Origin of the sequence: Cupriavidus gilardii (assembly GCF_008801915.1) — a bacterium.
GTDB classification, from domain to species: Bacteria; Pseudomonadota; Gammaproteobacteria; order Burkholderiales; family Burkholderiaceae; genus Cupriavidus; species Cupriavidus gilardii.
Genome location: NZ_VZOV01000004.1, coordinates 1 through 56,910, shown reverse-complemented (window position 1 = coordinate 56,910; position 56,910 = coordinate 1). Strand labels below are relative to the sequence as shown.

Annotated in this window: 49 protein-coding genes, 1 tRNA gene and 3 pseudogenes (1 of these 53 only partly in view); 25 read left to right on the top strand and 28 right to left on the bottom strand. The window is 67.8% G+C overall.

Annotated features, from left to right (window positions below; all coding sequences use genetic code 11):
* The 4 genes from F7Q96_RS07435 to F7Q96_RS07420 form a co-directional block, all read left to right on the top strand.
* Window positions 1–259: the 3' portion of a hypothetical protein gene (locus F7Q96_RS07435; protein ID WP_053821960.1), read on the top strand. The gene continues 17 nt to the left of window position 1, outside the view; 259 of the gene's 276 nt are visible here — the last part of the coding sequence; its start codon lies off the left edge, out of view; its stop codon occupies window positions 257–259.
* Entirely contained in the window at window positions 256–540 is a 285-nt protein-coding gene (locus tag F7Q96_RS07430) for a hypothetical protein (RefSeq protein ID WP_053821961.1), read from the top strand. The genes F7Q96_RS07435 and F7Q96_RS07430 overlap by 4 nt, the downstream gene beginning before the upstream one ends.
* A 10-nt stretch (window positions 541–550) precedes the next feature.
* Window positions 551–2,182, top strand: a complete 1,632-nt coding sequence (locus tag F7Q96_RS07425; protein WP_053821962.1) for a PepSY-associated TM helix domain-containing protein — start codon at window positions 551–553, stop codon at window positions 2,180–2,182.
* A 209-nt stretch (window positions 2,183–2,391) separates the two neighbouring features.
* A complete protein-coding gene (locus F7Q96_RS07420) occupies window positions 2,392–4,605 on the top strand; it encodes a TonB-dependent siderophore receptor (protein ID WP_053821963.1) in 2,214 nt (737 codons plus the stop codon).
* A gap of 96 nt (window positions 4,606–4,701) precedes the next feature.
* Here F7Q96_RS07420 and F7Q96_RS07415 read toward each other — a convergent pair whose 3' ends face one another.
* The 9 genes from F7Q96_RS07415 to phaC form a co-directional block, all read right to left on the bottom strand.
* Window positions 4,702–5,637: an Rpn family recombination-promoting nuclease/putative transposase gene (locus F7Q96_RS07415; protein ID WP_053821964.1), complete on the bottom strand. Its 936-nt coding sequence runs from the start codon at window positions 5,635–5,637 to the stop codon at window positions 4,702–4,704.
* Between the two features lie 162 nt (window positions 5,638–5,799).
* Window positions 5,800–7,041: a cystathionine beta-lyase gene (locus F7Q96_RS07410; protein ID WP_212762986.1), complete on the bottom strand. Its 1,242-nt coding sequence runs from the start codon at window positions 7,039–7,041 to the stop codon at window positions 5,800–5,802.
* Window positions 7,042–7,272: 231 nt separating this feature from the next.
* The gene (locus F7Q96_RS07405; RefSeq protein WP_151022317.1) at window positions 7,273–7,662 is read right to left on the bottom strand and encodes a hypothetical protein; all 390 of its coding nucleotides are present in this window, start codon (window positions 7,660–7,662) and stop codon (window positions 7,273–7,275) included.
* A 2-nt stretch (window positions 7,663–7,664) separates the two neighbouring features.
* A complete protein-coding gene (bktB, locus tag F7Q96_RS07400; protein WP_053821966.1) occupies window positions 7,665–8,849 on the bottom strand; it encodes a beta-ketothiolase BktB in 1,185 nt (394 codons plus the stop codon).
* Between the two features lie 132 nt (window positions 8,850–8,981).
* Window positions 8,982–10,394 (bottom strand): 30S ribosomal protein S12 methylthiotransferase RimO, encoded by a 1,413-nt coding sequence (rimO, locus tag F7Q96_RS07395; RefSeq protein ID WP_082371487.1) that lies wholly within the window; start codon window positions 10,392–10,394, stop codon window positions 8,982–8,984.
* Between the two features lie 174 nt (window positions 10,395–10,568).
* Window positions 10,569–11,138 (bottom strand): polyhydroxyalkanoate synthesis repressor PhaR, encoded by a 570-nt coding sequence (gene phaR / locus F7Q96_RS07390; RefSeq protein WP_023264416.1) that lies wholly within the window; start codon window positions 11,136–11,138, stop codon window positions 10,569–10,571.
* 433 nt (window positions 11,139–11,571) lie between these two features.
* Window positions 11,572–12,312 carry a 3-ketoacyl-ACP reductase gene (locus F7Q96_RS07385; protein ID WP_006577377.1) on the bottom strand — a complete coding sequence of 247 codons (741 nt, stop codon included), beginning with the start codon at window positions 12,310–12,312 and terminating at the stop codon, window positions 11,572–11,574.
* Window positions 12,313–12,410: 98 nt separating this feature from the next.
* Window positions 12,411–13,589, bottom strand: a complete 1,179-nt coding sequence (locus tag F7Q96_RS07380) for an acetyl-CoA C-acetyltransferase (protein WP_053821968.1) — start codon at window positions 13,587–13,589, stop codon at window positions 12,411–12,413.
* Between the two features lie 177 nt (window positions 13,590–13,766).
* On the bottom strand, window positions 13,767–15,584 hold the full coding sequence (gene phaC / locus F7Q96_RS07375) for a class I poly(R)-hydroxyalkanoic acid synthase (RefSeq protein ID WP_053821969.1): 1,818 nt from the start codon (window positions 15,582–15,584) through the stop codon (window positions 13,767–13,769).
* Between the two features lie 312 nt (window positions 15,585–15,896).
* Between phaC and F7Q96_RS07370 the strand changes: the two genes are divergently transcribed.
* Window positions 15,897–16,133, top strand: coding sequence for a hypothetical protein (locus tag F7Q96_RS07370; protein ID WP_053821970.1), 237 nt, complete (start codon window positions 15,897–15,899; stop codon window positions 16,131–16,133).
* A gap of 70 nt (window positions 16,134–16,203) precedes the next feature.
* Here the strand turns inward: F7Q96_RS07370 and pgeF are convergent, their stop codons facing one another.
* Entirely contained in the window at window positions 16,204–17,055 is an 852-nt protein-coding gene (pgeF, locus tag F7Q96_RS07365; RefSeq protein WP_170292920.1) for a peptidoglycan editing factor PgeF, read from the bottom strand.
* The gene (locus F7Q96_RS07360; protein ID WP_053823114.1) at window positions 17,042–18,265 is read right to left on the bottom strand and encodes an RluA family pseudouridine synthase; all 1,224 of its coding nucleotides are present in this window, start codon (window positions 18,263–18,265) and stop codon (window positions 17,042–17,044) included. Before F7Q96_RS07360 ends, pgeF begins: the two co-directional genes overlap by 14 nt.
* A gap of 16 nt (window positions 18,266–18,281) precedes the next feature.
* Between F7Q96_RS07360 and F7Q96_RS07355 the strand changes: the two genes are divergently transcribed.
* Window positions 18,282–19,115 (top strand): outer membrane protein assembly factor BamD, encoded by an 834-nt coding sequence (locus F7Q96_RS07355; protein WP_023263940.1) that lies wholly within the window; start codon window positions 18,282–18,284, stop codon window positions 19,113–19,115.
* 154 nt (window positions 19,116–19,269) lie between these two features.
* On the opposite strand, the gene F7Q96_RS07350 is transcribed toward F7Q96_RS07355, so the two are convergent.
* The 3 genes from F7Q96_RS07350 to F7Q96_RS07340 all read right to left on the bottom strand — a co-directional run bounded on the left by F7Q96_RS07350 (window position 19,270) and on the right by F7Q96_RS07340 (window position 22,556).
* Complete coding sequence (locus tag F7Q96_RS07350; protein WP_082371488.1) at window positions 19,270–21,444, bottom strand: ATP-dependent DNA helicase; 2,175 nt, start codon at window positions 21,442–21,444, stop codon at window positions 19,270–19,272.
* 70 nt (window positions 21,445–21,514) lie between these two features.
* On the bottom strand, window positions 21,515–21,718 hold the full coding sequence (locus F7Q96_RS07345) for a DUF465 domain-containing protein (protein ID WP_053821972.1): 204 nt from the start codon (window positions 21,716–21,718) through the stop codon (window positions 21,515–21,517).
* A gap of 31 nt (window positions 21,719–21,749) precedes the next feature.
* Entirely contained in the window at window positions 21,750–22,556 is an 807-nt protein-coding gene (locus tag F7Q96_RS07340; protein WP_053821973.1) for a hypothetical protein, read from the bottom strand.
* A gap of 162 nt (window positions 22,557–22,718) precedes the next feature.
* Here F7Q96_RS07340 and F7Q96_RS07335 point away from each other — a divergent pair, with 162 nt between their 5' ends.
* A complete protein-coding gene (locus F7Q96_RS07335; protein WP_053821974.1) occupies window positions 22,719–25,073 on the top strand; it encodes a Tex family protein in 2,355 nt (784 codons plus the stop codon).
* Window positions 25,074–25,145: 72 nt separating this feature from the next.
* Here F7Q96_RS07335 and F7Q96_RS07330 read toward each other — a convergent pair whose 3' ends face one another.
* The 7 genes from F7Q96_RS07330 to F7Q96_RS07300 all read right to left on the bottom strand — a co-directional run bounded on the left by F7Q96_RS07330 (window position 25,146) and on the right by F7Q96_RS07300 (window position 34,134).
* Complete coding sequence (locus F7Q96_RS07330; protein ID WP_053821975.1) at window positions 25,146–27,044, bottom strand: potassium transporter Kup; 1,899 nt, start codon at window positions 27,042–27,044, stop codon at window positions 25,146–25,148.
* A gap of 393 nt (window positions 27,045–27,437) precedes the next feature.
* Window positions 27,438–28,139 carry an ABC transporter ATP-binding protein gene (locus F7Q96_RS07325; RefSeq protein ID WP_053823115.1) on the bottom strand — a complete coding sequence of 234 codons (702 nt, stop codon included), beginning with the start codon at window positions 28,137–28,139 and terminating at the stop codon, window positions 27,438–27,440.
* Between the two features lie 5 nt (window positions 28,140–28,144).
* Complete coding sequence (locus tag F7Q96_RS07320; protein WP_053821976.1) at window positions 28,145–29,002, bottom strand: ABC transporter ATP-binding protein; 858 nt, start codon at window positions 29,000–29,002, stop codon at window positions 28,145–28,147.
* Window positions 28,999–30,084, bottom strand: coding sequence for a branched-chain amino acid ABC transporter permease (locus F7Q96_RS07315; RefSeq protein ID WP_053821977.1), 1,086 nt, complete (start codon window positions 30,082–30,084; stop codon window positions 28,999–29,001). Before F7Q96_RS07315 ends, F7Q96_RS07320 begins: the two co-directional genes overlap by 4 nt.
* 4 nt (window positions 30,085–30,088) lie before the next feature.
* Window positions 30,089–30,955, bottom strand: a complete 867-nt coding sequence (locus tag F7Q96_RS07310) for a branched-chain amino acid ABC transporter permease (protein WP_053823116.1) — start codon at window positions 30,953–30,955, stop codon at window positions 30,089–30,091.
* A 102-nt stretch (window positions 30,956–31,057) separates the two neighbouring features.
* Window positions 31,058–32,251 (bottom strand): ABC transporter substrate-binding protein, encoded by a 1,194-nt coding sequence (locus F7Q96_RS07305; RefSeq protein ID WP_053821978.1) that lies wholly within the window; start codon window positions 32,249–32,251, stop codon window positions 31,058–31,060.
* A 239-nt stretch (window positions 32,252–32,490) separates the two neighbouring features.
* Window positions 32,491–34,134 carry a benzoate-CoA ligase family protein gene (locus F7Q96_RS07300; protein ID WP_053821979.1) on the bottom strand — a complete coding sequence of 548 codons (1,644 nt, stop codon included), beginning with the start codon at window positions 34,132–34,134 and terminating at the stop codon, window positions 32,491–32,493.
* Window positions 34,135–34,412: 278 nt separating this feature from the next.
* Between F7Q96_RS07300 and F7Q96_RS07295 the strand changes: the two genes are divergently transcribed.
* The 12 genes and pseudogenes from F7Q96_RS07295 (at window position 34,413) to F7Q96_RS07240 (ending at window position 44,720) form a co-directional block, all read left to right on the top strand.
* A complete protein-coding gene (locus F7Q96_RS07295; protein WP_053823117.1) occupies window positions 34,413–35,342 on the top strand; it encodes a helix-turn-helix transcriptional regulator in 930 nt (309 codons plus the stop codon).
* 214 nt (window positions 35,343–35,556) lie between these two features.
* Window positions 35,557–35,952, top strand: coding sequence for an MbcA/ParS/Xre antitoxin family protein (locus F7Q96_RS07290; RefSeq protein WP_390885689.1), 396 nt, complete (start codon window positions 35,557–35,559; stop codon window positions 35,950–35,952).
* Complete coding sequence (locus tag F7Q96_RS07285) at window positions 35,912–36,670, top strand: RES family NAD+ phosphorylase (protein WP_082371489.1); 759 nt, start codon at window positions 35,912–35,914, stop codon at window positions 36,668–36,670. The genes F7Q96_RS07290 and F7Q96_RS07285 overlap by 41 nt, the downstream gene beginning before the upstream one ends.
* Window positions 36,671–36,749: 79 nt before the next feature.
* Window positions 36,750–36,826 (top strand) — tRNA-Met (locus tag F7Q96_RS07280).
* 203 nt (window positions 36,827–37,029) lie between these two features.
* Window positions 37,030–37,614, top strand: a complete 585-nt coding sequence (locus F7Q96_RS07275) for an NUDIX hydrolase (protein ID WP_053821981.1) — start codon at window positions 37,030–37,032, stop codon at window positions 37,612–37,614.
* Window positions 37,615–37,703: 89 nt separating this feature from the next.
* Window positions 37,704–38,494: pseudogene (gene aat / locus F7Q96_RS07270) on the top strand (leucyl/phenylalanyl-tRNA--protein transferase).
* 46 nt (window positions 38,495–38,540) lie between these two features.
* Window positions 38,541–39,293 (top strand): arginyltransferase, encoded by a 753-nt coding sequence (locus F7Q96_RS07265; RefSeq protein WP_053821982.1) that lies wholly within the window; start codon window positions 38,541–38,543, stop codon window positions 39,291–39,293.
* A gap of 163 nt (window positions 39,294–39,456) precedes the next feature.
* Window positions 39,457–40,491 carry a quinone-dependent dihydroorotate dehydrogenase gene (locus F7Q96_RS07260; protein ID WP_151022315.1) on the top strand — a complete coding sequence of 345 codons (1,035 nt, stop codon included), beginning with the start codon at window positions 39,457–39,459 and terminating at the stop codon, window positions 40,489–40,491.
* A gap of 59 nt (window positions 40,492–40,550) precedes the next feature.
* Window positions 40,551–41,609: an aldo/keto reductase gene (locus F7Q96_RS07255; RefSeq protein ID WP_053821983.1), complete on the top strand. Its 1,059-nt coding sequence runs from the start codon at window positions 40,551–40,553 to the stop codon at window positions 41,607–41,609.
* A gap of 247 nt (window positions 41,610–41,856) precedes the next feature.
* Window positions 41,857–42,828: an ABC transporter substrate-binding protein gene (locus F7Q96_RS07250; protein WP_053821984.1), complete on the top strand. Its 972-nt coding sequence runs from the start codon at window positions 41,857–41,859 to the stop codon at window positions 42,826–42,828.
* Window positions 42,829–43,027: 199 nt separating this feature from the next.
* A complete protein-coding gene (locus F7Q96_RS07245; RefSeq protein WP_053821985.1) occupies window positions 43,028–43,924 on the top strand; it encodes an ABC transporter permease in 897 nt (298 codons plus the stop codon).
* Between the two features lies 1 nt (window position 43,925).
* The gene (locus F7Q96_RS07240; protein WP_053821986.1) at window positions 43,926–44,720 is read left to right on the top strand and encodes an ABC transporter ATP-binding protein; all 795 of its coding nucleotides are present in this window, start codon (window positions 43,926–43,928) and stop codon (window positions 44,718–44,720) included.
* A gap of 182 nt (window positions 44,721–44,902) precedes the next feature.
* Here F7Q96_RS07240 and F7Q96_RS07235 read toward each other — a convergent pair whose 3' ends face one another.
* The 3 genes from F7Q96_RS07235 to F7Q96_RS07225 all read right to left on the bottom strand — a co-directional run bounded on the left by F7Q96_RS07235 (window position 44,903) and on the right by F7Q96_RS07225 (window position 47,374).
* Complete coding sequence (locus F7Q96_RS07235; protein WP_053821987.1) at window positions 44,903–45,175, bottom strand: hypothetical protein; 273 nt, start codon at window positions 45,173–45,175, stop codon at window positions 44,903–44,905.
* Entirely contained in the window at window positions 45,172–46,584 is a 1,413-nt protein-coding gene (locus F7Q96_RS07230; protein ID WP_053821988.1) for a LutB/LldF family L-lactate oxidation iron-sulfur protein, read from the bottom strand. Before F7Q96_RS07230 ends, F7Q96_RS07235 begins: the two co-directional genes overlap by 4 nt.
* 64 nt (window positions 46,585–46,648) lie before the next feature.
* The gene (locus F7Q96_RS07225) at window positions 46,649–47,374 is read right to left on the bottom strand and encodes a (Fe-S)-binding protein (RefSeq protein WP_053821989.1); all 726 of its coding nucleotides are present in this window, start codon (window positions 47,372–47,374) and stop codon (window positions 46,649–46,651) included.
* A gap of 251 nt (window positions 47,375–47,625) precedes the next feature.
* Here F7Q96_RS07225 and F7Q96_RS07220 point away from each other — a divergent pair, with 251 nt between their 5' ends.
* Both F7Q96_RS07220 and F7Q96_RS07215 read left to right on the top strand, forming a co-directional pair.
* A complete protein-coding gene (locus F7Q96_RS07220) occupies window positions 47,626–48,411 on the top strand; it encodes an IclR family transcriptional regulator (protein WP_006578410.1) in 786 nt (261 codons plus the stop codon).
* Window positions 48,412–48,566: 155 nt separating this feature from the next.
* A pseudogene (locus F7Q96_RS07215) lies at window positions 48,567–49,978 on the top strand (FAD-binding oxidoreductase).
* 117 nt (window positions 49,979–50,095) lie between these two features.
* Here F7Q96_RS07215 and pbpG read toward each other — a convergent pair.
* Entirely contained in the window at window positions 50,096–51,106 is a 1,011-nt protein-coding gene (pbpG, locus tag F7Q96_RS07210; protein ID WP_226994738.1) for a D-alanyl-D-alanine endopeptidase, read from the bottom strand.
* Here pbpG and F7Q96_RS27155 point away from each other — a divergent pair.
* A complete protein-coding gene (locus tag F7Q96_RS27155; protein WP_226994739.1) occupies window positions 51,081–51,362 on the top strand; it encodes a hypothetical protein in 282 nt (93 codons plus the stop codon). The two genes, pbpG and F7Q96_RS27155, sit on opposite strands and share 26 nt — an antisense overlap.
* Window positions 51,363–51,728: 366 nt before the next feature.
* On the opposite strand, the gene F7Q96_RS07205 is transcribed toward F7Q96_RS27155, so the two are convergent.
* Window positions 51,729–52,175: an acyl-CoA thioesterase gene (locus F7Q96_RS07205; protein ID WP_053821991.1), complete on the bottom strand. Its 447-nt coding sequence runs from the start codon at window positions 52,173–52,175 to the stop codon at window positions 51,729–51,731.
* Window positions 52,176–52,226: 51 nt separating this feature from the next.
* Window positions 52,227–53,174 (bottom strand): DMT family transporter, encoded by a 948-nt coding sequence (locus F7Q96_RS07200; RefSeq protein WP_151022313.1) that lies wholly within the window; start codon window positions 53,172–53,174, stop codon window positions 52,227–52,229.
* Between the two features lie 510 nt (window positions 53,175–53,684).
* On the opposite strand from F7Q96_RS07200, the gene F7Q96_RS07195 reads away from it, so the two are divergent.
* From F7Q96_RS07195 to F7Q96_RS07185, 3 genes and pseudogenes are all read left to right on the top strand, one after another.
* A complete protein-coding gene (locus tag F7Q96_RS07195; RefSeq protein ID WP_053823119.1) occupies window positions 53,685–54,260 on the top strand; it encodes a phasin family protein in 576 nt (191 codons plus the stop codon).
* Window positions 54,261–54,543: 283 nt separating this feature from the next.
* A pseudogene (locus F7Q96_RS07190) lies at window positions 54,544–54,897 on the top strand (type II toxin-antitoxin system RelE/ParE family toxin); the annotation flags it as partial.
* Window positions 54,898–54,904: 7 nt separating this feature from the next.
* A complete protein-coding gene (locus F7Q96_RS07185) occupies window positions 54,905–55,225 on the top strand; it encodes a helix-turn-helix domain-containing protein (RefSeq protein ID WP_053821992.1) in 321 nt (106 codons plus the stop codon).
* Between the two features lie 134 nt (window positions 55,226–55,359).
* Here the strand turns inward: F7Q96_RS07185 and lpdA are convergent.
* A partial coding sequence (gene lpdA / locus F7Q96_RS07180) for a dihydrolipoyl dehydrogenase (protein WP_170292919.1) occupies window positions 55,360–56,910 on the bottom strand: 1,551 nt, incomplete at its 5' end.

Here is a 56,910-nt window from a genome sequence, read left to right as displayed (position 1 = left end):
TCTTCTCGGCCTGGCGGGCGCTGCCTGCCTGTATCTGGCCGGTCCCAACCAGGTGCTGCTGCGCCGGCCGCCTCAACGCCGGATGATGGTGTGGCTCGGCATCGTGCTGACGTCGGCCGGCGCGGTCGGCTGGTCGGTCGAGCACAGCTGGCCCTCTTCGATCGCCGCGACGCTGGCCACGCTCGGCACCGGCCTGTCGCTGTGGCCCTTCCTTGGCTGTTATCTGCACAAGCGCCGCGGCGGCGAGGAGGCGGCATGAACGGCGGCATCGGCACCAAATGGCTGGCCGGCACCCTGCTCGGCTTTCCGCTGTCGCTGGCGGCCTGCACGCTGGCGATCCTGTGGCTGCCGGGCGGCTGGCAGAGCGGCATCATCGGCGCGGTGACCGCCAGCCTGCCGCTGTGGGTCGCGATCATCAGCACCAGCCTGCTGTTTTCCAGCAGCCGCGCCGCCTGGCTCTGGCTTGGCGCGGCCAATCTGATCTGTTTCGGTGCGTTGTGGGGATGGCGGCTGATGGCCGTGCCCGGCGCGGCCGCGTAAGGAGTTGGCCATGAAGGCTGCAACGCTGCGCGTTTATCAGACGCTGCATACCTGGGTCGGCCTGATGGCCGGCTGGGCCCTGTTCATCGCGTTCTTCGCCGGCGCGATCACGGTGTTCCACCACGAGCTGCACGAGTGGCAGTCGCCGGCGCGTATCCGCGGCGAAACCCACACCGCCGCCAAGCCGTCGCCCGAGGACCTGGACCGCTTCGTCGCCACGCTGGTCAAGGCCCATCCCGAGGCCGCGGCCAGCGTCTATATCGGCCTGCCGACCGAAGGCGAGCCGCACACCACTGCCTACTGGATGGACGCCAAGGGCGAGTGGCAGACCACCAACGAGGAGAAGCTCGGCGCGGGCCGGACCTCGCCGCAGGACACCTCGCTCGACGGCGTGCGCGGCGAGCTGTCGAACTTCCTGAATGCCCTGCACTACACGCTGGGCCTGCCGATGCAGGCCGGCATGCATTTCATGGGCGTGGTGTCGGTGCTGTACGGGCTGGCGCTGGTTTCCGGCGTGCTGCTGCATCTGCCGCGGCTGAAGAAGGACCTGTTCGCCGTGCGCCCGGGCCGCAACCTGAAGCGCTTCTGGATGGACGCGCACAACGTGATCGGCCTGTTCAGCCTGCCCTTCCATCTGGTCATCGCGATCACCGGCGCGCTGTTCTGCGTGTCGATGACGCTGGCGATGGCCTTCAACGTGCTGACCTTCGACGGCAAGCTGATGTCGGCGCTGCCTACCGCAATGTCGTCGGTGCCGGAGGTGCAGGCGGCCGGCAAGCCGGCGCCGCTGATGCCGGCGCGCGAACTGATCGAGATCGCGCAGCGCACCGCCGGCGACGGCTTCAAGCCGAATTCCGTCCGTTATCAGCGCGTGGGCGACGCCAATGCGCTGATCGAAGTGCGCGGCGACAGCGAGCGCGCGCTCGGCAATTTCGGCTCGGTCGGCATCCATGCCGCCGCCGGGCAGCCCGACAGCGGGCGCGTGATCGCCAATCAGACCGCCAGCGGGCGGGACGCCAACCATGGCCTGTACAGCGCGCTGTTCGCGCTGCATTTCGGCACCTACGGCGACCTGGCGCTGCGGCTGGTCTATCTGATCGCCGGGCTGGCGGGGGCCTTCCTGTTCTACTCGGGCAATCTGCTGTGGATCGAGTCGCGCCGCAAGGCACGCCAGGCCGAGCAGCCGCGCGTGCACCGGCTGCTGGCGCAGGCCACGGTCGGCGTCTGCATCGGCTGCTGTGTCGGCGTGGCGGTGGCCTTCACCGGCGCGCTGCTGTGGCCCGAGCGTCCGTCGTCGTTTGTCTACTTCCCGGTGTTCTTCGCCGCGCTGGCCTGGGCGCTGCTGCGTCCGCCCGTGCGCGCCGCGATCGAGCTGCTGTACGCGGCGGCGCTGGCCTATCTGGCGGTACCGGTGGCCAACGCGATCCTGACCGGCGACCATCTGCTGCGCAGCGTGCGGCAAGGCGAATGGGCCGTCGCCGGCTTCGACATCGGCGCGCTGGTCTTCGCGGTCGGCTTCGTCGCGCTGGCACGCGCCACGCAGCGCCGTGCCCGCACCGGCCCCGCCGACTCGGTATGGGCGCCGCGCCCGAGCCGCGGCGATCCCGGCCCGTCGGCGCCGCCGGTGGTCGACACGCCGTAACACCGGCCGCACCGGGCCTCCCCGGTGCCCCCACCGCACCCACCGAGGCGCGGCAGGGCCGAGCGGCGCGGTTCCCGGCGCCGCGGCCCACAAGACCACCCCCACCCAATCTGCACAGCTCCCAGGCGCACGCGGTCCCCCGTGGCGTCCGGGGAGCCGTGCGCGTTCGCATAACGCATTCGCATCACGACCGAAGAGGAAATCGAGCCATGTCCAACCCTCGCCGCGGCCGCCCCGCGCTGACACCGCTGGCGCGCCAGCTTGCCCTGATCGTCGCCGTCGGCGGCGCCGCCACGCCGGCGCTCGCGCAGAACGCCACGGGCACCGCCGCCGTTCCACCTACCCCCGCTGCCACACCCACCGCCACCGCGCAGGCCGAACTGCCGACCGTCCACGTCACCGCCGGCAGCGAGCCCGCCTATCGCGCCCGCGACGCCAGCACCGGCGCCCTCGGCGACAAGCCGCTGCAGGACACGCCGTTCTCGGTGTCGGTGGTGCCGCAGGAGCTGATCGAGAACCGCCAGGCCATCACGCTGGGCGACGTGTTCCGCGGCGATCCGTCGGTCGCGCCGATCGGCGACGGCTATATCGGCGAGTCGGCGGGTTTGACGATCCGTGGCCTGCATCTCGATCTGCTCGAGGGCTACAAGATCGACGGCCTCGCCATCCCGAACTGGGGCAGCGACGTGCCGCTCGAACACTTCGAACGCGTCGAGCTGCTCAAGGGCCTGGGCGGCTTCATGTACGGCTTCGGCGCACCGGGCGGCATCGCCAACTTCGTCACCAAGCGCCCCACCTCGAAATTCGCCGGCAGCGCGACGCTCGGCTATGTCTCGGACGGGGTGCTGCGCGAGTCGATCGACGTCGGCGGCCGCTTCGGCGCGAACGACATGTTCGGCGCGCGCGCCGGCTTCGTGCACGAGGAAGGCGACACCTTCGTCGACGGCGGCCATATCAAGCGCGATTCCGCCTCGGTGGCGCTCGACGCAAGGCTGAGCCCCAACCTGCGCTGGTCGCTCGACGGCCTCTACCAGCAGCGCAACGTCAAGGGCGCCTACTACGGCATCATCCCCGGCCAGGACTTCGGCGCGCCGGTGACCGAATTCGTCCACACGCCCCGCACGCTCGACGGCAGCCAGCGCGTAGCGAGCAAGGGCACCTATTACGAGACCGAGATCAAGAGCATCGGCACCGAGCTCAACTGGGGCTTCGCCGACGACTGGAACCTGCGCACCTCGTACCGCTTCACGCAGCAGAACCGCGGCAATGCCGACAGCGCGATCCTGCTGCTGGACAACGCCGGCAACTACGCCGAGAACCAGTACAGCTCGTACTCGCGCTACCACTATCAGCACGCGCAGACGATGGCGACCGGCAAGGTCCGCACCGGCAGCATCGAGCACGATATCGCCGCGGGCCTGTCGTGGCAGAGCCTGGTGCAGAACTGGGGCAGCTTCGCCGGCGGCGGCATCATCGGCTACGGCAATCTGTACGATCCCGGCCAGTTCGTGCCGACCGGCCTGCCGCTGTCGCGCGTGCCGTCGTCGGACGTGCTGTACCGCGCGTCGAAGATCGAGCAGAAGTCGGTCTTCTTCAGCGACACGATCAAGTTCAACGAGCAGTGGTCGTTACTGGCTGGCCTGCGTTACACCCGCTACGACCAGACCGGCTATACGCCGGAGGGCGCGATCTCGAGCACCTACAGGAAGTCGCCGCTGACGCCGACCGTCGCGCTGATGTACAAGCCGGTGCAGCCGCTGACGCTGTACGGCAGCTATGTCGAATCGCTCGAAGCCGGAGGCTCCGCGCCGCTGACCGCGCGCAACGCGGGCGAGGTGTTCGGTCCGCTCAAGAGCCGCCAGTACGAGATCGGCGCCAAGGCCGAACTGGAGGACTGGACCATCAATGCGGCGCTGTTCCAGATCCAGCGCGGCCTGAACTACCTTCGCAACGACAACGTCTACACGCAGGATGGCGAGACCCGCTATCGCGGCATCGAACTGTCGGCCCGCGGCAAGCTCGCGCGCGACTGGACGCTGATGGGCGGCGTCACGCTGCTCGATTCGGAGAACGTCGAAGCTTCGCCAGACGTGCTGGGCAAGCGGGCCTACAGCGCGCCGACCTTCAAGGCCACCGCCTACATCGAGTACGCGGTACCGCCCGTGCCCGGCCTGGTGCTGACCGCCGGCGGCCAGTACGTGTCGAAGATGGCGCTGGAGGCGAACAACAGCAACTGGGTGCCGGCGTACCACACCTTCGATGCGGGTATCCGCTATTCGACCAGGCTGGGCAAGACGCCGGCGGTGTTCCGGCTGGTGGTCGACAACCTGACCAACGAGAAGTACTGGCTGCCCAGCTACGGCTTCATCCTGACCCAGGGCGCGCCGCGTACGGTGCGGGCCAGCGCGACGTTCAGCTTCTGACGTGGTGCCGTCGCGGCAGCAAGACGCAAGCAGAAACGAGAAAGGCGGACCGGTGGGTCCGCCTTGTTGTCGAGCTGGTCCTTGGCGAGGGTCGCGTCAGGCCCGGAAAACGTCCTCGATCACTTCCGCGCGCAGAAGCTGAATGCCCCAGCGCTCGAGTTCTTCAGGGGTTGCGATCTCGATCCGCTGCACAACGGACGTTTGCAGCGGGCCAAAGCGCTCGGCCAACTGCTTTTGCAGCATGCGGGCCTCGCCTTCTTGCCGAGCCTCCTCGCGGAGCTTGTGGGTGAAACGTTGTAGATTGGCACCTACCACTTGCATGTCGACCTCCATCAATTGAAACACCTGATCGGGTGTCAGGACGCTGCCCCGTTGGCCGCACAGCAATGCCGCGAAGGTCTTGGCGAACGCCAGCTTGAGTTTCGGCTCATGCCGCAAGCGCGTCCTGCATTCGATCATCAGCGACACGACAGTATCGTAATCGGCTGCCCGCTCAATGCGAAACAGCAGCGCCGCTAGATTGTCATCGGGCAACTGCGCTTCGCTCAATCGGTTGATGTCCAGCAACGTATGTTGCTGGTGCAATTGACACGCTGCCAAGCCGTTGGGCAGCGACACAACGACATCGCGGATGTTCGTACATGCGCTCCATGGCGTATCGCCGTTATACAGGACGATCGACAGCGCCGCGGGCACCCTTCGATCCGGCAACACCTGGCCCGCGCGGACAAGCTCCTGGTGCAGCAAAGCCGTATAGGCCGCCATGCGCGGCGCCATGTAGCGATCGATGGTGCTCTGGAATTCGAGCAGCACGTACAGGTGGCCCCATGGATCGCCGGCATCGACACGCCACACCATGTCGCTGGCACGCTGCCGCATGTTGTCGGCGACGTAGTTGCCGGAAACCCGTTCCAGCGTCGAGTAGTCCAGCGCGCGAAGCCAGTCGCTGCGAGTGAATTCGCGCAAGAGGTCGCGCATCATTTCCGGCATGGCGAACAACAGCTTGTAGCCGGCGTCGTAGTCCCTGGCCATTGCTTCGTTCAGCGTTGTTGAGATGCCGCAAAGAATGCCTTTGCACGGGACCTCGTGCTGACGAAAAGATGTGCCGTACTTTAGGTTGCGGACGGGATGGGGCGAGCCGGCTTCGCCACGGCGTGATCCGGCTTGCGGCCCCTGCAACGGAACGAGGCCCGCTCAACCGACCAGCTTCGCCTCCATCGCCGCCTTCAGATCGGCAATCAGGTCGCGCGTATCCTCCAGCCCGATATACAGCCGCACCAGTTCGCCAGCGTCCTGCCAGCCGGCGGGCGGCCAGCTGCCCGCCGGACGCATCGTCGGCACGTGGTACGGCACGGCCAGGCTGTGCGCGCCACCCCAGGACCAGCCGATCGAGAACAGTCGCAGCGCCTCGACGAAGGCATCGACCTGGGCGCGCGGATAGCGCGCGCGCAGCACTACCGCGAACAGGCCGCTCGCCCCGGAGAAATCGCGGCGCCAGAAAGCGTGGCCGGGACAGTCCGGCAGCGCCGGATGCAGGACCCGGGCAACCTCGGGCCGCTGCGCCAGCCACTCGGCCACCTCGCGCGCGGCGCGGTCGTGCGCGGCGAGCCGCACCGGCATGCTCGGCAGCGAGCGCAGCACCAGGTAGCAGTCGTCGGCCGACACGCCCCAGCCCATCAGCATGCGTACGCGCTTGATGCGCTGGTAGAGCTTGTCGTCGCGGCACAGCACCGCGCCCATCAGCACGTCGCTGCCGCCGGACTGGTACTTCGTCAGCGCCTGCACGGACAGGTCGATGCCCTTGTCGAAGGGACGGAAATAGATGCCGGCCGACCAGGTGTTGTCGATCGCGGTCAGCACGCCGCGCGCCCTGGCGGCGGCGACGATGGCCTCGCTGTCCGGCACCTCCATCGTCACGGAGCCCGGCGCCTCCATCCAGATCAGCCGCGTATTGGGCCGGATCAGCTCGGCGATGCCGGCGCCGATCATCGGGTCGTAGGGCCGCACCGTGATGCCGAAATCGCGCGCCAGCCATTCGCCGTGCTCGCGATTGGGACCGTAGACGTTGTACGGCACCAGCACGTCGTCGCCGGCCTTCAGCAGCGCGAAATAGACCAGCGAGATCGCGCCGAGGCCGGACGGCAGCAGCAAGGCGTGACTGGCGCCTTCGAGCATCGCCAGATGCTGGCACAGCGCCTCGCTGGTCGGGGTTGCATGGATGCCGTAGCGCCAGTAGGTGGTCGCGCCGTCGCCATGCGCGCGCAGCTCCGCGAGATTGCGGAACACCACGGTGGAGCCGCGCTGCGTCGGCGGCGAGAAGGAGGCGAAACCGGGAGGGACCTGCAGCGGCGGCTGCACCGCCAGCGTCTGCACGTAGCAGTCGGGCGTTGCGGAGGGATCGTTGTCGTTCGGGGAAGCGGCGTTCGTATCGGTCAGCGGACGGTCGGACACGGCGGATTCCTTGTCTGGCGAGTGCGGATAGAGTCTCCGAGCTTACCAGCAATGGCGCCGCCGCCGCCATGGGGCGGACGGCCAATGCGCGGCCCGCCCCGCTTGACCTCGATCCGCTTGACCTGCTTGACCTGCTTGACCTGATTGGCCTGCTCGACCTGATTGGCCTGCTTGACCTGCTTGGCCTGCTTGACGCGCCGCTTGACCGCTTGACGCTTAACGCTTGCGGTCTTCGACGATCCCCGATCGCGGCGGCGACGGTCCGTAGACCACGCCGCTGTTCGGCGTCATGTCGATCGAGGGCACCGCGACCACGCCGTCGGGGCCGACATAGACGGGCATGTGCTGGCCGGAAGGATACGGCTGGGGCGGCGGCAGAGCCGGCACCGCCGGCATGCCGCGGGCGGCGTCGCGCTGGCGTTGCGCCGGCGCCTTGCCGTTTTTGCCTGGGGTGCCGGCGCCATTGCCGGCGCGCGGCGGCGACGCGGTCGACAGCACCGTGTCGCCGGCCGCCGTCGCCGGCGCGGACCACGCCAGCATGGCGGCGGCCGCGACCCCGGCCGCGCCGATCGCTGCAGCCAGGCCTGCCCCGCGCCGCCGGCCCATGGTCAGATCCGCTCGAAAATGGCGGCGATACCCTGGCCGCCGCCGATGCACATCGTCACCAGCGCATAGCGGCCCTGCACCCGCTGCAGTTCGTACAGCGCCTTGACCGTGATCAGCGCGCCGGTCGCGCCGATCGGATGCCCCAGCGAGATGCCCGAACCGTTCGGATTGACCTTCAGCGGGTCCAGGCCGAGGGCCTTGTTGACCGCACAGGCCTGCGCGGCGAAGGCCTCGTTGGCCTCGATCACGTCCAGATCGGCGACCGACAGGCCGGCGCGCTCGAGCGCCTTGCGTGTGGCCGGCACCGGGCCGATGCCCATGGTCTTCGGGTCGACGCCCGCATGGCCGTACGACACCAGCCGCGCCAGCGGCTTCAGGCCGCGCCGCTCGGCGACGCCGCGCTCCATCAGCACGACCGCGGCCGCACCGTCGTTCAGGCCCGACGCATTGCCGGCCGTCACGGTGCCGTTCTCCTTGACGAAGACCGGCTTGAGCTTGGACATGTCCTCGGCCTTGGCGTCGTGGCGCACATGCTCGTCGGTATCGAACACGACGTCGCCCTTGCGCGACTTCAGCGTGACGGGGAGGATCTGATCCTTGAAGCGCCCTTCGCGGATCGCGGCCGACGCACGGCGATGCGATTCCAGCGCGGCCTCGTCCTGCTGCGCGCGGCTGATGTCGTATTCGCGCGCGACGTTCTCGGCGGTCACGCCCATGTGGATCGAATGGAAGGGGTCGTGCAGCGCGCCCAGCATCATGTCGAGCAGCTTGGCGTCGCCCATGCGCGCTCCCCAGCGGGCAGCGGGCGCCAGATACGGCGCGCGGCTCATGCTCTCGGCGCCGCCGCCGATGGCGACGTCGGCATCGCCCAGCATCACGGTCTGCGCCGCGCTGACGATGGCCTGCAGGCCGGAGCCGCACAGCCGGTTGACCGTCAGCGCCGGGGCGTCGATCGACACGCCGCCCTCGACCGCCGCGACGCGCGCCAGATACATGTCGCGCGGCTCGGTCTGAATCACGTTGCCAAACACCACGTGGCCGACCTCGTCGCCCTGCACGCTGGCGCGGGCCAACGCCTCGCGCACCACCATTGCGCCGAGCTCGGTCGGCGACAGGTCCTTGAGGCTGCCGCCGAAGGTTCCGATCGGGGTCCGTACGCCGCTGACCACCACCACTTCACGGGTCATGTCTGTCTCCATTGGGTAATGTTGCACCGCAAAGTATAGCCCTGCGGTCCATTTTCCGAACGATCGTACTTTTACCTAATGTCAGTGTGGCGATCGGTGCGGCGGCCGGCCCCGGCCGGCATGCCGGCAGCGTTACGCCACCGCCTCGCCCCACAGGTCGTGGCCGTCGGCGCCGGTGATCCGCACCGAGACGAATTCGCCGGTCTTGTAGCGTTGATACGGCTTCGCGGGCGGATCGATATAGACCAGACCGTCGATCTCCGGCGCATCGGCGGCCGAGCGGCCGATGCCGCCGTCCTGATTGACCTCGTCGACCAGCACGCGCAGCGTCTGGCCGACCTTGCGCTGCAGACGGCGGGCCGAGACCTCCTCCGCCACTTCCATGAAGCGCGCGCGGCGCTCCTCGCGGACCTCGTCCGGCAGCGCGCCGGGCAGATCGTTGGCCGTCGCGCCGTCGACCGGCGAATAGGCGAAGCAGCCGACGCGGTCCAGTTCGGCCTCGGCGATGAAGTCGAGCAGCGTCTGGAACTCGGCCTCGGTTTCGCCCGGGAAGCCGGCGATAAAGGTGCTGCGGATGGTCAGGTCCGGACAGATCTCGCGCCATGCGCGGATCCGCTCCATCGTCTTCTCGGCGTTGGCCGGGCGCTTCATCCGCTTGAGCACATCGGGGTGCGCGTGCTGCAGCGGCACGTCCAGATACGGCAGCACATGGCCGTCGTTCATCAGCGGGATGATCTCGTCGACGTGCGGATACGGATAAACGTAGTGCAGCCGCACCCAGGCGCCGTACTCGCGCGCCAGCTCGCCCAGCGCGCCGACCAGTTCGGTCATCCGCGTCTTCAGCGGACGGCCGTTCCAGAAGCCGGTGCGGTACTTGACGTCGACGCCGTAGGCGCTGGTGTCCTGCGAGATCACCAGCAGCTCCTTGACGCCGGACTTGAACAGGTTCTCCGCCTCCAGCATCACCTCGGCCACCGGACGGGACACCAGGTCGCCGCGCATCGACGGGATGATGCAGAACGAGCAGCGGTGATTGCAGCCCTCGGAAATCTTCAGATAGGCGTAGTGCTTGGGCGTCAGCTTGATGCCGGCCGGCGGCACCAGATCGATGAAGGGATCGTGCGGCTTGGGCAGGTGCGTGTGCACCGCCTGCATGACCTCGCCGAGCGCATGCGGGCCGGTGACGGCCAGTACCTTGGGATGCACGCTGGTGACGATATCGTTGCCGCCGGCGTCCTTCTTGGCGCCCAGGCAGCCGGTGACGATGACCTTGCCGTTCTCGGTCAGCGCCTCGCCGATCGCGTCCAGGCTCTCCTGCACCGCCTCGTCGATAAAGCCGCAGGTATTGACGACCACCAGATCGGCACCGTCATAGGTGCCGCTGATGGCGTAACCCTCGGCACGCAGCTGGGTGATGATCTGTTCGGAATCGACGAGGGCCTTGGGGCAACCGAGTGATACGAAGCCCACCTTCGGCGTGGTGGCGGCCGCGCCAGTGACGGCGCCGGCGGGAGACGAGGACGGAGAGGACGACTGAGACGACATGGATTTCGCGGTGTGGGGGCCGCGCCTTGTGGTGGCGCGCGCGGTCTTGGGCCGCGACCTGCCATCCCGAAGACGGCCGTGGCGGCGGAACGACCGCGATTCTACCCCGAGACCACCGCGTCGGCAGGCGGGCGCTCTGCCCCGCCGCGACTGCTGTTCAACGACAGGCCGCGTTCAGCCCTGGCCGGTCTTCTTGTTGTTGTCCGGCTGGTTGAACGGGAAATTGCCGAACATGTTCTTGGCCTGGTTCTGCATCTGCTCCTGCATCTGCACGAACAGGTTCTTGCTCTGCTCGATGTAGTTGCTCATCATGCCCTGCATCATCGGCGCCTGCATGTTCATGAATTGCGACCACATGTCGGGGCTGAAGGCTTCGCCCGAATACAGGCCCTTCGAGTTCTCGGCCAGCTTGTTCTGGATGTCGATGAAGGCCTGGATGTTCTTCTCCAGGTAGGTGCCCATCATGCCCTGCATCGCGTGGCCGTAGAAACGGATGATCTGCGACAGCATCGCGCTGGAGAACATCGGCACGCCACCGGTTTCTTCCTCGAGGATGATCTGCAGCAGGATGCTGCGGGTCAGTTCGTCACCGGACTTGGCATCGACGACCTTGAACTCCTCGTTGTCCATCACGAGCTGCTTGACATCGGCCAGGGTGATATAGGTGCTGGTCTGCGTGTCGTAGAGCCGGCGATTGGGATATTTCTTGATCAGTCGCTCTGCGCCTTTCTTGGTGGTGGCCATCGGTGCTCTATCCTTTTGTAGTCCGCTGCCGGTGCGCTGACGCCGCGGCCCGTGCTCGTGCGGCACGGTCGATCGGTTCGCTGTTGCACCGCATGCCGTGCGGTGCGCAATCCGGCAACGCTTGCGGCGCGGGGCCGACCCGCCGGCCAGGGGCGCGATCCGCGTCGTATTTCTCGATGTCCCAAATTGGTGCCGGCGGCGTTGATGCCCTGATTCTATGCTTAACAAGGCACTGTGAAAAGGCACGGGCGCTAAGGAAAACCCGCAAGCAAACGCGAGAAATCGCCGGGCAAAAACGGGAGAAAACGAAGTATCGGCGCGCGCCGCGCGCACGCGCCGGCACGGTGCTGCGGCGCGTCCAACGCAGCGCAGCACCGCCCGCGCCATGTCGGCGTCGGGCGGCGGCGGGCCGGAGCGGTGCCGGCCCGCTCGGTCAGCCCATGTGCAGGCCGCCGTTCAGCGAGAAGTCGGCACCGGTGGCGAAGCCGGATTCCTCCGACGCGAGCCAGGCGCAGATCGAGGCGATTTCCTCCGGCTGGCCCAGGCGCTTGACGGGGATCGTGCCGACGATCTTGTCGAGCACGTCCTGACGGATCGCCTTGACCATGTCGGTGGCGATATAGCCCGGCGACACCGTGTTGACCGTCACGCCCTTGGTCGCGACTTCCTGCGCCAGCGCCATCGTGAAGCCGTGCAGGCCGGCCTTCGCGGTCGAGTAGTTGGTCTGGCCGAACTGCCCCTTCTGCCCGTTGACCGACGAGATATTGATGATCCGGCCCCAGCCGCGATCCGCCATGCCGTCGATCACCTGCTTGGTGACGTTGAACAGCGAGGTCAGGTTGGTGTCGATCACCGCGTCCCAGTCGGCGCGCGTCATCTTGCGGAACACCACGTCGCGCGTGATGCCCGCATTGTTGATCAGCACGTCGACCTCGCCGACCTCCGCCTTGACCTTGTCGAACGCCGCCTTGGTCGAATCCCAGTCGGCCACGTTGCCCTCGGAGGCAATGAAGTCGAAGCCGAGCGCCTTCTGCTGTTCCAGCCAGCGCTCGCGGCGCGGCGAGTTGGGGCCGCAGCCCGCGATCACGCGAAAGCCGTCCTTGGCCAGGCGCTGGCAGATCGCGGTGCCGATGCCGCCCATGCCGCCCGTTACGTATGCAATGCGCTGAGTCATATCCACTCCTGATCAGATTCTTGTTATCGACGCCGGCGCGCCGGTCGGACGGCGCCATGCCGTCCGCATTGAAACCGTGCGTGCCGGCCCGCCCCTCCTCACCGTTCCACGGCGAGCGCCACCCCCATGCCGCCGCCGATGCACAGCGACGCCAGGCCCTTCTTCGCATCGCGCCGCTTCATTTCGTGCAGCAGCGTCACCAGAATGCGGCAGCCCGACGCGCCGATCGGATGGCCGATCGCGATCGCGCCGCCATTGACGTTGACCTTGTCGGTGTCCCAGCCCATCTGCTTGTGCACCGCCAGCGCCTGCGCGGCGAACGCCTCGTTGATCTCCATCAGGTCCAGGTCCTGCACGCTCCAGCCGGCGCGCGACAGGCAGCGCTGCGAGGCCGGCACCGGGCCCATGCCCATGACCTTCGGGTCGACGCCGGCGTTGGCAAAGGCGCGGATCGTGGCAAGCGGGGTCAGGCCCAGCTCGCGCGCCTTGGCGGCCGACATCACCACCACGGCGGCGGCGCCATCGTTGATGCCCGAGGCATTGGCCGCGGTCACGGTGCCCGCCTTGTCGAAGGCCGGCTTCAGGCCGGCGATGCTCTCGAGCGTCGCGCCGTGGCGAACGAACTCGTCGGTGGCGAACGCCACCGGTTCGCCCTTGCGCTGCGGGATCATCACCGGAACGATTTCCTCGTCGAAACGCCCGGCCTTCTGCGCGGCCTCGGCATTGTTCTGCGAGCTGACCGCGAACTCGTCCTGCGCCTCGCGCGAGATGCCGTATTCCTTGGCCACGTTCTCGGCGGTGATGCCCATGTGGTACTGGTTGTAGACGTCCCACAGGCCGTCGACGATCATCGTGTCGATCAGCTTGGCGTCGCCCATGCGGAAGCCGTCGCGCGAGCCCGGCAGCACGTGCGGCGCCGCGCTCATGTTCTCCTGGCCGCCGGCCACGACGATCTCGGCATCGCCGGAGGCGATCGCGTTGGCGGCCAGCATCACGGCCTTCAGGCCCGAACCGCACACCTTGTTGATCGTCATCGCCGGGACCATATGCGGCAGTCCGGCCTTGATCGCCGCCTGGCGCGCCGGGTTCTGTCCCGAGCCGGCGGTCAGCACCTGGCCCATGATCACTTCGCTGACCTGCTCCGGCTTGACGCCGGCGCGCTCGAGCGCGGCCTGGATGACGATGGCGCCCAGCTCGGGGGCCGGCACCTTGGCCAGCGAGCCGCCGAATTTGCCTACCGCGGTGCGCGCGGCCGATACGATCACAACGTCAGTCATGTTCAGTCCTCTCAATGGAATGCGGATACTGCGGATTCAGGATGTCGATGCGGATGTCGATGCGAGGGTGCGGAAGAGGCAGCGGCCGAGTCAGTCTCCCATGAAGGGTTCGCCTTCGGTGACGGTTGAGCTCGTTGGCAGCCCGGCGCTCTCCCCCTCTCGCGTTGCCCCGGTTCTCTAAGCCTTGGCCTTGACGTAGCGGCCAGGCGCCGGCTCGATGGCCGGATAGTCGCGGCTGCCGTACTGCGTCGGTGCCGCCTTTTTCGCGCCGGCGTGCTTGCCGAGCCAGGCAAACCAGTCCGGCCACCAGCTGCCGGGCGCCTCCGTCGCGCCGGCAAGCCAGTCGTTCGGACTGTCGGGCAGGTCTTCGTTGAGCCAGTGGCTGCGCTTGTTCTTCGCCGGCGGATTGATGACGCCGGCGATATGCCCGGACGCGCCCAGCACGAAGCGCAGGTCATTGGACAACAGCCGCGTCGACGCATACGCCGCGGTCCACGGCACGATATGGTCCTCGCGCGAGCCGTACAGATAGGTCGGCACGTCGATCTTGCCGAGGTCGACCGGCACGCCGCAGACGGTCAGCTTGCCGGGCACCTTCAGCTCGTCCTGCAGATAGGTGTGGCGCAGATACCAGCAATACCAGGGTCCCGGCAGATTGGTCGCGTCGCCGTTCCAGAACAGCAGGTCGAACGGCACCGGCGTGTTGCCCTTCAGATAGTTGTCGACCACGTAGTTCCAGACCAGGTCGTTCGGCCGCAGGAACGAGAACGTGTTGGCCAGCTCGATGCCGCGCAGCAACGCGCAGGGCGCACCCGCCGCGCCGCCGAGGGTGGCTTCGCGCAACTGCACGTGGGCTTCGTCGACGAAGACGTCGAGCACGCCGGTGTCGGAGAAATCGAGCAGCGTGGTCAGCAGCGTGAGGCTCTGCGCCGGACGTTCGCCGCGCCCTGCCATCACCGCCAGCGCGGTCGACACGATGGTGCCGCCTACGCAGAAGCCCAGCACATTGATGCGCGGCTGCCCGCTGATGGCACGCGCGACCTCGATCGCGCGGATCGCGCCGTGCTCGATATAGTCGTCCCAGGTACGCGCCGCCATGCTCGCATCCGGATTGCGCCACGACACCAGGAACACGGTATGGCCCTGCTCGACGATGTGGCGGACCAGCGAGCTCTCCGGCTGCAGGTCGAGGATGTAGTACTTGTTGATGCACGGCGGCACCATTAGCAGCGGCCGTGCATGGACCTTGGCGGTCAGCGGCTTGTACTGCAACAACTGGAAGTATTCGTTCTCGTAGACCACCGCGCCCTCGGTGACCGCGACATTGCGGCCGACTTCGAAGGCCGACTCGTCGGTCTGCGAGATCTTGCCGCGCGTCAGGTCCTCGAGCATGTTGCGCAGGCCGGCGCGCAACGATTCGCCGTTCGATTCGATCAGGCGCCGCTGCGCCTCCGGGTTGGTCGCGAGGAAATTGGCCGGCGACATCGCATCGACCCACTGCGTCACCGCGAAGCGGATGCGCTGCCGCGTCTTCGCATCGGCCTCGACGGCATCGGCCATCTCGCTCATCGCGCGCGCGGTCAGCAGATAGAAGGCCGCGGCGTAGCGATACGGCGCGTTGCTGCGCCAGGCATCGCCGGCGAAGCGCCGGTCGGTCAGCTGCACCTGCTGCTGGTCGCCGGCCGCCATCGCGCGCCACAGGTCGGTGAAACCCTGCATGAAGCGCTGCTGGATCTCGGCGAGCTGCGCCGGGGCAATCTTGATGCCGGGAAATGCAGCGCCGGGGAATCCGGCACCAGGAAAGGCGCCGCCGGGGAAGCCGCCCAACGCCGCGAACGCTTCCGCGCCCGGCATGCCGCCGGCCGCGCGGCCATTGGCCTGAGCCTGCCTGGACCACTCCAGCCATGTCGCTGGATCGAATGGCCCCGGCGTCGATGAAAACGGTGTGGTCTTTTCTTCCTGTCCGGAAGCTGCCGCGCCTTTGCCGGTCGCCATGATGTCGTGTCTCTCTGCCGTCTGATGGTAAGCCGGCCCGGAACGCGTTCAGCGATTCGCTCCGGGAGAACCGGCACGCGGCGCGCTCCTCCGGCCACGGAGCGCGTGCGGTATGCTTGCCGAATGACGGCCAGCGCGCTTTCCACGGCATACCGTGGTGCGGGGCGCTGCGGGCCGCACAGTTACTCGCCGTCCGGGGCATTGTTGCCTTGCAACGACGACGCTGTCAATGCGGGAAACGTCTTGACGCAAAGGCGCTCCGCGGTCGCCGATCCTGCCCGCGGCAGTGTCCACGAAGAGGATGAAATTCCGATGTATATCGTCGCGATCGGCTGGCTCTACGTCGCGCTGATGATGGCCATTACCGAACACACGGTGGTGGCCGCGATCGCCACCTTCCTGCTGTATGGCGTCGGGCCGGCCGCGTTGCTGCTCTACATTCTCGGCACGCCCGGACGCCGCAAGCGCAGGCGCGCTGCGGAACAGGCGGAAGAACAAGCGGCACGGCAGGCCAAGGCGGCAACGCCGCCGGACGGCGGCGCTGCATGAAGCCAAATGTCAGGTCGTCCGAACAATAGAGCAGCGGACCGCGCCGCTGCCCGGCAGGCGGCTGGGCCGCTCAACTTTCCTTCGATGCCGGCTCGAGCCAGACCAGGCTCGCCATCCGCCCGGTCACGCCATCGCGGCGATACGAATAGAAGCGCTGCGGATCGCTGACCGTGCAGGCATCGCCGCCGTGGACGTCGACACAGCCGGCACGCGCGAGCCGGGTGCGGGCCAGCGCGTACAGGTCGGCGAGGTACTTGCCCGCCGCGGCCGGCCGGAACGCTCGCACGACGGCATCGTGCTCGTGCGGCAAGGCCTGCTCGAGAAACGCCGCACGGACTTCGGCGCCGACCTCGAACGCATCCGGGCCGATCGCCGGGCCCAGCCATGCGAGCCACTGCGGCCGCGATCCCGCGTCCTTGCGTTGCGCGTCCATGCGGGCCAGCGTGGCCTCGATCACGCCGGCGCACAGGCCGCGCCAGCCCGCATGCGCGGCACCGACCACCGTGCCGGCACGATCGCACAGCAGCACCGGCAGGCAGTCCGCGGTCATTACCGCGCAGACCTGTCCCGGTGTGGAGCTGATGCTCGCATCGGCGCGCGGCGGCGCGCCGTTCTCCGCGCCGTCGACACCATCGGCACCGTCGGCGCCATCGGCAGTCACCACCGCGCAGCCATGCACCTGATCCAGCCATCTGGGCGCTGCCGGCAGCCAAGCCCGCAGGCGCCGCCGGTTCTGCGCGACCGCATCGGCATCGTCGCCAACGTGGGTACCGAGATTGAGGCCGCCGGCGCTGCCGTCGGCGAGTCCATACGGACCGCGGCTGACGCCGCCGATGCGCGTCGTCGACAGCGCCCGTACCCGCGCCGGCGCGGGCCAGTCGGGTACCAGCTGCGAGAGCCTGCCGGCATCAACGTTGGTCATCGTCATCGTCGTCATCGCCCTCGTAAAGGATGGCGCCATCCCATGCCTCACCGTCGCCATCGTCCTCATCGTCGTAGCGATCGCGCTCTTCCAGCGTGGTGAACTCCAGCGCGTCGATCAACGCCTGCAGATCGTCCGGTGCGGGCGCGCGCCACGACATCGCCTTGCCGGTGACCGGATGCACCAGACCGAGCCGATAGGCATGCAGCGCCTGGCGTTCGAACGGCACCGGCAACGGCGCCTTGATGGCCGGACGCTGGCCGCGCTGGGTAGCGCGGTGATAGACCGGGTCGCCCAGCAGCGGATGGCCGATCGATTCGAAATGCACGCGGATCTGATGGGTGCGGCCGGTCTCGAGCTGGCACATCACCATCGACACGCAGCCGCGTCCCAGCGGCGCGACGCCCAGCGTACGGAAATGCGTGCGCGAAGGCTTGCCGCTCGCGGTATGAACGACCGCCATGCGGGTGCGCTCGCGCGGATCGCGCCCGATCGGCGCATCGATGGTGCCCTCGTCGGGCGCCTCGCCCCACACCAGCGCCAGATAGGTCCGCTTGACCGTGCGCGCCTGCAGCTGCCGCACCAGATCGGTCTGCGCGGTCAGCGTGCGCGCCACCACCATCAGGCCCGAGGTCTCCTTGTCGAGCCGGTGGACGATGCCGGCGCGCGGCAGCGCGGCAGCGGCGGGGTCGCGATGCAGCAGCCCGTTGAGCACGGTGCCGCTCCAGTTGCCGGCGGCCGGATGCACGACCAGGCCGGCGGGCTTGTCGATGACCAGCAGCGCCGCGTCTTCGTAGACGACGTCCAGCGGCACCGGCTCGGGCGTGAAGGCCAGCGTTTCGGGCGCGGCCTGCGGCCGCACCTCGATGCGCTGTCCCATCTGCACGCTGTCGCGCGGCCGGCGCACCGCGCCGTCGACGGTCACGGCGCCGCTGTCGATCCACTGCTGGATACGGCTGCGCGAGAATTCGCTGAACTGGCGCGCCAATAATTTATCGAGCCGTTCTCCGTGTGCGGCGCTGTCGACTTCCAGCACCAGCGGAACCATGTCGGCGCCGCTTTCCACCTGGACAAGTGCGGCCGCGGGCAGCTCGTCGAAATCCTCCAGCTCGGTTTCGACCGCCGCATCGCGTGCGGCCTCGCTGTCGAGGGCCGCTTGCGGGCTGGCGACCGAGGGGCTTGGGCTATAATGCTTGACGCTTTTTTTCATCCGGAATAGGTTGCCCATGCAATCGATGAGCATGAGACGCGCCAGTTGGCGCGCAAGATTTGGAGCGATTCTGCTCGCGGGCGGCTGCGTCATGCTGTCGGCATGCGGCCTGCTCTCGGAACAACCCGACGAAACCGCGGGTTGGTCAGCCAACAAATTATATTCGGAAGCCAAGGACGCTCTCGACAGCGGCGACTATCCGCGCGCGGTCAAGCTGTACGAAAAGCTCGAGGGGCGCTACCCCTTCGGCCGCTTCGCGCAGCAGGCACAGATCGATACGGCCTACGCGAACTACAAGGACGGCGAGACCGCCGCCGCGCTGGCCTCGGTCGACCGCTTCATCCAGCTGCACCCGAACCATCCGTCGGTCGATTACGCCTATTACCTGAAGGGGCTGATCAACTTCAACGACAACCTCGGCTGGCTCGGCCGCTTCTCGGGCCAGGACCTGAGCGAGCGCGATCCGAAGGCCGCGCGCGCGGCCTACGACGCGTTCCACACACTGGTCACGCGCTTCCCGGAGAGCCGCTACACGCCGGACGCGGCGGCGCGGATGCAGTACATCGTCAACTCGCTGGCCCAGCACGAGGTCCACGCGGCGCGCTACTACTATCGCCGCGGCGCCTATCTGGCGGCGGTCAACCGCGCGCAGCAGGCACTGAAGGAATACGATGGTGCGCCGGCCAACGAAGAGGCGCTGTACATCATGATCCGTTCGTACGAGGCGCTCGGCATGAAGGATCTGCGCGACGACACGGCGCGCGTGATGGAGATGAACTTCCCCAACAGCGACTTCATGAAGTACGGCGAACGCCGCGAGAAGGACAAGCCGTGGTGGAAGCTGTTCTGATGCCGCTGCGACAGGCATAGGAAGCATAAGAAAAGCCCGGTTCGATCTGCCGAACCGGGCTTTTTGTTTTGGCGGCTTTTTTTGGGCGGCTTTTTGGGGCGGCTTGTTTTTGCGGCAATCGCGGGCCCACCGGACCGCGGTCGCCGCTGTCGCGCTACGCCTTCTTCAACCCTTCCAGAAACGCCACCACCGTGTCCCGCTCGCGCGTGCGCTTGAACGGCGGCAGGCTTTGCCAGATCTGCCGTCCATAGGGCTTCTCGACCAGCCGCGTGTCGCAGATCACCAGCACGCCCCGATCGGTTTCGGAGCGGATCAGCCGGCCGGCGCCCTGCTTCAGCGTGATCACCGCATGCGGCAGCTGGTGCACGGCGAACGGGCTCAGGCCCTTCTTCTGCAATGCCTCCATGCGCGCGGCCAGCACCGGATCGTCGGGCGGCGCGAACGGCAGCTTGTCGATCACCACCAGCGACAACGCTTCGCCACGTACATCGACGCCCTCCCAGAAGCTCTGGCTGCCGACCAGCACCGCATTGCCCAGCTCGCGGAAGCGATCGAGCAGTTCGGTACGGCTGGCCTGGCCCTGCACCAGGATCGGCAGCTGCAGCCCGCGTTCGGCGAAGGCTTCGTACAGCAGGTCGGAGGCGCGCTGCACCGCGCGCAGCGTGGTGCAAAGCAGGAAGGTGCGCCCGCCGGCTGCCTCGATCAGCGGCAAGGCCGCCGCCACCACCGCGTCGGTGAACTGCGGCGACTGCGGCGCCGGGAGGTCGCGCGGCACGTACAACAGGCCCTGCTCGCCGTAATCGAAGGGGCTGGGCAGCGACAGCGAGCGGTCCTTGTCGAGCCCGAGCTGCGCGGCATAGTGGGCAAAATTGCCTTTGACCGACAGCGTCGCCGACGTGAAGATCCACGCGCGCGGATGTCCCGCACGCTGGCGCGAGAAGATCGGCGCGATCGACAGGGGCGTGCGGTGCAGCTGCACGGTATGCGAGAACACTTCGACCCAGCGCACCGTTTCGGGCGGATTGAATGAGGGCGCGGAGTCGGCGGACACGGCGCCCGCCGACTCGGCGCTCGCCTCGCCGGACTCCGACAACGCCGCCAGCGCGGGCTGCGCCGCCTCGGCGCCCGCTTCGCCGGCATCGGCCGCCGGCGGCGGCGCCGCACTGTCGTCGCGCCAGGCCGCCAGCCGCTGCGCCAGTTCCTGCGCGCGCCGATGGCACTGCTCCAGCGATTCGGCGCGCTCGGCCTGCCCCTGCAGCAGCGCGACCACATCGCCCAACGCCTTCTCCAGCGCATCGAGCGTGTCGAAGAACGGCTCGCCGATGCGGACGTCGGCCTCGATCTGCCCCAGCGCCAGCCGGACGTTGTCCTTGCCGAAGGCGAGCCGCAGATCGCGCGTGGCGCGCTCGAACGGCGCGACGATGCCGACCCAGTCGGCCGCATCGCGCGCATGCGACAGGCCCTCGGCCACGGTATCGCGCGCCAGCTCCAGCAGCTGGCTGGTCGACAGGCTGTCGCCGAAGAACAGCGTCGCGGTCTCCGGCAGCTGGTGCGCCTCGTCGAAGATCACCGTATTCGCCGCCGGCAGCAGCTCGGCCATGCCGGTATCGCGCAGCACCACGTCGGCGAAGAACAGATGATGGTTGACCACCACCAGGTCGGCCTGCTGCGCTTCCTTGCGCGCCCGCATCACGAAGCATTCCTTGTGGTGCGGGCATTCGGTGCCCAGGCAGTTGTCGCGGGTCGAGGTCACCAGCTGCCATACCGGCGCGTTCTCGGGCACGCTGGCGAGCTCGGCCTTGTCGCCGGACGAGGTGGTCTTGGCGAAGTTGGCGATCTCGCGCAGCCACGCCGCGTCCTGCTTGGACGCCAGCCGGCCGTTCAACTGCGCCCGCTCCATGTGGTAGTGGCAGACGTAGTTGGCCCGGCCCTTGAGCAGCGCGACCGAGACCGGCACATTGAGCGCGCGGCGCACGGTCGGGATGTCGCGCAGGAACAGCTGGTCCTGCAGGTTCTTGGTCCCGGTCGACAGGATCACCTTGCCGCCCCACAGCATCGCCGGCACCAGATAGGCGAAGGTCTTGCCGGTGCCCGTGCCGGCCTCGACGATCACCGTGTCGTGCGCCTCGATCGCATCGGCCACCGCGGCGGCCATCTTGGCCTGCGCGTCGCGCGGCCGATAGCCGTCGATGGCCTGCGCCAGCGTGCCGGTCGGCGCGAAGATGCGCGCCAGCGCCGCGGCGCGCGCGTCGGCGGCGTCCGGCTGGATGGCGGGACCGGCGGCATCGTCGCCGGGATGGGAGAGATCGGAATCGGACAAGGCTGGCAGGAATTCGGTGCGCCGCCGGCGGTGGCCGGCGGCGCTGGCATGGCAGCCCGCGGGATCGCGAACCGGGAGATCAGGCGGGAACGTCGGGTTCGAGCTGCAGCTGCAGCAGCGTAATGGCGTCCTTCAGCTTCAGCCGGCGCTTCTTGAGCCGGCGCAACTGCAGTTCATCGTGGCTGGCCTCGGCGGACAGCCGGTCGATCAGATAGTCCAGATCGCGGTGTTCGATCTGCAGCTCGATGATCTGGCGTTCGACGGTGTTCAGATCGCTGTCCATCGTCCATCGGCCTCCCCGGCGACGTCCATCATCAGAATCCGAACGGCCGCGGCGACTCGCCGCTGCCCTGCTTTTCCTTGGCCTTGGCGCGGCGCTCCTCGACCTCGCGCTGGCGCTGGATCGCCTGCTGCTGCTTGGCCTCGTACGCCTTGACGTTCTCGGCGCGCTGGCGGGCCTGCTCGGCGCCGCGTTCGCGCGCCTCGCGCATCCGCGCGTCGTAGTCGGCCTGCTTCTGCTGGTATTCGGCGGCATTGGCGGCACGTTGGGGCGCCTCGGCCTGGCGCTGCGCGTCGCGCAGCTTCTGCTCCTGCTGCTTGCGCTCGAACTCGGCGCGATTGGCCTGTTCCTCGGCCGCGCGCTGCGGCTGGCTGGCCTCGTACTCGGCCTGACGCAGCGCCTGTTCGCGATCGCGCTTCGCGGCCTTGAAGGCGCGCTCGGCCTCGCCGATCTCCAGTTCGCGCTCCCGCAGCACGGCCAGCTCGGTGCGCTGCGTTTCCTTGGCGCGCTCGATGCAGTTGGTGACGAAGAACTTGTCGTAGCAGGCGCGCTCGGCGGTGGCAAAGCGGTAGTTGGTCCAGGCTCGGGAATCGGCCACGGCCTTGCGCTCCGCATCGAAGTCGCGCGGCGGCTGCAGGTCGGCGGAGCCCGAGGCAGATGGTGCCGGGGCGGAAGCCGCGCCCTGCGCCAGCGCGGCGGGCAGCGGCACGGTCAGGCACGCCAGCGCCAGCGTCAGCGCCAGCATCGGGCCCCTGGCCGGCACGGCGGCGGCCGTCGTTGCCGCACGATCGGCGGCCGGAAAACTTGCCGGCAAAGCGGCCCGTTGTGGCTTGAGGTTCATGGGCGGATTCTACCATCGGGGCATGCCGCCGCGCCCGCGCGCGGCCTCGTGTGCGGCCTGTCCGCCAGGCCGGTTCAGAATCGATCCCGGGCGTACCGCATGCCGGATGAAGCGCCGTTCGCTTGTGGCAAAATGCCCCGCTTTCGACTGAGTGTTTTTTCGATGTCCAACCTGCCAGCTTCCGTCACGCAAAAGATCGTGTCGCTCATCGCGGCCGAGCTGTCCGTCCAACCCCGCCAGGTGGCGGCGGCCGTCGAACTGCTCGACGAAGGCGCCACCGTGCCGTTCATCGCACGCTACCGCAAGGAGGCCACCGGCAACCTCGACGACACGCAGCTGCGCGCGCTGGAGGAACGGCTGCTGTACCTGCGCGACATGGAGGAACGCCGCGCCGCGATCCTGGCCTCGATCGAGGAACAGGGCAAGCTGACCCCCGAACTGCGCACCGCGATCGGAGCGGCGGTCACCAAGCAGGCGCTGGAAGACCTGTACCTGCCCTACAAGCCCAAGCGCCGCACCCGTGCCCAGATCGCGCGCGAATGCGGGCTGGAACCGCTGGCGCAGGCGCTGCTGGCGGACCCGACGCTGGATCCGCAGGCCGAGGCGGCCAGGTACGTCAACGGCAAGCCGACCGCCGATGGCGGCGTGCCCGACGTCAAGGCGGCGCTGGATGGCGCGCGCGACATCCTGTCGGAGCAGTTCGGCGAGACCGCCGAGCTGCTGGGCAAGCTGCGCGAGCATCTGTGGGCCAACGGCGTGGTCACCTCGTCGGTGGTCGAAGGCAAGGAAACCGCCGAGGAAGAGAAGTTCCGCGACTACTACAACTACAGCGAGACCATCCGCACGATCCCGTCGCACCGCGCGCTGGCGTTGTTCCGCGGCCGCAATGCCGGCGTGCTGATGATCAAGCTGGGCCTGGGCGAGGAACAGGACGCGCTGGTGCCGCACCCGTGCGAGGCGATGATCGCGCGCCATGTCGGCATCCAGAACCTGAACCGCCCCGCCGACAAGTGGCTGGGCGACGTCTGCCGCTGGTGCTGGCGCGTCAAGGTGCAGCCGCACCTCGAAACCGAACTGCTGACGCAGCTGCGCGAGAGCGCGGAAGGCGAGGCGATCAAGATCTTCGGCCGCAATCTGCACGAACTGCTGCTGGCCGCCCCGGCCGGCCCGAAGGCGGTGATGGGCATCGACCCGGGCATCCGCACCGGCTGCAAGATCGCGGTGGTCGACGCCACCGGCAAGCTGCTGGAGACCGCGACGATCTACCCGCACGAGCCGCGCCGCGACTGGAGCGGCTCGCTGGCCACGCTGGCACGGCTCGCCAGGCAGCATGGCGTCTCGCTGGTGTCGATCGGCAACGGCACCGCCAGCCGCGAGACCGACAAGCTGGTGCAGGACCTGATGCGCCAGGCGCCCGAACTGAAGCTGACCAAGATCGTCGTCAGCGAAGCCGGCGCCTCCGTCTATTCCGCCTCGGAACTGGCGGCCAAGGAATTCCCCGATCTGGACGTATCGCTGCGCGGCGCGGTGTCGATCGCGCGCCGGCTGCAGGACCCGCTGGCCGAACTGGTCAAGATCGATCCGAAATCGATCGGCGTCGGCCAGTACCAGCATGACGTCAACCAGCGCGAGCTGGCGCGCACGCTCGATGCGGTGGTCGAGGACTGCGTGAATGCCGTGGGCGTCGACGTCAATACCGCCTCGGTGCCGCTGCTGGCGCGCGTGTCGGGCCTGAACAGCGTGCTGGCGCGCAATATCGTCGAGTTCCGCGATGCCAATGGCGCGTTCCCCAATCGCGATGCGCTGAAGAAGGTGCCGCGGCTCGGCGACAAGACCTTCGAGCAGGCGGCGGGCTTCCTGCGCATCAATGACGGAGACAATCCGCTGGACCGCTCCTCGGTTCACCCGGAGGCGTATCCGGTCGTCAAGCGCATCCTCGACCATATCAAGAAGGACCTGCGCGAGGTGATGGGCAATCGCGACGCGCTGCGCGGCCTGTCGCCGGCGCAGTTCACCGACGACACCTTCGGCCTGCCGACCGTGCGGGACATCCTCAGCGAACTGGAAAAACCGGGCCGGGACCCGCGTCCGGAATTCAAGACGGCGACCTTCCAGGATGGCGTCGAGGACATCAAGGACCTGCAGCCCGGCATGGTGCTCGAGGGCGTGGTGACCAACGTCGCCGCCTTCGGCGCCTTCGTCGATATCGGCGTGCACCAGGACGGCCTGGTCCATATCTCGGCGCTGTCGAACAAGTTCGTCAAGGACGCGCACGAGGTCGTCAAGGCGGGCCAGATCGTCAAGGTCAAGGTGATGGAGGTCGACGTCAAGCGCAACCGCATCGGCCTGTCGATGCGCCTGGACGACGAGCCCGGCCAGAGCGGCAATCGTGCGGCCGGCGGCGAGCGCCCGGAGCGCGGCGGCAATCGCCCGAGCCGCGGCTTCCAGGGCGGCGGCCGGCGCGAAGCCGAACCGGCCGGCGCGATGGCGGCGGCGTTTGCCAAGCTGAAGCGGTAAGCAAAAAAGCGGGCGGCCCCAAGGCCGCCCGCCGGTCCGGGCGCGCCGCCCGGCTCTTCCCTGCCGCCGCGCTCAGATCTCGACCTTGGTTCCCAGCTCCACCACCCGGTTGGCCGGAATGCGGAAGAAGTCCGACGGCTTGGCGCCGTTCTGATGCATCCACGCGAACAGCGTCTCGCGCCACATCGGCATGCCGGGCAGGCGCGACGGGATCACCGATTCGCGGGCGATGAAGAACGAGGTCTCCATCAGCTCGAATTCCATGTTCAGCTTGCGTTTGGAAAGATCGAGCACCTTGAGCACGTCAGGGGTTTCCTTGAAGCCGTATTCGGACTTCAGGATGAAGACGCCGCCGCCGAGGTCCTTGCAGCTGAGCCGGCGATCGTCGTCGACATACGGAATGTCGCGCGTGACGAAGCTCAGGAACACCACGCGCTCATGCAGCACGCGGTTGTGCTTCAGGTTGTGCAACAGCGACACCGGCACGAACTCCGTATTGCCGGTCAGGAAAACCGCGGTGCCCTCGACGCGGTGCGGCGGATGCGCCAGCAAGCCGGCCATGAAGGGCTCCAGCGGAATACCCTCCTCCAGGCTGCGCGCGCGCAGCAGCTTGCGGCCGCCGTACCAGGTCATCAGCAGGAAGAAGGCCGCGCTGCCCAGCAGCAGCGGGAACCAGCCGCCTTCGGCGACCTTCAGCAGGTTGGCCGAGAAGAACGACAGATCGATCACCAGGAAGGCCGCGCCAGCGGCGGCCACCACCGCCGGCGGCCATTTCCACACATGCCGCATCACGACGATCGACAGCAGCGTGGTGATCACCATCGTGGTGGTCACCGCGATGCCGTAGGCGGCCGCCAGGTTTTCCGATTTCTTGAAGGCCAGCACCACCATCACGACCGCCACCAGCAACGACCAGTTGATCACCGGCAGGTAGATCTGGCCGATCTCCGCTTCGGACGTGTAGCGGATCCGCATGCGCGGAATGAAGCCGAGCTGGATCGCCTGGCTGGTCAGCGAGAACGCGCCCGAAATCACCGCCTGCGACGCGATCACCGCGGCGCAGGTAGCGAGCAGCACCATCGGGATCAGCAGCAGCTCGGGCACCATCAGGTAGAACGGATTGCGCACCGCGCTCGGGTTGCCCAGCAGCATCGCACCCTGGCCGAAGTAGTTCAGCATCAGGCAGGGCATCACGATCGCGAACCATGAGCGGCGGATCGGCGCGGGACCGAAATGGCCCATGTCGATGTACAGCGCCTCGGCGCCGGTCAGCACCAGGAACACGGCACCGAGCACGATGAAGGCCTGCAGCGAATGCTCGAGCAGGAAGCGCACGCCGTACAGCGGATTGATCGCGGCGAGAATCGATGGCGACTCGATCAGGTGGTAGATGCCCAGCGCGCCGAGCGACAGGAACCACGCCACCATGATGGGACCGAACAGCTTGCCCACCGAAGAGGTGCCGCGCCGCTGCAGCAGGAACAGCACCAGCAGGATCGCCAGCGTGATCGGGATCACGTAATGCGACAGTGCCGGCGTCGCGATCTCGATGCCCTCGACCGCGGACAGCACCGAGATGGCCGGCGTGATCACCGCATCGCCGTAGAACATGCAGGCGCCGAAGATGCCCAGCATCATCAGCACCTTGGCGCGACGCGAGCGCGGCGCGGCGCTGCGCAGCGCCAGCGCCATCAGCGCCAGCACGCCGCCCTCGCCGTCGTTGTCCGCGCGCATCACGAACACCACGTACTTGACCGATACCACCAGGATCATCGCCCAGAACAGCAGCGAGATCACGCCCATCACCGCTTCCGGACTGAACGGAATGCCATGCTCGGCGCTGAAGCACTCCTTCAGGGCATACAGGGGACTGGTGCCGATATCGCCGAAGACGACACCGATCGCCGCGAGTACCAGCATGCGCATGCTGGGGGTCTCGACGAAATAATGGCTCGTGGTGGGTTGTGTCATGGATTCGGAGCGGGCGGCCCGTTATGCCGCGGGCCGCCGCATCGTTCGAGAATTTTTTTGCAATGCACAATCGGGCGCCATTCTAGTGGAAACGGGCCGGCAGCGTCATCAGGAATCTTCTTGGGACCGTGTTCGGCCCGTGTCCGGGGCCATATCCGGGGCGCGCTGCGGAGCGGGCGCGAAGACCTTGCTTGCCGGCGATCGCCCTACCCAGGAACGCAAGGATGCGAGCGAAGCGGCGCTCGGTCAACCCCTGAGGTGTGGTGCGCCCGCCATAGAAAAACGGCGCGACAAGCGGTATTCGCGCCGTTCCATGTCTGCTATGTCTTCTACGAGTTCGCCGATATCACCGCGCTGGATCAAGGCACCGAATGCGACCGAACTTCGAGGCGGTCAGACGCCAAGATACCGCTCGAGCAGGCCCGGCGTGGCCGCCAGCTCGGCGGCGGCGCCGCTGGCCGCGACCAGTCCCTTCTCGAGCACCACCACGCGGTCGGCCTGCGCCAGCACCGCGCGATAGTTGCGGTCCACCACCACGGTCGAAATGCCGGTGGCCCGCACCGCGGCGATCACGTCCCAGATTTCGCGGACGATCTTCGGGGCCAGCCCTTCGGTCGCCTCGTCGAGGATCAGGCAGTCCGGGTTGGTCATCAGCGCGCGGCCGATCGACAGCATCTGCTGCTCGCCGCCCGAAAGCTGCTGGCCGCCATGGTCGAGCCGCTCCTTCAGGCGCGGGAACAGCTCGAGCACCCTCGCCTCGTCCCAGTCGTTACGGCCGTTGCAACCCTTGCGCGCAGCCATCAGCAGGTTTTCACGCACCGACAGGTTCGGGAAGATGCCGCGGCCTTCGGGCACGTAGGCGACCCCGAGGCGCGCGACATCATATGGCCGCGCGCGCGACACGTCGCGGCCCGCAACGACGATGGTGCCGGCGCGCTGCGTCACGTGGCCGAGCAAGGTCCGCAGCAGCGTGCTCTTGCCCATGCCGTTGCGTCCCAGCAGGCCGACCGTTTCGCCGGCATCGACGCGGAAGTCGACGCCGCGCAGCACATGGCTGGTGCCATACCAGGCCTGCACGCCGGTGGCTTCGATCATCGGCTTCACGCTGCACACTCCTTGCGCGTGCCCGTGGCCGCGCCGGCGCCCGTGCCGCGGGGATGCGCGCCGGCCGCGACATCGGCAAGCTCGCCCGCGCCTTCGTCGTCGCCCAGGTAGGCCTGCTGCACCTCGCGGTTGGTGCGAATCGCGGCCGGCTCGCCCGAGGCGATCACCACGCCGTTGACCATCACGGTGATGCGGTCGGCCACCGCAAACACGGCGTCCATGTCGTGCTCGACCAGCAGGATCGCGTGGCCCTCGCGCAGATCGCGCAGCAGCGACAGCATCCGGGCCGATTCCTCGGCGCCCATGCCGGCCAGCGGCTCGTCCAGCAGCAGCGCCACCGGCTGCGTGGCCAGGCACATCGCGACCTCGAGCTGGCGCTTCTGGCCGTGCGACAGCGCCATCGCCGGCAGCGCCGCGCAGTCCGCCAGGCCGGCCCGCTCCATCGCCTCGTCGCCCAGCGCGCGCGCGGTGCGGCACGATTGCGCGCTTTCCCACAGGCGCCAGGCGCGCTGCGCGCGCGACTGCGCCGCCAGCCGGCAGTTCTCGCGTACGCTCAGCGGCGCAAACACATTGTTGCGCTGATAGCTGCGTCCGACGCCGGCGCAGGCCAGCCGCGGCTGCGGCCAGCCGGTGACGTCGCTGCCGTGCAGGAACAGCTGGCCCGCGGTCGGCGCGAGTTCACCCGACAGCAGGTTGATCAGCGTCGATTTGCCGGCGCCATTGGTGCCGATCACCGCGTGGATCTGATGCAGGTCCAGCGCCAGGTCGACGCCGGACACCGCGGTCAGCCCGCCGAAGCGGCGCGTCAGTGCGGCCGCCCGCAGCACCGGTTCATTGCCATGGCGCGCGTTCATCGCCGCTCTCCCTGTATGCCGGCTGCCTTGCCGCTCACGCGGCGGCCTGCGCCGCCACCGAGCCGGCGCCGCAACACTGTCGCCAGTCCGACCAGCCCGCCCGGCAGCAGCGCCACCGCGGCGATGATGAAGCCGCCCATCAACAGTTGCCAATGCTTGGTCAGCGTGCTGAACCACTCGGCCAGCAGCACGAACGAGAACGCGCCGATCACCGCGCCGGCCAGACTGCCGACGCCGCCCAGGATCACCATCAGCATCGCGTTGCCCGACTGATGCCACGACGCGATCTCCGGATTGACGAAGCCGAACTGGATCGCATACAGATAGCCGGCCAGTCCGGCGAACGCGCCGCCCGCGACGAAGGCGCCGAGCTGGTAGCGGTAGGTGGCGAAGCCCGCGGCCCGCATGCGCTGCTCGTTGTGGCGGATGCCGATCAGCGCGTGCCCGAAGCGCGAGCGCAGCACCATCGCCAGCGCCGCCACCGTGAAGATCAGCGCGCCCAGCACCAGCCAGTAGAAATGCACGGGATCGTCGATGCCCAGCGGCCGCGCGCCGAACACGCCGAACTCGGGCCGGAAATAGATATAGGTGCCGTCGCTGCCGCCGGCGATCTTGGTGTCGTGGAAGATGAAGTACACCATCTGCGCGAACGCCAGCGTGACCATGATGAAGTAGATGCCGCGCGTGCGCAGCACCAGCATGCCGACCAGCAGCGCCAGCACCGCTGCCGCGGCGACCGCCGCCACCAGCAGCCACCAGCCGTTGCCGGGCTCGGACTGGGGCGCCAGCATCGCGGTCGCATAGGCGGCGGTGGCGAAGTACGCGGCATGGCCCAGGCTGACCAGCCCCGTATAGCCGATCAGCAGCTGCAGCGACAGCGCGAAGATCGCCATGATCATCACCTTGCTGAGCAGGTCGATGTAGAACTTGTTGCCCTCGCCGCCGAGCGCAAGCGGCAGCGCCGCCAGCACGGCGAAGGCGATCGCCCATGCCAGCGTGGTCCAGCGCAGGCTGGCGCGCCGCTGCAGGTCGAAGGCCGCGCCGATGTCGGCGCCGAGGTTGGTCGGAGGTGTCGATGCCATCGCGCTAGCCCGCCTTGAACAGACCCTGGGGTTTCCAGAGCAGAATGATCGCCATCAGCAGGTAGACCAGCACCCCCGCCGCCTCCTGCCAGAACACCTTGCCGAAGGTATCGACGAAGCCGAGCAGCAGCGCGGCGACCATCGCGCCCTTGACCGAGCCGATGCCGCCGATCACCACCACGACGAAACAGACGATCAGCACCTGGCTGCCCATGCCGGGATAGACCGACGACACGGGCGCGGCGATCATGCCGGCCAGCACCGCCAGCGCGACGCCGAGCGCGAACACCAGCCGGTACAGCCGGCCGATATTGACGCCCAGCGACTGCACCATCTCGCGATTGCTGGCGCCGGCACGGATCGTCATGCCCAGCCGCGTGCGGCGGATCACGTAGTACATCGCCGCGGCCACCAGCAGGCACACCGCCGAGATGAACAGCCGGTAGACCGGATAGGTCATCTCGTTGCCGATCGGCAGCGCGCCGTCGAGCAGCGCCGGCACCGGCACGCCATGCACGTCGTCGCCGACCAGGATGCTGCGCATCTCCTCGAACACCAGGATCAGCCCATAGGTCATCAGCACCTGCTGCAGGTGGTCGCGTTCGTACAGATAGCTGAAGAACACCCACTCGAGCAGATAGCCGAACGCGACCGCCAGCACGATGCCCAGCGGCAGCGCGATGAACAGGCTGCCGGTCATGCTCGCCAGCGTGAAGGCCAGGTAGGCGCCCAGCATGTAGAAGCTGCCGTGGGCGAGATTGATCACGCCCATGATGCCGAAGATCAGCGTCAGGCCGCTGGCGACCAGGAACAGCAGCAGACCGTACTGCACGCTGTTCAGGCACTGGATCAGGAAGGAGACGAAGTCCATGCGAGGCGATCGGTCGTTGACGAGGCCGCGGCCGGCAAGCGCCGGCATGCCGCGGCCGGTGACGCGCGCAAGGCGCAGGCGATGGGCGTTGGCGGCCTCGCGTTACAGGCGGCAGCCGCGCGCGGGATCGGCCAGCGCCTTGACCGCGATGCCGGCGACCTTGTTCTCGCGGCCCTCGACCTTGCGCAGATAGAAGTCCTGCACCGGGTTATGGGCCCGCGACAGCGTGAAGGTACCGCGCGGGCTGTCGATGCGCGCGGCGGCGATCGCCTTGTAGACGTCCGCCTTGCGGCTCATGTCGCCCTTGACGGCGGCGGCGCCGGCGGCCAGCATCTGCGCCGCGTCGTAGCCCTGCACCGCGTAGACATCCGGCTGCAGCTTGTAAGCCTTCGCGTAATTGAGCCGGAACTGCTTGTCGCGCGGATTCTGCAAGCCGTCGGCGTAGTGCAGCGTGGTCTCCAGGCCCTGCGCCGCGGTACCCTGCGCCTCCAGCGTGCCGTCGGTCAGGAAGCCCGATGCATAGAGCGGAATCTTGTCCTTCAGGCCCGCCGCGGCCCAGTCCTTGACGAACTTGACGGCGCCGCCGCCGGCGAAGAAGACGAATACCGCATCGGGCTTGAGCGACGCGATCTCGGTGATCTGCGCCTGGAATTCGACGTTCGGGAACGGCAGGCTCAGTTCCTTGACGATCTTGCCGCCCTTGGCCTCGAAGGCCTCCTTGAAGCCGCGCACCGACTGCTCGCCCGCCGCGTACTTCCACGTCAGCGTGACGACCCGCTTCATGCCGCGTTCGGCCACCACCTGCCCCATCGCATAGCCTGGCTGCCAGTTCGAGAACGACGAGCGGAAGATATTGGGCCCGCACAGCGGACCGGTAGCCTCGTCGGCGCCCGCGTTCGGAATGATCAGCAGCGTGTTGCTCTCCTTGGCCACCTTGACGATGCCCATCTGCACGCCCGAGTGCACGGTGCCGATCACCACGTCGACCTGATCGCGCTTGACCAGCTTGTTGGCGTTCTCGGGCGCCTTGGCCGGATCCGATTCGTCGTCGACCTTGAAGAATTCGACCTCGCGCCCGCCCAGCCGGCCGCCCTGCTCCTGCACGTACATGCGGAAGCCGTTCTCGATCGCCGTGCCGAGCGCCGCATAGGTGCCGGTGTAGGGCAGCATGAAGCCGACCTTGATCTTGCCGGCGGCCGCCGATGGCGCGGGCTGCGCCGCGGCGGTGCCCGCCAGCGTCAGCGCGGCGGCGGCAACACAGGTCGGCGCCAGGCGGCGCGAGATGAAGCGATGCATGGATGTCTCCTCCTGGTGGTTCAAGCGGTTCGCTCGCTCGACGGTGCGGCGGCGCCGGTGCCGAGGCGGTGCGGCGCCAAATTATTTTAGGTTTGAAGTTTTCGCCGTTATAAACCCCGCCATGGATGGCGTCAATGCAGTGGAACCCGGCGCCGGGACAGCTTCGTCCACCAGCGCAACCGGCTCGCGCCCGAGTGTAATGACGCGTGGGCCCCGGGGATATCGCGGCTTACCCTGTCTCATGGCGCGGATGGCGAGGGGATGGCGCCGGCCGCGCCCGACGCGGCCTCGCGCGCCTGCTGTTCGCGCTGCCGCAGGCGGAAACGCTGGATCTTGCCGGTCGCGGTCTTGGGCAGCTCGGCCACGCACTCGATCCGGCGCGGATACTTGTACGGCGCCAGGTTGCGCTTGACGAAGTCCTGCAACTGCGCCTCCATGCCGTCGTGCCACGCATGGCCCGGCCGCAGCACCACGTACGCCTTGGGCTTGACCAGGCGATCGGCATCCTCGACGCCGATCACGGCGGCCTCCAGTACCGCCGGATGCCGCGCCAGCGCCGCCTCGACCTCGAACGGCGACACGTAGATGCCGCCGACCTTCAGCATGTCGTCGCTGCGCCCGGCATAGACGTAATAGCCGTCGGCATCGCACAGGTACTTGTCGCCGCTGCGGGTCCATTCGCCGACGAAGGTATCGCGGGTCTTGTCGCGATTGCCCCAGTACATCAGCGCGGCCGATGGCCCCTTGATGTACAGATCGCCGATCTCGCCCGCGGCGCAGGGCTGGCCGGCGTCGTCCAGCAGTTTCAGCTCGTAGCCGGGCACCGGCTTGCCGGTGGTGCCGTAGCGTACGTCGCCGGGACGGTTCGACAGGAAGATGTGCAGCATCTCCGTCGAGCCGATGCCGTCGAGGATGTCGCAGCCGAAATGGGCGCGGAACCGTTCGCCGATGTCGCGCGGCAAGGCCTCGCCGGCGGAGGTACAGATACGCAGCGCGACGTTGTCGCGCGCCGGCAGGTCGGGCGCGGCCAGCATGCCGGCGAACAGCGTCGGCACGCCGCAGAACACGGTGGGCCGCTGTTCGGTCAGACGGCGGAACACCGCTTGCGGCGTCGGGCGCTCCGCCATCAATACCGTGGTGGCGCCGACCGACAGCGGGAAGGTCAAGGCGTTGCCGAGCCCGTAGGCGAAGAACAGCTTGGCGGCGGAGAACACCACGTCGTCCTCGCGCAGGCCGAGCACCTGGCGGGCATACAGGTCGGCGGTATGGAACAGGTTGCCGTGCGTATGGACCGTGCCCTTGGGCCGCCCTGTGGAGCCGGACGAATAGAGCCAGAACGCCATGTGGTCGGGCCCCGTCGCGGCAGCGTGCGCGAGCGGCGTACCGCTGCCGGCCAGGCCCGCCACGGTCGCCGCCGCCGGCTCCTCGCCCTGCGGCAGCTGCCCATCGGCGGGCAGCGGCGCCGCGACGATCCACAGCGGTTCGACCCCGGCGCGCTGCGCCGCCTCGCGCAAGGCCGGCAACAGCGGTGCGGACACCACCACGGCGCGCGCGCCGCTGTGTTCAAGCATGTAGGCGTAGTCGTCCACCGTCAGCAGCGTATTGACGGCCACCGGCACCACGCCGGCCAGCAGGGACCCCAGGAACGCCACCGGAAAATCGATGGTATCGAACGCGCACAGCAGCAGCCGTTCCTCGGGCCGCAGGCCCGCCGCCAGCAGCGCGCCGGCGAAGCCGCGGCTGCGCGCCTCGAGCTCGGCGAAGGTCAGCATGGCGGTGTCGTCGCGGTAGGCCAGCTTGTCGCCCCGGCCGGCATCCAGATTGCGCGACAGCAGATCGACGGCGGCGTTGTAGCGCGCCGGCAAAGCGGTCGGGGACGTCATGTCTCACTCCTTGGGCGGCCCGAAGGCGGCCTCTTGTCGGCCGTTGGTGCGCGCCGGGGGCATTGGACGGGATTGGGCGGCGGGGTGCGGATGCACCGCGGCGGCGGCACCTTATCGTTGTTGATGCATTTTATTGCACATCGACTAAGATGCAAGCTCAGGAATGCACTATATGGCAGCGAAACAGGCTCGGGGTCTACCCGGAGTTTGCGATTCGTGTGCCCTATAATGCCGCACCCAGCGCCCGTCGCTGCCCTTCCATCGAACCCATGTCCGAGATGCGCCGCGCCACCGAAGCCACTGCGCCCTTGTCCGACGCCGAGCCCCGCCAGCCCGGCGAGCGCGATCCGTATCTGACCCAGCTGGGCGAGCGAATCCGTTCGCTGCGCGCCGCGCGCGGCATGTCGCGCAAGGATCTGGCGCGCGGCGCCGGCGTCTCCGAGCGCTATCTGGCCAATCTGGAAACCGGGACGGGCAACGCGTCCGTGCTGCTGCTGCGCCAGGTGGCGGCCGCGCTGAACGTGCCGCTGCCGGTGGTGCTGGCCGAGGCCGATGGCGGCAACGGCGCGCGCGCCGCCGAGTTCGGCCAGTTGCTGCAATGGCTGGCGCAATTGCCGCCGGCCGATCTGGCCCGCGTGCGCGAAGCCTGCCGCAATGCGCTGGCGCCGTCGGCGCCCTTCGACGCCCGCCATCAGCGGATCGCGCTGATCGGCCTGCGCGGCGCCGGCAAATCGACGCTGGGCCGGGCACTGGCCGCGGCGCGCGAACTGCCGTTCGTCGAGCTGAACGGCGCCATCGAACAGGAGGCCGGCGCCACGCTGTCGGAAATCCATTCGCTGTACGGCCAGGCCGCCTACCGCCGCTACGAGTTGCGCGCGCTCGAGCGCGTGCTGCGCGAACACGAGCGGCTGGTGCTGGCGACCCCGGGCAGCCTGGTGTCGGAGCCGGCCACCTTCAATCTGCTGCTGGCCAACTGCTACACGGTGTGGGTCAAGACCTCCCCCGAGGAACACATGGCGCGCGTGGTCGCCCAGGGCGATATGCGGCCGATGCAGGGCAACAGCGAGGCGATGGCCGATCTGCGCCGTATCCTGCAGGCCCGCACGCCGCTCTACTCGCGTGCCGACGCGATCGTCGACACCAGCGGGCAGAGCCTGGACGCCTCGCTGCATGCGCTGCAGACGGTGCTGCAGGACGCGGGGGCCTGATCGGCGGGCATGCTGCCCTCTGCGCGCGTCCGCACTATATTTCATCGCCCGCCGGCCGAATCGGTACGGCAGTTCCGCGTGCTCGCCAACAGTCCGGGAACGGGTCCCGAGCGCCGGCGGTCGAACCGGCGTACGCAAGGAACCCGCGCAAAAGTGGTTTTCCTGCTTCCCTTGCGAAACAAGTGGCCTATAATGTTTCCAAGGAAACAGGAGCATGGCGATGCAGACCAAGCAACTTCGGCAGCAGCTTCCCGCCGGCGCCCCGGATGCCGGAGCGACCCTGACCAAGGCCGTGATGCGCGCGGCCGGCTTCCTCGGCATCAGCCAGGCCGTGGTCGCCAGCGTGCTCGGCATCAGCACGGCTTCTGTCTCCCGCATGGCCTCGGGCCATTACGTACTGGACAGCCACCGCAAGGAATGGGAATTCGGCGTGCTGTTCGTCCGCCTGTTCCGTTCGCTCGACGCCATCCTCGGACATGGCGACCAGGCCCGGCTGTGGCTGGCCAATGACAACCTCGCGCTGGGCGGCAAGCCGCTCGAACTGATCCGTACTACCGAAGGCCTGGTTCGTGTCGTTCACTACCTGGACGCCACCCGCGGTCGCATCTGAGCGCAAGCCGTTTGCGCTCACGTTGTGGCGGGCGGTGGAAGCCCAGCATGTGGTTTCCACGATGCCGCTGGTCGACAGCCTCGAAGAGCAGGCCGTGCTGGAAGCCGTGCTCGATGCCGGCAAACCGGCGGTGCCCTCCTACGCCCGCCATCTGCACTATCTGCTGTTCACGCCGTTCCGCTATCCGCCGTCGCCGTGGGGGTCGCGCTTTCGGGCCGCGCACGATCCGGGCGTCTTCTATGGCGCGGACGAGATCCGCACCGCCTGCGCGGAGCTCGGCTATTGGCGCTGGCGCTTCCTGCGCGACAGTCCCGCGCTGCCGCGCATCGATGCGCGCGCGCAGACGCTGTTCCAGGTCGGCGTACGGACCGAAGGCGTAGCGCTGGACGAAGCGCCGTTCGTGCGCGACGCCGCGCAATGGCAAGACCCGGTGCACTACGACGGCTGCCAGGCGTTCGCCCGCGTCGCGCGCGAGGCCGGCCTCGGGCTGATCCGCTACCGCTCGGTGCGCGATCCCGGCCAGGGTCATTGCGCCGCGGTGCTGACGCCGCTGGCCTTCTCCGCGCCCGCGCCGCTGGTCACCACGACCTGGATGCTGACGGTGCGGCCCGACCGCGTGATCTGGCAACGGGACGATCTGCTGCAACGCGAGAATTTCGAGTTCGAGGCGGCGATGTGGGAACGCCCGAACGGCAATGCGGCCCCCGAGACCGCTTGACATGCGGCGCCGCTCACTTTGGTCGCACGCTGCTGTTGCATTGCGAAAGCGATTGCCCTATAATCACTTCTTCGACGGACGCGGGGTGGAGCAGTCTGGCAGCTCGTCGGGCTCATAACCCGAAGGTCGCAGGTTCAAATCCTGCCCCCGCAACCAACCGATCGAAATCCGCAAAGGCAGCCGCCCCGATTCACCGGGCGGCTTTTTTGTTTGCGCGTTGTTCGCGCGGTGTTTGCGTCAATTCTGTCTTCCGTCGATTGCCTGCCGCTCGTTCGAGCGCGCACCGACGTCACGGCGCCACGGTCGTGCCGCCCACGGGCCCGGTGATAAACTGCGCCCATTCCTCCCGGACCGAATCCATGAAATTCTGCTCGAACTGCGGCCATGCGGTCGTGCTGCGCATTCCCGATGGCGACAACCGGCCGCGCCATCTCTGCGATCAATGCGGCACCATCCATTACGTCAATCCGCGCAATGTGGTCGGCACGGTTCCGGTCTGGGAAGACAAGATCCTGCTGTGCAAGCGCGCGATCGAGCCGCGCTACGGCTTCTGGACGCTGCCGGCCGGCTTCATGGAGATCGGCGAGACCACCGCGCAGGCCGCCGCACGGGAGACGCTGGAGGAAGCCGGCGCCCGCGTGCAGATCGGCGAGCTGTTCTCGATGCTGAACGTGCCGCACGTGCATCAGGTCCATCTGTTCTATCTTGCCCGGCTCGAGGATCTCGATATCGCGCCCGGCGAGGAAAGCCTCGAGGTCAAGCTGGTCGACGAGGCCGACGTGCCTTGGGACGAGCTGGCCTTCCCCACGGTGATCCACACGCTGCGCTGCTTTTTTGCCGACCGCGCCGCCGGCCGCATCGCCGACGGCAGCTTCCGGCTGCATACGCTCGATATCGACAAGCCGATGCGCCCGCTGGCGGCGCGCGCAACGGTGGAGCCCTGAACGCAGGGTACGCCGCCACGGCCCGCCATGCCCGCCAAGGCCGCCCCTTCCCCGTTCAACCGCTCGTTCGTCCCCGCCTCCGCCCGCGCATGATCGCCTGGCTCGACCCGCACGATCCGTTTCCCCCGGTCGATGCCGCGCTGGGCCCCGACTCCGAAGCCCCGGGCCTGCTGGCGGCCAGCCGCGACCTGACTCCGAAGCCCCGGGCCTGCTGGCGGCCAGCCGCGACCTGACTCCGCAGCGCCTGCTGCTGGCCTACCGCCACGGCATCTTTCCCTGGTATGCGCAGGGCCAGCCGGTGCTGTGGTGGAGCACCGATCCGCGCATGGTGCTCGACCCCGCCGCGTTGCGCGTTTCGCTGAGCCTGCGCAAGACGCTCAAGCGCGTGCTGCGCGAGGACGACTGGCAGATCCGCGTCGACGACGACTTCGAAGCGGTGATGCGCGCCTGCGCCGAGACCCCGCGCGCGGGCCAGCACGGCACCTGGATCACGCCGGAAATCGTCGAGGCCTACGGCGCGCTGCATGCGCGCGGCATGGCCCATTCGGTCGAGACCTGGTATCGCGGCGAGCGCGTCGGCGGCCTGTACGGCGTGGCGCTTGGCCGCATGTTTTATGGCGAGTCGATGTTCGCGCGCCGCACCGACGCCTCGAAGATCGCGCTGGCGGCGCTGTGCGGCTTCCTCGCCGGCCATGGGGTGACGATGATAGACTGCCAGCAGGAAACCGAGCACCTCGCCTCGCTGGGCGCGCGGCCGATCCCGCGCAGCGAGTTCGTCGCGCATCTGCGCACGGCGACCGCGCAGCCGCCGATCGTGCCGTGGCGGTTCGACAAGACGGTGCTCGAATGGTGGACGCGGGCGCGCGACGCAGAACGCTAGCGCCCCCCGCTCCGACCGCGGCAGCACCCGACGGCAGCATCCGATCATGAGCAAGCTCAAGGAATTGCCCCTTTCCGCGCTGCAGTTCTATGCAACGGCGCCCTACGCTTGCAGCTATCTCGAAGGCCGCATGGCCCGCTCGCAGGTGGCCACCCCCGCGCACCTGATCAATGCCGACGTCTATTCCCGCCTGGTACGCGCGGGCTTCCGGCGCAGCGGCGTCTTTACCTACCGCCCCTATTGCGACGATTGCCATGCCTGCACGCCATGCCGGCTGGCGGTCGACCAGTTCGAGCCGGACCGCAGCCAGCGCCGCGCGTGGCAGCGCCACCGTCATCTGCAGGCGCTGGTGGCGCCGCTGACCTACGTCGAGGAACACTACGCGCTGTATCTGCGCTACCAGTCGATGCGGCATGCAGGCGGGGGCATGGACCAGGACAGCCGCGACCAATACGAGCAGTTCCTGCTGCAGAGCCGCGTCAATTCGCGGCTGGTCGAATTCCGCGATCCCCCCGACGCGGCCGAGCCGGGCAAGCTGCGCATGGTCAGCATGATCGACGTGCTCGACGACGGCCTGTCGTCGGTCTACACGTTCTACGATCCGCTGCAGCCCAAGACCAGCTACGGCACCTACAACATCCTGTGGCAGATCGAGCAGACCCGCGAACTGGGCCTGCCGCACCTGTATCTCGGCTACTGGATCGCCAACAGCCGCAAGATGGCCTACAAGGCGCGCTTCCAGCCGCTGCAGGTGCTGGTCGGCAACCAGTGGCGGCCGTTCGCGTCCGACGCCGCCTGACGGCGCGCCGGGCTGTCCCCGGACTCTCAAGCGCCGCTGCCGTTACAATATCGCCCTGACCGCGCCGCGATCCGCCCGCGGCGCATTCCGGTACCGCCCGCCGCTCGCCGACAGGTCGCCCGGTACCGATTCTCTGCCTCGATTCCCTGCCCCGATTTCCGCCGTGCTCAACGCGCTCTATCCCCTGTTTCGTCCCGCCCTGTTCTCGATGGACGCCGAGGACGCTCACCATCTGACCCTCGACAACCTGCGCCGCGCGCAGCGCCTCGGACTGGCCGGCTGCCTCGGCAACCGCATCGACGACGATCCGCGCACCGTGATGGGCGTGCGCTTTCCGAATCCGGTGGGACTCGCGGCAGGCCTCGACAAGGACGGCGCCTATATCGACGGCCTGGCCGCGTTCGGCTTCGGCTTCATCGAGGTCGGCACGGTGACGCCACGCCCGCAGCCCGGCAATCCGCGCCCGCGCATGTTCCGGCTGCCGAAGGCCGAGGCGCTGATCAACCGGATGGGCTTCAACAACGGCGGCGTCGACGCCTTCGTCGCGAACGTCAACGCGTCGCGCTGGAAGGCCGAAGGCGGCGTGCTCGGACTGAACATCGGCAAGAACGCCGACACGCCGATCGAGCGCGCGGTCGACGACTACCTGTACTGCCTGGAACGCGTCTATCCGCACGCGAGCTACGTCACGGTCAACATCTCGTCGCCGAATACCAAGAACCTGCGCCAGCTGCAGGGCGCCAGCGAACTCGACGGCCTGCTGTCCGCGCTGAAGACCGCGCAGCAGCGGCTGGCCGACCGGCACCGGCGCTACGTGCCGCTGGCGCTGAAGATCGCGCCGGATCTGGACGCCGACCAGATCGGCAATATCGGCGACGCGCTGGTGCGCCATCGCATCGACGGCGTGATCGCCACCAACACGACGATCTCGCGCGAGGCCGTCAAGGGCCTGCCGCACGCCGACGAAGCCGGCGGCCTGTCGGGCCGCCCTGTGTTCGATGCGTCGACCGCGGTGGTGCGCGCGCTGCGCGCGGTGGTCGGCGACGCGCTGCCGATCGTCGGCGTCGGCGGCATCTTCGACGGCGCGCAGGCGCGCGCCAAGATCGACGCGGGCGCGCAGCTGGTGCAGCTCTACACCGGGCTGATCTACCGCGGCCCGGCGCTGGTCAAGGAATGCGCCGCCGCGCTGCGCGCTTGATGCAGGCCGGATACGCCGCGCCCTCCCTTTTCGTCCCGCCCCATTCAGAGGAACACCGCATGGAAACGATCCGACTCGGCCAGAGCGATTTGCAGGTCTCGCGCATCTGCCTCGGCACGATGACCTTCGGCGAACAGAACACCGAGGCCGAAGGCCACCAGCAGCTCGACTATGCGTTCTCGCGCGGCATCAACTTCATCGATACCGCCGAGATGTATCCGGTCAAGCCGCGCGCCGAGACCTATGGCCGCACCGAGCAGATCGTCGGCAGCTGGCTCAAGCGCCAGCCGCGCGACCGCATCGTGCTCGCCACCAAGGTCGCCGGCCCGGCGCGCATGCCATGGATCCGCGACGGCGGCGACCTGACGCCGCAGAGCATCCGCGCCGCGGTCGACGCCTCGCTCGAGCGCCTGCAGACCGACTACATCGACCTGTACCAGATCCACTGGCCGGCCCGCAACGCGCCGATCTTCGGCCAGAAGCAGTTCGACCCGTCGCGCGAACGCGCGTGCACCAGCATCGCCGCGCAACTCGACGCGATGGCGCAGCTGGTGCGCGCCGGCAAGATCCGCTACGTCGGTGTGTCCAACGAAACGCCGTGGGGCATCGCCGAATTCGTCAAGCAGGCGGAGCTGCATGGGCTGCCGCGCATCGCCACCGTGCAGAACCCCTACAACCTGGTCAATCGCAGCTTCGAGCAGGGCCTGGACGAGGCCTGCTACCGCACCGGTGTCAGCCTGCTGATCTACAGCCCGCTCGCCTTCGGCCAGCTGACCGGCAAATACCTGAAGGCCAACACCGCCCAGCCGACCTTCGACGCCTCGGCGCAGGGCCGGCTGACGCGCTTCCCGGCCGACTGGAGCCCGCGCTATCTGCGCCCCGAGACGCTGGCGGCCAGCGCGCGCTACGTCGAGCTGGCGCGCGCGCACGGCCTGTCGCCGGCCACGCTGGCGCTGGCCTGGTGCTACTCGCGCTGGTTCGCGCACAGCACGATCATCGGCGCGACCACGCTGGCGCAGTTGCAGGAGAACATCGACGCCTGGGGCGTGCCGCTGCCGGCAGACGTGCTGGCCGGCATCGAACGGATCCACGCCGAAATCCATAATCCGGCGCAATAAGGCGGGCCACGGGCCGTCCAGTGCCATCCGGAAAAACAGCGCGGAAACCCGACCTCGGTGGGGGTTCCGCACTGCGCCGCAACAGGGCACCGCGGGCCGGGGAAGTGGTATCCTCGCGGGCTTGACGCCGCCCGCCGCGCGGTGCGCGAACCCCGCGCACCGGCCGGCGATCCACTGGAACCACCGAGGCACAGGGCGGCCGACCCGAACGAAACCCACAACCAAATATTCGAGGGGAGATTCGACCATGACCATGCTGAAAACTTCGACCAGGACCCTGCTCGCCGGCGCCGTCGCGCTCGCCCTGCTGCACGGCGGCGCGGTGAACGCGCAGACCGTCAAGGTGCTCTCGATCGTCGATCACCCCGCGCTGGACGCGATCCGCGACGGCGTGCGCGCCGAACTGAAGTCGGCCGGCTACGACGCCGACAAGAACCTGAAGTGGGAATACCAGAGCGCGCAGGGCAATACCGGCACCGCCGCGCAGATCGCCCGCAAGTTCGTCGGCGACCAGCCCAATGCGATCGTCGCGATCGCGACGCCGGCCGCGCAGGCCGTGGTCGCCTCGACCAAGACCGTGCCGGTCGTCTACTCGGGCGTCACCGACCCGGTCGCGGCGCAACTGGTCAAGGGCTGGCAGGCCAGCGGCACCAACGTGACCGGCGTGTCCGACAAGCTGCCGCTGGACAAGCAGGTTGCGCTGATCAAGCGCGTGGTGCCCAAGGCGAAGACCGTCGGCATGGTCTACAACCCGGGCGAGGCCAACTCGGTCGTGGTGGTCAAGGAACTGAAGACGCTGCTGGCCAAGGAAGGCCTGACGCTGAAGGAAGCGGCCGCGCCGCGTACCGTCGATATCGGCCCGGCCGCCAAGAGCCTGGTCGGCAAGGTCGACGTGATCTACACGAATACCGACAACAACGTGGTGTCGGCCTACGAGGCACTGGTCAAGGTTGCCAACGAATCGAAGGTGCCGCTGGTGGCCGCCGATACCGACAGCGTCAAGCGCGGTGCGATCGCGGCGCTGGGCATCAACTACGGCGACCTGGGCGTGCAGACCGGCAAGATCGTCGTGCGCATCCTGAAGGGCGAGAAGCCGGGCGCGATCCCGTCCGAGACCAGCGACAAGCTGGAGCTGTTCGTCAACACGACGGCCGCCGAAAAGCAGGGCGTGTCGCTGTCGCAGGACCTGATCAAGGAAGCCAAGCAGGTCATCAAGTAATGACGCCATGACGACCCGCCGCCCGGCTGCCGGCACGCCGCGCAGCGGGCGGCTGGCCGGCGCCGCGCCCTACCCGGCCACGCGCCGACGCCGCTGGTTGCAGCCTGCGGCCCGCCCAGGCGCTTGATCCGCCGGCGGCAGCCGCGCCAGTCAGCACGCCCGGCCACCGGCGGGCGCGCATACCGCAACAGGATTCACCATGTCTCTCTTCTCCCTTCTGGGCGCGCTGGAGATCGGCCTGATCTTCAGCCTCGTCGCCCTCGGGGTGCTGATCTCCTTCCGCATCCTCAATTTCCCCGATCTGACCGTCGATGGCAGCTTTCCGCTGGGCGGCGCCGTCGCGGCCACGCTGATCGCGATGGGCCAGGACCCGTTCCTCGCCACGGCGCTGGCCATCGTCGCCGGCGCGATCGCGGGCCTGATCACCGGCTGGCTCAATGTCCGGCTCAAGATCATGGACCTGCTGGCGTCGATCCTGATGATGATCGCGCTGTACTCGATCAATCTGCGGATCATGGGCCGGCCCAACGTGCCGTTGATCACCGAGCCGACGATGTTCACGGTGCTGCAGCCGGAATGGCTGCCCGATTTCATGCTGCGCCCGCTGGTGCTGGTCGTCATCGTGATCGTCGCCAAGCTCGGCCTGGACTGGTTCTTCTCGTCGCAGCTCGGGCTGGCGATGCGGGCCACCGGCGCCAATCCGCGCATGGCACGCGCCCAGGGCATCGCCACCGGCCGCGCCACGCTGGCCGGCATGGCGCTGTCGAACGCGCTGGTCGCGCTGGCCGGCGCGCTGTTTGCGCAGACGCAGGGCGGCTCGGACATCTCGATGGGCATCGGCACCATCGTGATCGGCCTGGCCGCGGTGATCATCGGCGAGACGATCCTGCCGGCCCGCCGGCTGGTGCTGACCACGCTGGCCGTGGTGCTTGGCGCGATCCTGTACCGCTTCTTCATCGCGCTGGCACTGAACAGCGATTTCATCGGCCTGAAGGCACAGGACCTGAACCTGGTCACCGCGCTGCTGGTGACGGTCGCGCTGGTGCTGCCGGCCACGCGCAAGAAGCTGTTCGGCCGCAAGGCGAATGGAGGCTGACATGCTGCGCGCACAAGACCTGAAGCTGACCTTCAACCCCGGCACGCCGATCGAGACGCGCGCGCTGCGCGGGCTGAGCCTGGAGATCCCGTCGGGCCAGTTCGTCGCGGTGATCGGCTCGAACGGCGCCGGCAAGTCGACCTTCCTGAACGCGATCAGCGGCGACCAGATGGTCGACGCCGGCACCATCACGATCGACGGCAACGATGTCACGCGCAAGCCCGCCTGGGACCGCGCGCCGCTGGTCGCCCGCGTGTTCCAGGACCCGATGGCGGGCACCTGCGAGGCGCTGACGATCGAGGAGAACATGGCGCTGGCGATGGCGCGCGGTTCGCGCCGGGGCTTCCGCCCGGCGCTGAACCGCTCGTCGCGCGAACTGTTCCGCGACAAGCTGCGGCTGCTGAATCTCGGGCTGGAAAACCGGCTGACCGACCGCATCGGCCTGCTGTCCGGCGGCCAGCGCCAGGCGGTCAGCCTGCTGATGGCGTCGCTGCAGCCCTCGCGCATCCTGCTGCTGGACGAGCACACCGCCGCGCTGGACCCGAAGACCGCGGCCTTCGTGCTCGAGCTGACCGCCCGCATCGTCGAGGAAAACAGGCTGACGACGATGATGGTGACCCACAGCATGCGGCAGGCGCTGGACTACGGCCAGCGCACGGTGATGCTGCACCAGGGCCAGGTGGTGCTCGACGTCTCGGGCGACGAACGCAAGGGCCTGGACGTGCCCGATCTGCTGCGCATGTTCGAGCGCAGCCGGCACGAGCAGCTGGACGACGACGCGCTGCTGCTGGGCTGATTGCGCCCTTCCGGCGCGATCCTGTCATTCCGGCGCATGGGGGAATCCGGCGGCTTTCGGGGTCACCGGGTCTGCGCCAGCGCGGCGGCGACGATGTGGATCGGAAAAAACGAAACCCCGGCCCTGGCCGGGGTTTTTTGTTGCCGCCTGCGTGGTGCCCAGGGGCTCAGGGGCTCGGCAGCTCAGGCCGTCGCCGCCTTCGCCAGCCAGCGCTCCAGCTGCTCCGTCACCGCGGTGCTGGAAAACGAGCAGCTGTCCTGCGCGAACACGGACGACATTTCGAGCCGGCGCAGCAGCTCCTCCATCGCCTGGCCGAATACCGGCGGCAGCGTCAATGCCGGCGCCTGCTCGCGCCAGGCGCGCACCAGCGCGTCGGCGGGCAACGCCCCGGCACGATGGCGGTCCAGCGCGTCGCGCATCGCGTTCAAGGGCGCCTGGTTTGCGGGTTCGCTCATGCCTTCGCCCTCCTTTCCTTGTAGAGATCGCGGAAGGTGCGGCCGCTGGGTGCCGGCATGTCGCGCGTATCGGTCCAGCCGCGGCCGCCCAGCGGCAGCTTGCCGATGCGGCCGTCGTGGCGGCCCATGCGGGCCAGCACGCTGGCGCCCAGGCGCGTGGCCAGCGCGTACAGCCCCGGCCGCCTGGCGACATAGCCCCAGGCGCGCAGCGCCCAGCGCTCCTGCCACGGCCGCATGCCGCGCTCCATCTGTTTCTCGCGCAGCTTGCGCAGCAAGTCCGACAGCGGGATCGAGGCCGGACACACGCGGTTGCACTCGCCGCACAGCGTCGCCGCCTGCGGCAGGTCGATGGCATTGCCCAGGCCGACGTAGCTGGGCGTCAGCACGCTGCCCATCGGTCCCGGATAGACCCAGCCATAGGCGTGGCCGCCGATCTTCTGATAGACCGGGCAGTGGTTCATGCAGGCGCCGCAGCGGATGCAGCGCAGCATCTCCTGAAAATCGCCGCCGATCAGGCCGGTACGGCCGCCATCGACCAGCACGAAGTACATATGCTCCGGACCGTCCTGCTCGCCCGGGGCGCGCGGGCCGGTCAGCAGCGAGAAATAGTTCGAGATCGCCTGGCCCGTGGCCGAGCGCGGCAGCAGCCGCATCACGGTGGCCAGGTCCTCCAGCGTCGGCAGCACCTTCTCGATGCCGGTGACGGCGACATGCACGCGCGGCATCACCGTACACATGCCCTCGTTGCCCTCGTTGGTCACCACCGCGACCGAGCCCGTTTCCGCGATCAGGAAGTTGCCGCCGGTCACGCCCATATCGGCCGACAGGAACTCGGGGCGCAGCACCTCGCGCGCTTCCCGCGTCATGTCGGGAATCTCGGTCAGCCGCGGCTTCTGGTGGACCTTGGCGAACAGGTCGGCGATCTCGTCCTTGTCCTTGTGCACCACCGGCGCAATGATGTGCGACGGCGGCTCCGCGTCGTTGATCTGCAGGATGTATTCGCCGAGATCGGTCTCGATGCTCTGCACGCCGAGCTCGCCGAGCACCTCGTTCAGCCGCATCTCCTCGGTCACCATCGACTTGCTCTTGATGACCTTGCGCACGCCGTGACGCTGCGCGATCTCGCCGACCAGCCTTGCCGCGTCCGCGGTCGTCTCGGCAAACAGCACCGTGGCGCCGCGTCGCGTGGCGTTCTCCTCGAAGGTCGCCAGCCAGACGTCCAGATTGGCCAGCGCACGGTCGCGGCGCTCCTTCAGCGCCTCGCGCGTGGCGGCGAAGTCGATGTCCTCGATCGCGGCCGCGCGCGCGGTGACGAACTTGGTCGACAGCTTCTTCAGGTTCTGCTGCAGGCGCTGGTCGGCCAGCTTCTGGCCGGCGCGCGCCTTGAATTCCATGCTGTGCACTTGCATGCGTGGTGGCCTCTTGCGTGGTGCGCGATCGATGCGGGAATGCCGGGATTCGGGGATGCGGCGATCAGGCGTCGCCGGCCAGGACCTGCGCGATATGCAGCACGCGGGTGCGCGTATCGCCGGTCCGGCGCAGGCGGCCTTCGATATTGAGGATGCAGCCGAGGTCGCCGAGCACCACCGCGTCGGCACCACTGGCCGCGATATTGGCGCACTTCTCGTCGACGATGGCGGTCGAGATATTGCCGTACTTGAGCGCGAACGTCCCGCCGAAACCGCAGCAGGCCTCGCAATCCTTCATCTCGGTCAGCTGCACGCCGGGCAGCTTGCCCAGCAAGGCGCGCGGCTGCTGCTTGACGCCGAGTTCGCGCAGCCCGGAGCACGAGTCGTGGTAGGTCACGTGGCCGGCGAAATTGCTGTCGAGCGTGTCGATGCGCGCGACGTTGACCAGGAAATCGGTCAGCTCGTAGACCCGCGTGCGCAGGCGCTCGTAGCGGCCATTCAGTTCGGGATCGTTGCGCAGCAGGTCGCCGTAGTGGTGCAGGATCATGCCGCCGCAGGAGCCCGACGGCACCACCACGTAGTCGAACATCTCGAACTCGCGCAGGAATTTCTCCGCCAGGTCGCGCGAGGCGGCGCGCTCGCCGGAGTTGTAGGCCGGCTGGCCGCAGCAGGTCTGGGCCTCGGGGACCATGACCTCGTAGCCGGCCTTCTCCAGCAGCTTGAGCACCGAAAAGCCGATCTCCGGCCGCATCAGGTCCACCAGACAGGTGACGAACAGACCGACTCGCATGGGGATTCCTACCTTTTTCCAGACCCAAAACCTCGCAATTATGCGCTTTTGCGTCGCGGTTCCGCCACTGCGGCGCGCCGCCGCCGGCGCTTTTGTTGGCCCCTGCCATCGCAGCGGGGCCATTTTCCGCCCCATTTTGGGGCTCATCAATGTGCGGAATGCCCGACTATGACATTTCACGTATTGAAATTTTCACGATGCGAGATAGAATCAGGCAGTCGCTTAATTTGCCGCACGGCAACAATTTCCCCATGGCTGAAGCAGAGAAGGAACCCGGCAAGACGTCGATCCAGGTGATCGAACGGATGATGACGCTGCTCGATGCACTCGCGCGGCATGCCGATCCGGTCAGTCTGAAGGAACTCTCCCAGGCTACCGGGCTGCATCCCTCGACGGCGCACCGCATCCTCAACGATATGGTCGCGTGCCGCTTCGTCGACCGCTCCGATCCAGGCAGCTACCGGCTCGGCATGCGCCTGCTGGAACTGGGCAATCTGGTCAAGGCCCGGCTCTCGGTGCGCGAGGCGGCGCTGGCGCCGATGCGCGCGTTGCACCGCGTCACCGGCCAGACCGTCAACCTGTCGGTGCGCCAGGGCGACGAGATTGTCTATATCGAACGCGCCTACAGCGAGCGCTCCGGCATGCAGGTGGTGCGCGCCATCGGCGGCCGCGCCCCGTTGCATCTGACCTCGGTCGGCAAGCTGTTCCTGGCCGCGGACGAGGTCGCACGGGTGCGCAACTACGCGACCCGCACCGGCCTGGCCGGCCATACCCGTACCTCGATCACCGACCTGTCGAAACTGGAGCGCGAGCTGAACTGGGTCCGCACCAACGGCTATGCGCGCGACAACGAGGAGCTCGAACTCGGCGTGCGCTGCATCGCGGCGGGCATCTACGACGACTCGCGCCGGCTGGTCGCCGGCCTGTCGCTGTCCGCCCCGGCCGATCGGCTGCAGGACAGCTGGCTGCAGAATCTGAAGGAAACGGCGTTGCAGATTTCGCGCGGCATGGGCTATACCGCCGATAGCGACGTGTAGCGACGTGTAGCGACGTGTAGCGACGTGTAGCGACGTGTAGCGACGTGTAGCGGCGCGTGGCGGTGCACGGTATCCCGCCACGCCTCGCGCCACGCCGCGCAGCGCGATTGCACGCGCTGCGCCCTTCCCGATTTCGACAGACAGCACACGACGAGATGCAAGACTCCGGTTTTCTGCCGCGCCTGCTTGAGGCGCTCGGCTCCGACGTGGTGACCACCGACGCGCAGGCGATCGCGCCCTGGCTCAGCGACTGGCGCGGGATCTACCGGGGCGATGCCCAGGCCGTGGTGCGGCCGCGCAATACCGACGAAGTCGCGCGCTGCCTGGCGCTGTGCCAGCAGTGGCGCGTGCCGGTGGTGCCGCGCGGCGGCAATACCGGGCTGTGCGGCGGCGCGACGCCCGACGATCGCCCCGCCAACGTGGTGCTGAGCCTGGACCGGATGAACACGATCCGCTCGGTCGACACCATCGCCAACACGATGGTGGCCGAGGCCGGCTGCATCCTCGGCAATCTGCGCCGCGCCGCCCATGACGCGGACCGCCAGCTGCCGCTGTCGCTGGCCGCCGAGGACTCGTGCCAGATCGGCGGCAATCTCGCGACCAATGCCGGCGGCGTCAACGTGGTGCGCTACGGCATGGCCCGCGAGCTGGTGCTCGGCCTGGAAGCGGTGCTGCCCGACGGCGAGGTCTTCCATGGGCTGCGCACGCTGCGCAAGGACAACACCGGCTACGACCTGAAGCAGTTGCTGATCGGCTCCGAAGGCACGCTGGGCGTGATCACCGCGGTGGCGCTGCGGCTGCTGCCGCGCACCGATCAGCGCGCCGGGTGCTGGCCGCGGTGGAATCGCCTCGGCAGGCGTTGCAGCTATTCTCGCTGCTGTACTCGCGCTGCGGCGCGCGGCTGCAAGCCTTCGAATTCTTTACCGGACCCTGCCTGGAACTGGTGCTGACGCATGCGGAAGGCGTGCAGGCGCCCTTCGCCGACCGCCATCCGGCCTACGTGCTGGTCGAACTGGCTGACACCACCGACGAGGCCGGCCTGAACTCGCTGCTTGAAGCGACCATCGGCGACGCGCTCGAACAGGGCCTGTGCCTCGACGCGGCCGTGTCCTCGTCGCTGAGCCAGCTGCAGGCGATGTGGAAGTTGCGCGAAGAAATCTCGGAAGCGCAGCGCGCCGATGGCCCGCACCTGAAGCACGACATCTCGCTGCCGATCGAATCGATCCCGGTGTTCATGGAGCGGATGCAGGCACGGCTGCAGCGGCTCGACGGCGCGATCCGCCCCTTCGTGTTCGGCCACTTCGGCGACGGCAATCTGCACTACAACCTGTCCCGCCCAGCGGGCGCGCCGAAAGACTGGGCAACCACGCATGGCGAGGCGGTCACGGCCGAGGTACTGGACGAGGTGATGCGCCATGGCGGCAGCATCAGCGCCGAGCATGGCATCGGCCAGCTCAAGCGCGAGTATTTCCACCGCTACAAGGATCCGCTCGAACTGCGGCTGATGGTCGGCATCAAGCGGCTGCTCGATCCGGCGGGCATCATGAATCCGGGCAAGCTGCTGTGATCGGCTGAACCTCGCCGGTCAATTGCCGGCGTGGCCGGCCCCTGAAACGACGACGCGCCCTCGAGGGGCGCGTCTTTCGTTGCGGGACGGGCTTGCCGTCCCGCCGTTCGGCTCGGTTCAGATGCCGCGCGCCTGCTGCGACGTCAGCACGTAATGCGGCGAGTTGGCGGGCCCCTGCGTCAGATTCGGCGTGCTCGGGAAGCGGTTCGGCGCCGATGGCGGCGAATGCTCGAGCCAGTCGCGCACGCGATTGGCATCGGCAAAGCGGGTCAGGTTGCCGGACGAGTCCAGGAACACCATCACCACATCGCGGCCGCCGACACGCGCCTGCATCACCAGGCAGCGCCCCGCTTCCGAGATGAAACCGGTCTTCTGCAAGCCGATATCCCAGTTGCCGCCGCGCACCAGGCGATTGGTGCTGACGTAGTGCTGGGTGCGGCCAAGCACATTGACCTCATGCTCGGTCTGCGTCGAGAACGCGCGGATGGTCGGATTGCGATAGGCCGCCTTGACCAGCCGGGCCAGATCCATCGCCGACGAGACGTTGCTGCTCGACAGCCCGCTCGAATCGACGAAGTGGGAGTCGTTCATGCCCAGTTCGCGCGCCTTGCGGTTCATCGCCTGCACGAAGGCCGGCAGGCCGCCCGGGTAGTGGCGGCCGAGCGCCGAGGCGGCGCGGTTTTCCGACGACATCAGCGCCAGCAGCAGCAGCTCCTGGCGGGTCAGCTGGGTGCCGAAGCGCAGACGCGAGCTGCTGTGCTTCTCGGTGTCGCGATCTTCCTCGGTAATCGTCAGCACCTCGTCCATCGGCAGGCGCGCGTCCATCACCACCAGCGCGGTCATCAGCTTGGTGATCGAGGCGATCGGCAGCACCGCGGCCGCGTTCTTCTGGAACAGCACTTCGTTGGTGTTCTGGTCCATCACCAGCGCGACGCTGGAGCGCAGCGACAGCGCATCGTCGGTATCGCGCAGTCCAAGCGCCTCGCCCAGCGACGGGCGCGACGGCGGCGTATAGGCCGCGCGCACGGGGGCGGCCTGACGCTGGACCAGAATGACCTTGCGCTTGCCATTCTTGGAAACGATGACCTTGCGGCTGCCGGTCTTGGCCACCGTCGAGCGCTTCGACACGCTGCTGGCCTTGGCGGACTTGGTGGACTTCGACGATTTAGCCGAGGATTTTTGGACTTTGACGACCTTTTCGGTCTTTTTAGCGGATTTTGACGATTTACTCGCCGCCTCCGCCATGGGCGCGGCAATCAGCGCCGCCGACACCAGCATGGTCGCTGCCACCGAAGGCAGAGGCAGGGTGCCGAGAAATCTCAGGAATGGGAGGTCGAACCGGGACATGATTCTCGGGCGCGCATCGGGAATGGCGCCAGTGTAGAAAAAAAAGAATTTGTTAGCAAGATTAATGACTTACACAGCGGACTTAAAGCTTCGATTACAGACATTTCCGTAATGCGAAAAATAAGACGCTTGCAGCACATGGAAATCTGCATGACGCGGCCTCCCGGCCCGGCAATCTTCCGCCCTGCGCACGCGCATGCCTCACTAACGTCAGTTCTGGCGAGAAATTGAGTGGCCGGCGCAATGTCGGCCGCGTCATCTGGATCAGCAACGCGCGAAACCGGGTTCCGGTTCACACCCGCAGCGCAACATTCGCCGCGCGGCGCGCCGACTGCCCTGCCCCCGATACCGGGCGCAAGGGACAGGCCGGTACGGCACCTGCGCGCGTTCACGGTCACGCTCCCTACCGATCCACGGCCGCCACCAGCAGCGGCTCGAGCGCCTTGCGCAACGGTTCCGGCAAGGCGACTGGGCGGCGCGTCTGGCGGTCGACATAGACATGCACGAAGTGCCCCTGCGCGGCGGCGCTGTCGTCGCCCTCGCGAAACAGCCCCACTTCGTAGCGCACACTGCTGTTGCCGAGCCGCGCGACGCGCAGACCCGCGATCACCGTTTCGGGAAAGCTCAGCGAGGCGAAGTAGTTGCACTGCGTCTCGATCACCAGCCCGATGGTGTCACCTGCCTCGATGTCGAGCACGCCGCGCTCGATCAGGTAGCGATTCACCACGGTGTCGAAATAACTGTAGTAGACAACGTTGTTGACGTGGCCATAAACATCGTTATCCATCCAGCGCGTCGTGATCGGCAGGAAGTGGCGATAGCAGTCGCGGGGCTGGGCTTGCGGCTTCATGGCGGGAAAGGGCAATAACGGTGGGCGGAAGGAAGATTGCGGACGGGCCGGTCAAGCGCGCCGCGACGGCGCCGCGGCCCCGCGCATCACCAGCGCGACGCCGGCCGCCGCGAGCGCCATGCCGGCTGCGGCCATCGGCGGAAAGCGCTCGTCGAACAACAGCCAGGCCATCACGGCGGTGGTCGGCGGCGTCAGGTACATCAGGCTCGATACGCTGGTGGCTGCGCCGCGCCGGATCAACACGAACAGCAGCGAGATCGCGCCGATCGACAAGGCCACGATCGACCATGCGAGTGCGCCGATCATCTCGAGGTTCCAGTCGACTTCGCGCGTTTCGAACAGGAACATCCACGGCAAGCAGGCCAGCGCCGCCGCGGTGAACTGGATCAGCGACCCCATGCGCAGATCGAACACGGGGCAGCGATGCTTCTGATACAGCGTGCCGACCGTGATCGACAGCAAGGCGCCGACAGCCAGCAGCACGCTGAATGGCGTCGCCGCACCGGCCGACAGCTTGCCGGCCACGACCAGGCCGACGCCGACGATGCCGAGCAGCAACCCGAGCCACTGCCAGCCGCGCAGGCGTTCACCAAGACGCAGCGAAATCAGCGCCGTCAGCAGCGGCTGCATGCCGACGATCAGCGCCGCCATGCCGGCCGGCATGCCCAGCTTGACCGCGGCCCAGACGCCGCCCAGATAACCGGTCTGCAGCAACAGCCCCGCCAGCGCAATGCGGCCGATCATGGGCCAGTCGATCCGGCCGCCGTGCCGGGGCAGCGGCACGCGCGCCAGCACGACGAACGGCACCATCAGCACCACCACGCCGGCAAAACGCAGGAACAGGAAGGTCATCGGCTCGGCATGGGGCATGCCGTACTTGGCGACGATAAAGCCGGTACTCCAGATCAACACGAACAGCCAGGGCATCGACACCAGCCAGACGTTGGCGCCCGCGGAGGCGGCGCGGCCGGGGTTGCTGGCCTCTGCCGCGGGCCTCATGCACGCCCCCGCCAGCAGGCGACATGGGCGGACAGGCCGGTGGGCAACAGGTTTGCGATGCAGGGCAGACTGGAGCAGGCGACTTGGCGGGACATCGGCAGAAGGAGTCGAAACAGGCGTGCCGCGCGGCGGCTGGGCACTTCGCCCCTCCCCCGCCATGCGATAAAGGGAATGCGCGATGGTAGCACCGGCCCGCAGGTCCCGCGTTTCGGGCGACGCAAGTGATCCAGGGGCGGCAATGTGACGGAGCCGACCGGGGGTTTACCCGGGGCTCGTTGTGCAATGCACCAAAACCGCTTGACACACCAATCATGGTCCATACAATACGGAATTGTTGCGACGCACCATGAATTCGAAAGACGGTTTCCGGACCGGCCGATCGGCTCGCTGGGGCGGACGCACAAGACCATTCACGCGCCTGGGCTGGCCACCGCAACGTCACGGCCTTGACATCTAGGCGACCTATTTTTTGAGTTCGCTTGAACTCGACTTCATCTGATGGAGACCAGCATGTCCTTTACCCCCGAACAAGTTGCCGCCGCCCACAAAGCCAATCTGGAAACCCTGTTCGGTTTGACCACCAAGGCCTTCGAAGGCGTGGAAAAGCTGGTCGAGCTGAACATGCAAGTGGTCAAGACCACGCTGGCCGAAAACGTCGAGCACGCCAAGCGCACGCTGGGTGCCCGCGACGCCCAGGAACTGCTGGCGCTGCAGGTTTCGCTGATCCAGCCGGTCGCCGAAAAGGCCGTCGCCTACAGCCGCCACGTCTACGAGATCGCGGCCGACACCCAGTCGGAATTCACCCGCGTCGCCGAGGCTCAGCTGGCCGAAAGCTCGCGCAATGTGCAAAGCCTGGTCGACAACTTCGCCAAGAACGCCCCGGCCGGTTCGGAATCGACCGTGGCCATCGTGAAGTCGGCCATCTCGGCCGCCAACAACGCCTACGAGTCGGTCCAGAAGGCCACCAAGCAAGCCGTCGAAATCGCCGAAAGCAATTTCCAGGCGGCCGCCACCGCCGCCACCAAGGCCGCCCAGCAAGCGAGCGCCACCGCCCGCACCGCTGGCAAGAAGACCACCGCGGCCTGATCGCGCTGAACGGTGCCCCGCTCCCGGGGCACCCGGTCGACGCTGACCTCCGAAGCCCGGCATCGATGCCGGGCTTTTTTATTGCCTCTGGCACCGCAATTAGCGCATTCGAACTTCAGCCCGGGATCGTCACAGTCGTACAACGTTCGGACGCCGCATCGCAACTATCATCGCCGCCTTTCGCAAGGCGATCCGGTTGCGCTTCGCAGTCAGTTTGTCATGGTGATGCCAGGGCGGCTGGTGCATCCGTCGCTTGCGATTTATATCCGAACAGGTATAATTCGTGCCCGACGAACGCAAGCTGTTGTATTGGGAAGGCTCCTCGAAAAAGGACTTCAAAGCATTCCCCATTCCGGTTCAAAAAGACATGGGGGTAGCCCTGTTCGTCGTGCAGTTGGGGCGCACGCCTCCTTCAGCAAAGCCGTGGAAGGGCCTGGGTTCGGGCGTGTACGAACTGGTCGACGATCACTGCGGCGATACATTCCGGGCCGTATACACGGTCTGCGTCAGCAACGCAGTCCACGTGCTGCACGCGTTTCAGAAAAAGTCCAAGTCGGGCATCGCCACGCCGCAACCGGATATCGCCTTGATCGCGAAGCGGCTGAAGGCGGTGCTCGCCAGATACGGAAAAAGCGGAGATCGTGATGCCATGCAATCGCACTCGAACAGGCACGGACAATGTGTTGGCCGACCTCGGATTTGCCGATGCCGAAGAACTGTCGGCAAAAGCGCTGCTGGCGGTCAAAGTCAACGAAGTGATCGACAAGCGAGGGCTCAGCCAGGTCGAAGCCGCCCATATCGTCGGCATGAGCCAGCCAAAGGTGTCGCAGATCCGGCGCTACAAACTCGACAACATCTCTCTGGAGCGCCTGATGCAGGCGCTCGTCTCGCTCGATCAGCACGTGGAAATCGTGGTTCGGCCGGCTCGCCAGTCGGCAGCCGCAGGAATTTTCGTTACAGCCTGACCGCGCCCCGCACTTGTCAGCTCCAGCGCAGCTATATCTGTATTTCAAAGATAATGGCGGTTAATTGCATTCCCGAGTAAAACAAGGCCCGCCATCCTGGCGGGCCCTGCTCCTGTACTGCGACAACCGGCCGCTCAGCGCTTGCGCGGCGGCGGCACGTCCGTGCAGACGCCCTCGTAGATCTCGGCCGCCATGCCGATCGACTCGCCCAGCGTCGGGTGCGGGTGGATCGTCTTGCCGATATCGACCGCGTCGGCACCCATCTCGATCGCCAGGCAGACTTCGCCAATCAGGTCGCCCGCATGCGTGCCGACGATGCCGCCGCCGATGATGCGGTGCGTTTCCTCGTCGAACAGCAGCTTGGTGAAGCCCTCGTCGCGGCCGTTGGCGATCGCGCGGCCCGAAGCGGCCCACGGGAAAACGCCCTTGCCGTACTTGATGCCCTGCGCCTTGCACTGTTCCTCGGTCAGGCCAGCCCACGCGACTTCCGGATCGGTATAGGCCACCGACGGAATCTGCCTGGCGTCGAAGTAGGCCTTCTCGCCGTGCGCGGCTTCCGCCGCCACGTGGGCCTCGTGCACGGCCTTGTGCGCCAGCATCGGCTGGCCGACGATGTCGCCGATCGCAAAGATGTGCGGCACGTTGGTGCGCATCTGGCTGTCGACCTCGATGAAGCCGCGGTCGGTCACCGCGACGCCCGCCTTCTCCGCACCGATCCGCTTGCCGTTGGGCGCGCGGCCCACCGACACCAGCACCAGGTCGTAGCGCTGCGCCTCCGCCGGAGCCTGCTCGCCCTCGAACTTGACGTAGACGCCATCGGCCTTGGCTTCGACCCCGACGGTCTTGGTCTTGAGCATCACCTTGTCGAAGCGATGCTTGTTCATCTTCTCCCAGACCTTGACGAGATCGCGGTCCGCGCCCTGCATCAGGCCGTCGAGCATTTCCACGACATCGATGCTGGCGCCCAGCGTACTGTAGACCGTAGCCATTTCCAGCCCGATGATGCCGCCGCCGATCACCAGCATGCGCTTGGGGATCTCGCGCAGTTCCAGCGCGCCGGTCGAATCGACGATGCGCGGGTCTTCCGGGATGAACGGCAGTTTCACCGCCTGGCTGCCGGCCGCGATGATGGCCTTGTCGAAGCGGATCACCGTCTTCTTGCCGGTGGGCTCCTTGCCGTCGCCGCCGGTTTCCTGGACCTCGAGATGATGCGGATCGAGGAAGGTGCCGATGCCGCGCACGACCTGCACCTTGCGCGCCTTGGCCATGCCGGCGAGGCCGCCGGTCAGCTTGCCGACTACCGATTCCTTGTACTTGCGCAGGCCGTCCAGATCGATCTTCGCGTCGCCGAACACGATGCCGTGCGCGGCCAGCGCCTTGGCCTCGTCGATGATCGCCGCGTTATGCAGCAACGCCTTCGACGGGATGCAGCCGACGTTCAGGCAAACCCCGCCCAGGCTCGCATAGCGCTCGACCAGCACGGTATTCATGCCGAGGTCGGCGCTGCGGAAGGCGGCCGAGTAGCCGCCGGGGCCGGCGCCCAGCACCAGCATCTCGCACTGGATGTCGGCACCGCCGGCATGCGTCGCCGCAGCCGGGGCCGGGGCCGGCGATGCTGCCGGCGCGGGCGCGGGCGCCGCAGCCGGGCTCGAAGCAGCCGGAGCCGCCGCGGGCGCGGGCGCCGG

What these genes read in the sequence shown, in the direction of transcription:
- F7Q96_RS07225 (WP_053821989.1), bottom strand. Translation starts at nt 47,374, where the DNA reads ATGCGAGTCGGTCTGTTCGTCACCTGTCTGGTGGACCTGATGCGGCCG.
- F7Q96_RS07255 (WP_053821983.1), top strand. Translation starts at nt 40,551, where the DNA reads ATGGAAACGATCCGACTCGGCCAGAGCGATTTGCAGGTCTCGCGCATC.
- F7Q96_RS07380 (WP_053821968.1), bottom strand. Translation starts at nt 13,589, where the DNA reads ATGACTGACGTTGTGATCGTATCGGCCGCGCGCACCGCGGTAGGCAAA.
- F7Q96_RS07315 (WP_053821977.1), bottom strand. Translation starts at nt 30,084, where the DNA reads ATGGCATCGACACCTCCGACCAACCTCGGCGCCGACATCGGCGCGGCC.
- F7Q96_RS07250 (WP_053821984.1), top strand. Translation starts at nt 41,857, where the DNA reads ATGACCATGCTGAAAACTTCGACCAGGACCCTGCTCGCCGGCGCCGTC.
- F7Q96_RS07320 (WP_053821976.1), bottom strand. Translation starts at nt 29,002, where the DNA reads ATGAACGCGCGCCATGGCAATGAACCGGTGCTGCGGGCGGCCGCACTG.
- F7Q96_RS07195 (WP_053823119.1), top strand. Translation starts at nt 53,685, where the DNA reads ATGTCCTTTACCCCCGAACAAGTTGCCGCCGCCCACAAAGCCAATCTG.
- F7Q96_RS07355 (WP_023263940.1), top strand. Translation starts at nt 18,282, where the DNA reads ATGCAATCGATGAGCATGAGACGCGCCAGTTGGCGCGCAAGATTTGGA.
- F7Q96_RS07220 (WP_006578410.1), top strand. Translation starts at nt 47,626, where the DNA reads ATGGCTGAAGCAGAGAAGGAACCCGGCAAGACGTCGATCCAGGTGATC.
- F7Q96_RS07420 (WP_053821963.1), top strand. Translation starts at nt 2,392, where the DNA reads ATGTCCAACCCTCGCCGCGGCCGCCCCGCGCTGACACCGCTGGCGCGC.
- F7Q96_RS07405 (WP_151022317.1), bottom strand. Translation starts at nt 7,662, where the DNA reads ATGGGCCGGCGGCGCGGGGCAGGCCTGGCTGCAGCGATCGGCGCGGCC.
- F7Q96_RS07430 (WP_053821961.1), top strand. Translation starts at nt 256, where the DNA reads ATGAACGGCGGCATCGGCACCAAATGGCTGGCCGGCACCCTGCTCGGC.
- F7Q96_RS07235 (WP_053821987.1), bottom strand. Translation starts at nt 45,175, where the DNA reads ATGAGCGAACCCGCAAACCAGGCGCCCTTGAACGCGATGCGCGACGCG.
- F7Q96_RS07360 (WP_053823114.1), bottom strand. Translation starts at nt 18,265, where the DNA reads ATGAAAAAAAGCGTCAAGCATTATAGCCCAAGCCCCTCGGTCGCCAGC.
- F7Q96_RS07310 (WP_053823116.1), bottom strand. Translation starts at nt 30,955, where the DNA reads ATGGACTTCGTCTCCTTCCTGATCCAGTGCCTGAACAGCGTGCAGTAC.
- F7Q96_RS07345 (WP_053821972.1), bottom strand. Translation starts at nt 21,718, where the DNA reads ATGGACAGCGATCTGAACACCGTCGAACGCCAGATCATCGAGCTGCAG.
- F7Q96_RS07230 (WP_053821988.1), bottom strand. Translation starts at nt 46,584, where the DNA reads ATGCAAGTGCACAGCATGGAATTCAAGGCGCGCGCCGGCCAGAAGCTG.
- rimO (WP_082371487.1), bottom strand. Translation starts at nt 10,394, where the DNA reads ATGTCGTCTCAGTCGTCCTCTCCGTCCTCGTCTCCCGCCGGCGCCGTC.
- F7Q96_RS07245 (WP_053821985.1), top strand. Translation starts at nt 43,028, where the DNA reads ATGTCTCTCTTCTCCCTTCTGGGCGCGCTGGAGATCGGCCTGATCTTC.
- F7Q96_RS07185 (WP_053821992.1), top strand. Translation starts at nt 54,905, where the DNA reads ATGCCATGCAATCGCACTCGAACAGGCACGGACAATGTGTTGGCCGAC.
- F7Q96_RS07295 (WP_053823117.1), top strand. Translation starts at nt 34,413, where the DNA reads ATGCGCCGCGCCACCGAAGCCACTGCGCCCTTGTCCGACGCCGAGCCC.
- bktB (WP_053821966.1), bottom strand. Translation starts at nt 8,849, where the DNA reads ATGACCCGTGAAGTGGTGGTGGTCAGCGGCGTACGGACCCCGATCGGA.
- F7Q96_RS07300 (WP_053821979.1), bottom strand. Translation starts at nt 34,134, where the DNA reads ATGACGTCCCCGACCGCTTTGCCGGCGCGCTACAACGCCGCCGTCGAT.
- F7Q96_RS07290 (WP_390885689.1), top strand. Translation starts at nt 35,557, where the DNA reads ATGGCGATGCAGACCAAGCAACTTCGGCAGCAGCTTCCCGCCGGCGCC.
- F7Q96_RS07240 (WP_053821986.1), top strand. Translation starts at nt 43,926, where the DNA reads ATGCTGCGCGCACAAGACCTGAAGCTGACCTTCAACCCCGGCACGCCG.
- pgeF (WP_170292920.1), bottom strand. Translation starts at nt 17,055, where the DNA reads ATGACCAACGTTGATGCCGGCAGGCTCTCGCAGCTGGTACCCGACTGG.
- F7Q96_RS07425 (WP_053821962.1), top strand. Translation starts at nt 551, where the DNA reads ATGAAGGCTGCAACGCTGCGCGTTTATCAGACGCTGCATACCTGGGTC.
- phaR (WP_023264416.1), bottom strand. Translation starts at nt 11,138, where the DNA reads ATGGCCACCACCAAGAAAGGCGCAGAGCGACTGATCAAGAAATATCCC.
- F7Q96_RS07415 (WP_053821964.1), bottom strand. Translation starts at nt 5,637, where the DNA reads ATGGCCAGGGACTACGACGCCGGCTACAAGCTGTTGTTCGCCATGCCG.
- F7Q96_RS07325 (WP_053823115.1), bottom strand. Translation starts at nt 28,139, where the DNA reads ATGATCGAAGCCACCGGCGTGCAGGCCTGGTATGGCACCAGCCATGTG.
- F7Q96_RS07305 (WP_053821978.1), bottom strand. Translation starts at nt 32,251, where the DNA reads ATGCATCGCTTCATCTCGCGCCGCCTGGCGCCGACCTGTGTTGCCGCC.
- F7Q96_RS07340 (WP_053821973.1), bottom strand. Translation starts at nt 22,556, where the DNA reads ATGAACCTCAAGCCACAACGGGCCGCTTTGCCGGCAAGTTTTCCGGCC.
- F7Q96_RS07265 (WP_053821982.1), top strand. Translation starts at nt 38,541, where the DNA reads ATGAGCAAGCTCAAGGAATTGCCCCTTTCCGCGCTGCAGTTCTATGCA.
- F7Q96_RS07200 (WP_151022313.1), bottom strand. Translation starts at nt 53,174, where the DNA reads ATGAGGCCCGCGGCAGAGGCCAGCAACCCCGGCCGCGCCGCCTCCGCG.
- phaC (WP_053821969.1), bottom strand. Translation starts at nt 15,584, where the DNA reads ATGGCGACCGGCAAAGGCGCGGCAGCTTCCGGACAGGAAGAAAAGACC.
- F7Q96_RS07335 (WP_053821974.1), top strand. Translation starts at nt 22,719, where the DNA reads ATGTCCAACCTGCCAGCTTCCGTCACGCAAAAGATCGTGTCGCTCATC.
- F7Q96_RS07275 (WP_053821981.1), top strand. Translation starts at nt 37,030, where the DNA reads ATGAAATTCTGCTCGAACTGCGGCCATGCGGTCGTGCTGCGCATTCCC.
- F7Q96_RS07370 (WP_053821970.1), top strand. Translation starts at nt 15,897, where the DNA reads ATGTATATCGTCGCGATCGGCTGGCTCTACGTCGCGCTGATGATGGCC.
- F7Q96_RS07385 (WP_006577377.1), bottom strand. Translation starts at nt 12,312, where the DNA reads ATGACTCAGCGCATTGCATACGTAACGGGCGGCATGGGCGGCATCGGC.
- F7Q96_RS07330 (WP_053821975.1), bottom strand. Translation starts at nt 27,044, where the DNA reads ATGACACAACCCACCACGAGCCATTATTTCGTCGAGACCCCCAGCATG.
- F7Q96_RS07205 (WP_053821991.1), bottom strand. Translation starts at nt 52,175, where the DNA reads ATGAAGCCGCAAGCCCAGCCCCGCGACTGCTATCGCCACTTCCTGCCG.